General features: G+C 41.5%; 45 protein-coding genes and 1 tRNA gene (2 of these 46 cut by a window edge). 18 read left to right on the forward strand and 28 right to left on the reverse strand.

The window, feature by feature from the left end; all coding sequences use genetic code 11:
- A protein-coding gene (locus OCU48_RS18010; RefSeq protein ID WP_141346350.1) for a tetrathionate reductase subunit A crosses the window boundary here: on the forward strand, nucleotides 1-805 show its 3' portion. 2,291 nt of this gene lie to the left of the window's left edge; the window shows 805 of its 3,096 coding nt (coding positions 2,292-3,096); the start codon falls outside the window, past its left edge; the stop codon is at nucleotides 803-805.
- 110 nt (nucleotides 806-915) lie between these two features.
- Here the strand turns inward: OCU48_RS18010 and OCU48_RS18015 are convergent, their stop codons facing one another.
- Both OCU48_RS18015 and OCU48_RS18020 read right to left on the reverse strand, forming a co-directional pair.
- The gene (locus OCU48_RS18015) at nucleotides 916-1,575 is read right to left on the reverse strand and encodes a GntR family transcriptional regulator (RefSeq protein ID WP_141346349.1); all 660 of its coding nucleotides are present in this window, start codon (nucleotides 1,573-1,575) and stop codon (nucleotides 916-918) included.
- A gap of 187 nt (nucleotides 1,576-1,762) precedes the next feature.
- A complete protein-coding gene (locus tag OCU48_RS18020; RefSeq protein WP_167496207.1) occupies nucleotides 1,763-2,338 on the reverse strand; it encodes a HupE/UreJ family protein in 576 nt (191 codons plus the stop codon).
- 258 nt (nucleotides 2,339-2,596) lie between these two features.
- On the opposite strand from OCU48_RS18020, the gene larC reads away from it, so the two are divergent.
- Genes larC through larB form a run of 3 tightly spaced genes read left to right on the forward strand, consistent with a single transcriptional unit; the run spans nucleotide 2,597 to nucleotide 5,269 of the window.
- Complete coding sequence (gene larC / locus OCU48_RS18025; RefSeq protein WP_141346347.1) at nucleotides 2,597-3,820, forward strand: nickel pincer cofactor biosynthesis protein LarC; 1,224 nt, start codon at nucleotides 2,597-2,599, stop codon at nucleotides 3,818-3,820.
- The gene (larE, locus tag OCU48_RS18030; RefSeq protein ID WP_141346346.1) at nucleotides 3,801-4,628 is read left to right on the forward strand and encodes an ATP-dependent sacrificial sulfur transferase LarE; all 828 of its coding nucleotides are present in this window, start codon (nucleotides 3,801-3,803) and stop codon (nucleotides 4,626-4,628) included. The genes larC and larE overlap by 20 nt, the downstream gene beginning before the upstream one ends.
- A complete protein-coding gene (larB, locus tag OCU48_RS18035) occupies nucleotides 4,610-5,269 on the forward strand; it encodes a nickel pincer cofactor biosynthesis protein LarB (RefSeq protein WP_208727179.1) in 660 nt (219 codons plus the stop codon). Before larE ends, larB begins: the two co-directional genes overlap by 19 nt.
- Before the next feature lie 84 nt (nucleotides 5,270-5,353).
- On the opposite strand, the gene OCU48_RS18040 is transcribed toward larB, so the two are convergent.
- The 5 genes from OCU48_RS18040 to OCU48_RS18060 all read right to left on the reverse strand — a co-directional run bounded on the left by OCU48_RS18040 (nucleotide 5,354) and on the right by OCU48_RS18060 (nucleotide 9,982).
- Complete coding sequence (locus tag OCU48_RS18040) at nucleotides 5,354-5,506, reverse strand: beta-propeller fold lactonase family protein (protein ID WP_141346345.1); 153 nt, start codon at nucleotides 5,504-5,506, stop codon at nucleotides 5,354-5,356.
- A gap of 82 nt (nucleotides 5,507-5,588) precedes the next feature.
- A complete protein-coding gene (locus OCU48_RS18045; protein ID WP_141346344.1) occupies nucleotides 5,589-6,884 on the reverse strand; it encodes a nickel pincer cofactor-dependent isomerase, group 22 in 1,296 nt (431 codons plus the stop codon).
- 81 nt (nucleotides 6,885-6,965) lie between these two features.
- Nucleotides 6,966-7,958, reverse strand: coding sequence for a TRAP transporter substrate-binding protein (locus OCU48_RS18050; protein WP_141346343.1), 993 nt, complete (start codon nucleotides 7,956-7,958; stop codon nucleotides 6,966-6,968).
- A gap of 254 nt (nucleotides 7,959-8,212) precedes the next feature.
- Nucleotides 8,213-9,499, reverse strand: a complete 1,287-nt coding sequence (locus tag OCU48_RS18055; protein WP_141346342.1) for a TRAP transporter large permease — start codon at nucleotides 9,497-9,499, stop codon at nucleotides 8,213-8,215.
- Entirely contained in the window at nucleotides 9,500-9,982 is a 483-nt protein-coding gene (locus OCU48_RS18060) for a TRAP transporter small permease (protein WP_244312342.1), read from the reverse strand. It lies immediately after the preceding gene.
- 212 nt (nucleotides 9,983-10,194) lie between these two features.
- On the opposite strand from OCU48_RS18060, the gene OCU48_RS18065 reads away from it, so the two are divergent.
- The 7 genes from OCU48_RS18065 to OCU48_RS18095 all read left to right on the forward strand — a co-directional run bounded on the left by OCU48_RS18065 (nucleotide 10,195) and on the right by OCU48_RS18095 (nucleotide 16,478).
- Nucleotides 10,195-11,208 carry a C-terminal binding protein gene (locus tag OCU48_RS18065; RefSeq protein WP_141346341.1) on the forward strand — a complete coding sequence of 338 codons (1,014 nt, stop codon included), beginning with the start codon at nucleotides 10,195-10,197 and terminating at the stop codon, nucleotides 11,206-11,208.
- Between the two features lie 2 nt (nucleotides 11,209-11,210).
- Nucleotides 11,211-11,864, forward strand: coding sequence for a bifunctional 4-hydroxy-2-oxoglutarate aldolase/2-dehydro-3-deoxy-phosphogluconate aldolase (locus OCU48_RS18070; RefSeq protein ID WP_141346340.1), 654 nt, complete (start codon nucleotides 11,211-11,213; stop codon nucleotides 11,862-11,864).
- 2 nt (nucleotides 11,865-11,866) lie between these two features.
- Nucleotides 11,867-12,553: an RraA family protein gene (locus OCU48_RS18075; RefSeq protein WP_141346339.1), complete on the forward strand. Its 687-nt coding sequence runs from the start codon at nucleotides 11,867-11,869 to the stop codon at nucleotides 12,551-12,553.
- Nucleotides 12,554-12,603: 50 nt separating this feature from the next.
- On the forward strand, nucleotides 12,604-13,584 hold the full coding sequence (locus OCU48_RS18080) for a 2-dehydro-3-deoxygalactonokinase (RefSeq protein WP_167496206.1): 981 nt from the start codon (nucleotides 12,604-12,606) through the stop codon (nucleotides 13,582-13,584).
- Between the two features lie 73 nt (nucleotides 13,585-13,657).
- Complete coding sequence (locus OCU48_RS18085) at nucleotides 13,658-14,647, forward strand: zinc-binding dehydrogenase (protein WP_141346337.1); 990 nt, start codon at nucleotides 13,658-13,660, stop codon at nucleotides 14,645-14,647.
- A 132-nt stretch (nucleotides 14,648-14,779) separates the two neighbouring features.
- Complete coding sequence (locus OCU48_RS18090) at nucleotides 14,780-15,244, forward strand: MFS transporter (RefSeq protein WP_244312341.1); 465 nt, start codon at nucleotides 14,780-14,782, stop codon at nucleotides 15,242-15,244.
- A 61-nt stretch (nucleotides 15,245-15,305) separates the two neighbouring features.
- Nucleotides 15,306-16,478, forward strand: a complete 1,173-nt coding sequence (locus tag OCU48_RS18095; RefSeq protein ID WP_167496205.1) for a lactonase family protein — start codon at nucleotides 15,306-15,308, stop codon at nucleotides 16,476-16,478.
- 139 nt (nucleotides 16,479-16,617) lie between these two features.
- Here OCU48_RS18095 and OCU48_RS18100 read toward each other — a convergent pair whose 3' ends face one another.
- Both OCU48_RS18100 and OCU48_RS18105 read right to left on the reverse strand, forming a co-directional pair.
- On the reverse strand, nucleotides 16,618-17,109 hold the full coding sequence (locus OCU48_RS18100; protein ID WP_141346334.1) for a hypothetical protein: 492 nt from the start codon (nucleotides 17,107-17,109) through the stop codon (nucleotides 16,618-16,620).
- Nucleotides 17,110-17,180: 71 nt separating this feature from the next.
- Nucleotides 17,181-19,151, reverse strand: a complete 1,971-nt coding sequence (locus tag OCU48_RS18105) for an alkyl sulfatase dimerization domain-containing protein (protein ID WP_141346333.1) — start codon at nucleotides 19,149-19,151, stop codon at nucleotides 17,181-17,183.
- 164 nt (nucleotides 19,152-19,315) lie between these two features.
- On the opposite strand from OCU48_RS18105, the gene OCU48_RS18110 reads away from it, so the two are divergent.
- Nucleotides 19,316-20,254, forward strand: a complete 939-nt coding sequence (locus OCU48_RS18110) for a LysR family transcriptional regulator (protein ID WP_141346332.1) — start codon at nucleotides 19,316-19,318, stop codon at nucleotides 20,252-20,254.
- A gap of 177 nt (nucleotides 20,255-20,431) precedes the next feature.
- Here OCU48_RS18110 and OCU48_RS18115 read toward each other — a convergent pair whose 3' ends face one another.
- The 4 genes from OCU48_RS18115 to OCU48_RS18130 form a co-directional block, all read right to left on the reverse strand.
- Nucleotides 20,432-20,953, reverse strand: a complete 522-nt coding sequence (locus OCU48_RS18115) for a type II secretion system protein (protein ID WP_141346331.1) — start codon at nucleotides 20,951-20,953, stop codon at nucleotides 20,432-20,434.
- A gap of 426 nt (nucleotides 20,954-21,379) precedes the next feature.
- A complete protein-coding gene (locus tag OCU48_RS18120) occupies nucleotides 21,380-21,955 on the reverse strand; it encodes a sugar O-acetyltransferase (protein ID WP_141346330.1) in 576 nt (191 codons plus the stop codon).
- 298 nt (nucleotides 21,956-22,253) lie between these two features.
- On the reverse strand, nucleotides 22,254-24,638 hold the full coding sequence (gene bglX, locus OCU48_RS18125; RefSeq protein WP_141346329.1) for a beta-glucosidase BglX: 2,385 nt from the start codon (nucleotides 24,636-24,638) through the stop codon (nucleotides 22,254-22,256).
- An 841-nt stretch (nucleotides 24,639-25,479) separates the two neighbouring features.
- Nucleotides 25,480-26,493 (reverse strand): hypothetical protein, encoded by a 1,014-nt coding sequence (locus OCU48_RS18130; RefSeq protein WP_141346328.1) that lies wholly within the window; start codon nucleotides 26,491-26,493, stop codon nucleotides 25,480-25,482.
- Between the two features lie 656 nt (nucleotides 26,494-27,149).
- Between OCU48_RS18130 and OCU48_RS18135 the strand changes: the two genes are divergently transcribed.
- Entirely contained in the window at nucleotides 27,150-29,894 is a 2,745-nt protein-coding gene (locus tag OCU48_RS18135; protein WP_141346327.1) for a putative glycoside hydrolase, read from the forward strand.
- A gap of 89 nt (nucleotides 29,895-29,983) precedes the next feature.
- Nucleotides 29,984-31,426 carry a sulfatase-like hydrolase/transferase gene (locus tag OCU48_RS18140; RefSeq protein ID WP_141346326.1) on the forward strand — a complete coding sequence of 481 codons (1,443 nt, stop codon included), beginning with the start codon at nucleotides 29,984-29,986 and terminating at the stop codon, nucleotides 31,424-31,426.
- Between the two features lie 90 nt (nucleotides 31,427-31,516).
- Here OCU48_RS18140 and OCU48_RS18145 read toward each other — a convergent pair whose 3' ends face one another.
- From OCU48_RS18145 to OCU48_RS18205, 13 genes are all read right to left on the reverse strand, one after another.
- Complete coding sequence (locus tag OCU48_RS18145; RefSeq protein WP_141346325.1) at nucleotides 31,517-33,121, reverse strand: sulfatase family protein; 1,605 nt, start codon at nucleotides 33,119-33,121, stop codon at nucleotides 31,517-31,519.
- Nucleotides 33,122-33,193: 72 nt separating this feature from the next.
- Nucleotides 33,194-35,389, reverse strand: coding sequence for a glycoside hydrolase family 3 N-terminal domain-containing protein (locus OCU48_RS18150; RefSeq protein ID WP_141346324.1), 2,196 nt, complete (start codon nucleotides 35,387-35,389; stop codon nucleotides 33,194-33,196).
- A gap of 69 nt (nucleotides 35,390-35,458) precedes the next feature.
- Nucleotides 35,459-35,938, reverse strand: coding sequence for a hypothetical protein (locus OCU48_RS18155; RefSeq protein WP_141346323.1), 480 nt, complete (start codon nucleotides 35,936-35,938; stop codon nucleotides 35,459-35,461).
- Entirely contained in the window at nucleotides 35,938-36,759 is an 822-nt protein-coding gene (locus OCU48_RS18160) for a carbohydrate ABC transporter permease (protein WP_141346322.1), read from the reverse strand. The genes OCU48_RS18155 and OCU48_RS18160 overlap by 1 nt, the downstream gene beginning before the upstream one ends.
- A complete protein-coding gene (locus tag OCU48_RS18165) occupies nucleotides 36,756-37,637 on the reverse strand; it encodes a carbohydrate ABC transporter permease (protein WP_141346321.1) in 882 nt (293 codons plus the stop codon). The genes OCU48_RS18160 and OCU48_RS18165 overlap by 4 nt, the downstream gene beginning before the upstream one ends.
- Before the next feature lie 42 nt (nucleotides 37,638-37,679).
- Nucleotides 37,680-38,924 (reverse strand): extracellular solute-binding protein, encoded by a 1,245-nt coding sequence (locus OCU48_RS18170; protein WP_141346320.1) that lies wholly within the window; start codon nucleotides 38,922-38,924, stop codon nucleotides 37,680-37,682.
- A gap of 109 nt (nucleotides 38,925-39,033) precedes the next feature.
- A complete protein-coding gene (locus OCU48_RS18175; RefSeq protein WP_141346319.1) occupies nucleotides 39,034-40,020 on the reverse strand; it encodes a LacI family DNA-binding transcriptional regulator in 987 nt (328 codons plus the stop codon).
- Nucleotides 40,021-40,208: 188 nt separating this feature from the next.
- Nucleotides 40,209-43,592: a GH36-type glycosyl hydrolase domain-containing protein gene (locus OCU48_RS18180; RefSeq protein WP_141346318.1), complete on the reverse strand. Its 3,384-nt coding sequence runs from the start codon at nucleotides 43,590-43,592 to the stop codon at nucleotides 40,209-40,211.
- 42 nt (nucleotides 43,593-43,634) lie between these two features.
- Entirely contained in the window at nucleotides 43,635-44,744 is a 1,110-nt protein-coding gene (locus OCU48_RS18185; RefSeq protein ID WP_141346317.1) for an ABC transporter ATP-binding protein, read from the reverse strand.
- A gap of 551 nt (nucleotides 44,745-45,295) precedes the next feature.
- Nucleotides 45,296-48,001 carry a hypothetical protein gene (locus OCU48_RS18190; protein WP_141346316.1) on the reverse strand — a complete coding sequence of 902 codons (2,706 nt, stop codon included), beginning with the start codon at nucleotides 47,999-48,001 and terminating at the stop codon, nucleotides 45,296-45,298.
- A gap of 457 nt (nucleotides 48,002-48,458) precedes the next feature.
- Nucleotides 48,459-48,869 carry a DUF2799 domain-containing protein gene (locus OCU48_RS18195; protein ID WP_141346315.1) on the reverse strand — a complete coding sequence of 137 codons (411 nt, stop codon included), beginning with the start codon at nucleotides 48,867-48,869 and terminating at the stop codon, nucleotides 48,459-48,461.
- Between the two features lie 458 nt (nucleotides 48,870-49,327).
- Nucleotides 49,328-51,043, reverse strand: a complete 1,716-nt coding sequence (locus OCU48_RS18200; RefSeq protein ID WP_141346314.1) for a sulfatase family protein — start codon at nucleotides 51,041-51,043, stop codon at nucleotides 49,328-49,330.
- Nucleotides 51,044-51,153: 110 nt separating this feature from the next.
- Nucleotides 51,154-52,485, reverse strand: coding sequence for a hypothetical protein (locus OCU48_RS18205; protein ID WP_141346313.1), 1,332 nt, complete (start codon nucleotides 52,483-52,485; stop codon nucleotides 51,154-51,156).
- A gap of 556 nt (nucleotides 52,486-53,041) precedes the next feature.
- Between OCU48_RS18205 and OCU48_RS18210 the strand changes: the two genes are divergently transcribed.
- From OCU48_RS18210 to OCU48_RS18225, 4 genes are all read left to right on the forward strand, one after another.
- The gene (locus OCU48_RS18210) at nucleotides 53,042-53,377 is read left to right on the forward strand and encodes a hypothetical protein (protein ID WP_141346312.1); all 336 of its coding nucleotides are present in this window, start codon (nucleotides 53,042-53,044) and stop codon (nucleotides 53,375-53,377) included.
- 101 nt (nucleotides 53,378-53,478) lie between these two features.
- A complete protein-coding gene (locus OCU48_RS18215) occupies nucleotides 53,479-54,903 on the forward strand; it encodes a sulfatase-like hydrolase/transferase (RefSeq protein ID WP_141346311.1) in 1,425 nt (474 codons plus the stop codon).
- A gap of 530 nt (nucleotides 54,904-55,433) precedes the next feature.
- Entirely contained in the window at nucleotides 55,434-56,735 is a 1,302-nt protein-coding gene (locus OCU48_RS18220; RefSeq protein WP_141346310.1) for an anaerobic sulfatase maturase, read from the forward strand.
- A 361-nt stretch (nucleotides 56,736-57,096) separates the two neighbouring features.
- Nucleotides 57,097-57,216 carry a helix-turn-helix domain-containing protein gene (locus tag OCU48_RS18225; protein WP_141346309.1) on the forward strand — a complete coding sequence of 40 codons (120 nt, stop codon included), beginning with the start codon at nucleotides 57,097-57,099 and terminating at the stop codon, nucleotides 57,214-57,216.
- A gap of 190 nt (nucleotides 57,217-57,406) precedes the next feature.
- Here the strand turns inward: OCU48_RS18225 and OCU48_RS18230 are convergent.
- Both OCU48_RS18230 and OCU48_RS18235 read right to left on the reverse strand, forming a co-directional pair.
- A tRNA-Gly gene (locus OCU48_RS18230) sits at nucleotides 57,407-57,481 on the reverse strand.
- Between the two features lie 144 nt (nucleotides 57,482-57,625).
- Nucleotides 57,626-57,671, reverse strand: partial view of an HAD family hydrolase gene (locus OCU48_RS18235; protein ID WP_141346308.1) — the final stretch only. It continues 602 nt past the right edge of the window; 46 of the gene's 648 nt are visible here — the last part of the coding sequence; its start codon lies off the right edge, out of view; the stop codon is at nucleotides 57,626-57,628.

Consider the following 57,671-nt stretch of genomic DNA (forward strand, 5'->3'; position numbering starts at 1 on the left):
CTATTACCTTCGAGCTGCGGCCAACTTAGCTTATGTCAAAGGCGGTGTTCCTGAGGTAACAGCAGAAGATATCGCATGGTCTGGGCTTGAACGCCTATTGCCAAGCATGAACAAAGCGCTATCAAACGAAGAAATGAAGCGAGTGGCTTATATTTTTGCGCGAGGTGGCCGCTTTGAAAATGCGACTGAGGCTTATAAAGGCAATCAGATGAAGTATAAATGGACGCAACCGATCGCTATCTGGAATGAGAAAGTAGGCAGCTCTCGTAACACCATGACGGGAGAGTTATACAGTGGTTGCCCGACTTGGTATCCACAAAAACTATCTGATGGGACGCCACTTGAAGAGCAATACCCTAGCAATAAGTGGCCATTTAGTTTGACTAACTTTAAGTCTAACATTCATAGTGCGGTCTCTAACCTATCGCCTAGATTACATTCCGTTAAAGGCGTCAATCCGGTGTATATCCATCCAGAGGATGCGACAAGTGCAGGCATTGAAACCGGTGATGAATTTATCATTGAAACCCCAAGCTCTAGCACTAAAGCCTTGGCTATGGTCGTTTCTGGAATTCGTCGAGGAACCCTTGGTTTTGAACATGGCTTTGGTCATACCGAACTTGGCGAGCGTGCTCACTGGATTGGTGACAAGCAGCAGCCTATCAGAACACGTACTCACGATGGGGTGAACATCAATGATATTGGCTTAATCGACCCAACTCGGGAAGGTAAAGGTGTCATGCTTGACTGGGTAGTGGGCTCTGCTGCACGTCAATCACTTCCAGCTAAGATTCGTAAAGCATAGATATTAAAAAGCCCTTAACCAGTTGGTTAAGGGCTTTTTAAAGGTGGAATTATTCGCTCAACCAGAAAAATAGCAAAACAAATCCAAAAGTATCTTTTAGCTACCGACTTCTATGCTTCTACTGCTAAACAAGCATCAATAACGGCCTTAATGTCCAAGACATGCTTACGCAACATAGCTTGAGCCTCTGCGATCTCTCCTGAACTTAGCATCTGATAGATTCGGCGGTGATCTTCTAGAATCTCACCATATGCGTCCTCTGTACTAGTGAGATGACTGCGAATGGCACCGATGTGGAATTGCACTAGCTCATAGCTTTTCTGTAGTAACGAGTTACCACAATACTTGAAGAAAGATTCATGGAATTCCCCATCAAGTAGCAAAAACGCTTTAAAGTCTTTGTTCTTAAACTTATGTTCCATCTTCACAATGCTAATTTCTAAGCACTCCAAAAATGCTTCCGAGTTGTTTTTCATCGACTCTTCAATTGCAATCGGTTCCATGAAGCTACGGAAGTTACAAAGTTCAATCAGCGACCTCTCATCTGGTCGAAATACAAAACTTCCCTTCTGAGGAATAATATCGATCAATCCTTCTTGCTTAAGGATGAACAAAGCCTCTCTAACTGGTGTTTTACTAACACCAAAGGTCTCGGAAAGAGATGCCTCTGACAGTGGCTGGCCTAACTTAAGCTCACCACTAACGATGGAGTGGCGCAAGTTCTCAGCCACATTTTCTGTCAAACTTTTAGGGCGAGTAATAGCTTTCAATCTCGTTACCTCTTTTCTTAAATTTAGCTCACGTCAGTCTACCCTAATATCATGCGATTCACAGCAACAAATAGAGGATGTCCAGACCTAAAAATAGGCTAAAATCTGCAATTCGTGATAGCGTACAATCTGATACATCACGAATTAAATCAATAAATTAGTAAACACATTGACCAGACAAATCAGATCACAGCCCTAATGCCAACATTATATAAACACTTCCAGACAACACACATAACTGCTGTTTCCCAAATACCGATGACAGTTTGTTGCCTAAACTCAGTCCGGTGCAATACAAAGCAAGACTAGACATGATAAAGCCAAGAGTGTACTGGCCAAAGTCCATCGCACCTGAACCTTCGATAATATGAACGTATCCATGGAAGGCAGAGAGCACAGCTAAGCTACAAACAGCCCACTGGTTGATCGAACGTCCTAACCCTCCAAACAGTAAGAACATGCCAACGCATACGATAGATAAGGTAATCATAGCTTCAAAGAACTGAAGTTTTAAACCGACAACAGCCAACAACGCACCAGCAACTAAGCTCAATGCTAACACCAGCAACACTGCCAACTTGATGTTTCTTTGCTTATTAAAAAAGAAGCTACAAATAAGACCAACACCAAGCATAGCGGCAAGATGGTCCATTCCAGTCAATGGATGAACAAAACCAGAAGCAAACCCTACATCAGAATGACTAGGATGAGCCAATGCCAACCCAGGACACATCAGAAGTGCAAAAATCCCTATCTTTTTCATAAAACTAACCTTGTTACCAATATCATCACTTGAAGAGAAGCTCTTCATTTCAATCATACGACTAACATATCAGATCTCAAGAATTAATTATTAGACTAATTACTCTTTTAAGGAAGCGGATCACACAAACGTTAATCGCTATACCAATAAGCATTTAAACAAGTAGAACAAAACATAAAATAAACATAAAGTATCTAACATATCAGAATTCAAACTTTACTTAAGCGTAAAACTAATAACCCGAAGGTGGAGTAATATATGCACATTCATCTAGATCTCATTGGTGGTATTGCTGGGGATATGTTCACCGCCGCAATACTGGATGCAACCCCCGAACTAAAAAAGCCACTGTTTGATGCTTTAGAGGTGGTTCGAGCGCAAACCCAAGTCAAGTATTGGACTGAAGATGCAATGGACAAAGGCCTTAGCGGTCAACGATTCTATGTTGAAGAAGATCCGCATGCAGAGTCGGACCACCATCACCATCACCATCACCATCATGGTGAGCATAGAAGCTGGAAATCCATTAAAAAGCTATTGTTAGAACTGCCTATTGAAGAGCAGGTAAGACGAAATGCCATCGGCATTTTTGAGCTCCTAGCCCAAGCGGAAGCGGGAATTCATGGTAAGAGTGTTGATGACGTCCACTTTCATGAAGTCGGTGCCTGGGACTGTATTATCGATATATTGTCCGCAAGCTGGCTTATTGAACATACAAAAGCAAGCTCTTGGTCATGTTCCAAAATACCTTGGGGTGGCGGTACGGTTCGCTGTGCTCATGGGGAAATACCAGTGCCAGCGCCAGCAACCCTGACTCTTTTAAAGGGATTTACCGTCTTCGATGATGGCATAAAAGGGGAAAGAGTAACGCCTACTGGTGCGGCTATTTTGGCTTGGTTACGCCCTTCAAGTACAGTTGCTCAGGGCAGTATCTCCAGCGTTGGCTATGGATTCGGGAAACGTAAACTTTCTGATAGAGCAAATCTTCTTCGTGCATCCTTTCTCTCTACCGAGAGCACTACAAGCATAGAATCCCAAGAGATTTGTGTCGTTCAGTTCGATATCGATGATATGACGGGCGAAATGTTGGCGATTGCCAGAGAAAAAATACGTGAGCAACACGGTGTGCACGAAATTACTGAGGCTATTTCTCATGGTAAGAAAAACCGCCATATTAGTACTTTTACCGTTTTGTCCTCTCCATCGCATCAAGATTCTATTGTCGAATTTATCTTTAATAACACCTCTACCATAGGGGCTCGCTATTGGAACTGTATGCGAAAAGTACTTCCCCGCTTGCACCATAGTATTTCTGCGGACGATCAGAACTTTGATGTCAAAACTGTCAGCAGACCCGATGGTTCGATAACAAGCAAGCTTGAATCTGATCATTTAGATAACTCAAACATGAATTACCAATCCCAAACCAAGATTAAATCTGATATAGAGGCGGCTGCGGTCCATGAACACACTCAATCATAAACTCACTAGTTTGGAGCAAACACTTAACGCTTTAGGTAAGATCACGGTGGCTGTTAGCGGCGGCGTAGACAGTATGACTCTGGCATTCGTTGCTCACAGAGTATTGGGCGACAATGCAAAAATGGTGCATTCCATTTCACCGGCAGTTCCCCCTAAAGATACCCAGCGCATACGCGATTTTGCAGCTAAATATCAATGGAATATAACGTTTGTCTCTAGTGGCGAAATCGATACACCGAGCTATCAAAATAACCCCGTTAATCGCTGTTATTACTGTAAAACCTGCTTATACAGCACACTTAAAGCCCTCTCTTTTGGGCAAGTCGTATCTGGTACAAATTTAGACGACCTAGATGACTACCGTCCAGGGCTTATCGCGGCAAAAGAACACCGTATCGTGCACCCATTTGTGGAAGCCAATATAGATAAACAAGAAATTCGTCAGCTGGCTTTACAGCTAGGACTACCAACACTATCAAGCTTGCCCGCGTCTCCCTGTTTGGCAAGTCGAATCGAAACGGGCATCCACATTGATAGCAATAATCTAGGGTTAGTCGACGCGGTAGAGCAGCATCTGCGCTCACGGATAGACAGTACAACCTTGAGATGTCGAGTCAAAAAACAACAGATAGGTATTGAGGTAGATAGTCAAACTTTTGAGAACTTAACTCAGCAAGATATCGACGATTTAAAAAGTGACATTGCACAGATTACCAACAACTTCCGCTCCGACGTTCCCATTCAGTTCATGCCTTATCAAAGAGGTAGTGCTTTTGTAGGAGACAAACAGTGTCAGGCATCATTATAGATTTCGAACGCAAACAGCGTTGCGGTATCGAAGAAGCGATTTTGTGTGAACGCAAAAGTGTCACGCAGATTGAAGAGATCATTGAGCTGGGTCTGGAAAGGCAAGCCCGACTGTTGTTCACTCGATTTAACAAAGAGAAATGGTCTCAACTAGATCCGGTATACCATCAACAACTGGCTTATTGTCCCCTATCAAGTACCGCAATACTTGGGGAACTTGATAAACTGGAAGACCAACAACCACACATCGCGATTGTATCGGGAGGGTCTTCTGATACTGGTGTGTGCCATGAAATACTAACTACGCTCAACTACCATGGGTATGCCGCTCGCCTATTTGAGGATGTGGGCGTGTCAGCGCTTTGGCGTCTGCACGATGCACTTGATGAGATCAACAAAGCGAAAGTCATCATCGCAGTTGCGGGGATGGAAGCGGCCTTGCCAACGGTTTTATCCGGCATGACCAATAGACCTATTATTGCCGTGCCTACCTCGGTGGGCTATGGGGTTTCAGAAGGTGGTCAGCTAGCATTAAATGCATGTTTAGGGAGCTGTGCCGCTGGCTTAATGACCGTCAACATTGATAATGGCTTCGGCGCCGCTTGTGGCGCAATTAAAATGATCAATAGTTTTTCTATGTAAACCGTCCTTTCTCTACGCTAGTACCCTTAAGTGACAACGAGTGAAGCCGTTAAATAACAACAGTTTCACTCATCGTTTTACAGGTTACAGAAACGCAAAGTCTACTGGTACTGGGATCGACTCTTCATTCAAAGGTTGACCCAACTTTCCTGTCGATGGTTCAATCTTGAACGATAAAGTATTGTCCGAGTTCTGATTGCCAACCAGAAGAATATTCCCTGTTGCATCAATATTCATGCCTCTAGGAACGAAAAAAGCAACCCTCTTGCAAAGGTTGCTATTCAAGTTACAAGCGATGTTTTTTATAACCTTCTCTAACTTAGCTTTGCCAAGCTAGCAGTTGTCCTGTCTCATTGAAACGAAACGCTTCTTCCGACTGAATACACTCCGCTTTCTCAAGCATCTCCACTATCGGTTTCAAAGCCTCAGAGACATATATGTTATCCAGATCCAAGGTGTTCTTTATCCAAACAATCTTGGCGTTTTTAATATCGTGGATTGGCGCAGTCTTCAATGCAAATACTATAGCTTCTCTATCATTGCCCATCACCATAGGTATCTTGGCCGTTGCCAAGGTCCCTGCGGTTGCGGCATTGGTGTACATCGCACTAAAGTCGAGCTTCTGCACCAGCTGTCTGGTGGTGATATCCGCCATGCCAATACCCACACCATTGCCGTGGGTGGCTTCTGTTAAAGAAAGTACCACAGTGCTGGAGATATTAGGTCCTTTGAAGCCCGCTACCCCCGAACCAGGCCTGCCTGTCACATTAGGGTCCATACCTTCACCGCTAATGTTCTTGCCAATCTCTTGGATGATTAACACATCAATGTCGGGGATCTGAATGGTGGCAATATTGCGCTTCGCTTTTTCTAGATACTTAGGTTCCAAGGAAAGGATGTCATGCTGCTCAACCACTTCAATATCCATCAGTTCATCGTAAGCATCCTCAACCAAACCAATTGCAAAAGGTACGTTGATTTGTTCCAGCAAGCGTTCGCCCGCTTCTGGTATCACACGATGAAAATTATGGAAGCCATATCGATGCAATGACGATGCCCCGGCATGATTACCCAGCCCAATACACAGCATTTTCAGCAAACCACTCTCGACCTGCCCTTTAAAGTCAGCGTGAGGTTTGATTTTGTTGCACAAGATAATGCCATCCGCCTCCATCGCAATTCTATCCAAATAGAGAGGGACACCATCGGACATGCTAGCAACTTGAACCACTTCCATGGAGGAAACGATGGGCACTCCCATAGACTGCTCAGTGACACCGTAGGTTTCAAGAATCTTAACCTGACCTTCAGCATTGGCTGAGCCATGACTGCCCATAGAAGGTACAACAAAAGGCAGCGCACCATTGGCTTTTAAAAAAGCAATGGTTTGTTGCAACACAGGAATAAGGCCTGAGATTCCACGACTACCAACGGTAATCGCTAGTGACATCCCCTTCAAGCGTTGCGGATTTGGCAGTTTTAACAACTCCTGACTGATCTGTTGTGGAATGTCGTTGAGTCTCTTTCGCTCAAAATGTTGCTTTACCTTCACCATTTTTGGTAATTCACATTCAAAGCCACCATCCAATGTGAATTTGATTTCTTTATCAAACATGTACTATTAACCCTAGCAAAACTAAAACAACAAGAGAGGGCATAGCCCTCCCTAGATAAACATCGACATCTTTAATGATGACTAGTTAGCAGCAACTTTCTTGATGGTGCTCATCCACTCATCGTAAACTTCTGCACCCAGCTTCTCTTTGTACTCTGCACGCACAGGCTCAGTAGCATCGATGAACAGTTGTAACTGCTCAGGGCTCAACGCATTCACTTTAGTGCCAATCTTCTTAAACTCTTCAATTTGCTGACCTTCTTCCGCTGCAACAATCTCTTGTTGGTAGATTTCAGCATCATGCATTGCTTGCTTAATTAGCACTTGGTCTTCAGGAGACAGGCCATGCCAAAACTCTAGATTCATCACCGGGATGTAGAACGTAATAACATGACCCGTCAGGCTTACGTAGTCCTGTACTTCATAAAAGCGTTGTGCGTAGATATGAGCAATTGGGTTCTCTTGACCATCGATAACACCCTGCTGTAAACCAGAGTACACTTCACCAAAGTTCATGGGTGTTGCTGAAGCATTTAGAGAATTAAACGTCTTAACGTGCGCTGGAACCTTCATGGTTCGGATCTTCAGACCTTTCAGATCTTCCGGTGATTCAATAGCACGAGAGCTGTTTGTTACGTGACGAACACCGTTTTCCATCCAACCGATACCTTGCAGGTTCATCGCATTCAGCTTGCTCAGCATCTTGTCACCAGCAGGGCTATGTACCGTATCTAGTGCTGCTTGTTTGCTTGGGTAGATAAATGGTAGCTCGACTACATCAAAAGATGGATCCCAAGAAGAATAAAAAGAAGAAGGAGATACCGCCATTTGTAGCATTCCAGATTGCACGCCCTCAATCATTTCGCGGTCTGGGCCCATTTGTGAATTAGCAAAGATCTGAACTTCAAATTTACCTTCTGACTTTTGCTCAATATCAGTTTTAAACTTCTCTAGGGCACGGTGAAGGTGATAGTTTTCATTAGCTCCATGCCCAATTCTAATTGTGGTCGCTGCCATTACCGAAGTTGATAGTGCCAGCATAGAGACTGCAGTAGCCATAAGTATTTTTTTCATAGTGCTCTCTTAAGAATGTGTAGGGTGATTCATCGTTAGTATCAGTTGTTGGCACAACTGTTATTATGTTTATTTCGCCTGGTGACATGTAACATCTGATATATCACACTCCAGAACTTAATTATTCAATATCCTCCGCTCTCTTGCTGTGAGTGTGGTCACGAAATTCATCAATCAAATGAATCATTATTATTCTAATGAATAAACCACACTAATAGTGTGGTTTATTGAGTGAATGACGTTGTAATTAATTATTATCCGATTAATTCTGTTAAGAATAATGACAAACTAGGAATAAATGTTACCGCTAATAATAGAACCAACATAGAGCATAGGAACGGTATTAATGCCCTTGATATTTTCTCAATACTGACATTAGAAACTTGGCTGGCCACAAATATATTTACACCCAACGGCGGCGTACAGAACCCTATAGCCAGGTTAACCGTAAGGATGACACCAAATACAATCGGGTCAACACCAAGCTGTTTAACAACCGGAAGAAGAATCGGTGTTAATATAATGATTGCCGATATTGTTTCCATAAACATACCGATAATCAACAACATACCGTTGATTAGTAAAAGTAACACAATAGGGTTATCAGACAATCCAACAAGAGTGCTTGCCACTACTGAAGGAATCTGTTCAAAGGTCACCAAGCGTCCAAATGCTGCCGCAAAGACAACCAGAACAAGTATCGTTGCTGAGGTCAGCGTTGAGCGTGCAAATATTTCAGGCAGATCAGAGAACGAAATCTCTTTATAAATGAATAAGCCACAGATAATCGCATATACCACAGCTACTGCACCTGCTTCGGTTGGTGTAAACACACCACCGTAAATACCGCCTAAGATGATGCCAGGAACAATCAAAGCCCAAATGGATTCTTTAAACTGCGCAGCAACACCCGCCCAAGAAAAAGGTGTTGGCTCCACGTCCATAATAGGCAGTTTTCTGACCACGATACGGCTCATTGCCATAAAGGTAAGACCAAACAAAATTCCTGGAACGATACCCGCGAGAAACAGTTTACCGATTGAAACCTCTGCCGATACACCGTAAATGATAAACGGAATACTCGGTGGAATCATTACGCCAATCATACCGGCAGACGCCGTTAGCGCCGAAGAAAAGTCCTTCTTATACCCTTGTTGCGTCATTGATGGAATGATGTTCGAACCAATCGCGGCTACGGTTGCCGGAGCAGAACCTGAAATGGCGGCAAAGAACATAGAAGCAATCACGTTTACATAACAAAGAGATGCACGAATATGCCCAACTAAAGAGTATGCAAAACCAATAATTCTTTTTGATAAACCACCTTTTTGCATCAAGTCACCGGCTAAGATGAAAAGCGGTACAGCAATCAATGGAAAAGAATCCGCACCCGTTACAATCGAACGAGCCATTAAACTTAACGGTGGTGTTCCATCTACAAAACTCATCACAAACAGGGAGCTGATACCCAAGCTCATCGCAATTGGCACACCTAAGATCAGTAAAGCTCCCAGTGCGCAAAATAATATTATTCCAGACATTTAAACCTCTACCGGTGAAGATACTTTTGTTCTATTTACTACATAGAACTGAACAATTCGAAATACAGACAATAATGAACCAACAGGTGCAGATGCATACATAACTGCAATTGGAAGGTTAAGAACTACCGATTTTTGAGATAACACATAAGGTAATGTTATTAACTTATATGACTGATAAGTCATCGTTAATAAGAAGACAACAACCGCAATATCAATAACAATCTCAATAACTTTCTTAATTTTACTCGGTAATAAATCTTGAAAAAAAGTCACCTTCACGTGTTTTCTTTCTTTAAATGCATAAGCAATACCTATCCAAATAAACCAAATGAACGTCCATAACGTTAATTCTTCAGACCAAGATAATGCATTTTGAAATACATACCTCATTATTACCTGCATTGTTATTAATATTACTATTGTTGCTAGAAGTACTGCCCCAATGGCTCCCTCTAAGTTTTCATTTAACCACTTCATCATATTGTACCCGTCAATTAACCCAGCAGAACTGATATATCAGATAACATACACCTCAAAGATGAGTAAAAATACTGAATAACTTATGTATTACGCCAAAATTTTGGGTTTTTAGGGATTGATCACAATTTGAAAGCAAAGGAATATCACTTCAAAAAAACCGCTGATATGTTAGATCTCAGATATCAAGAATTACAACTAGAAGGTAACGAGAAATGACAGCTGAGACCAAATTCAAAGTCTACGTATCAGACTATGACTACCCAGACTTGGATATTGAACGTAGTGTATTGGAGCCAATTGGCGCAGAAGTTATTGGCTTAAAATGCAAAACAGGTATTGGCCTGGGAGAGTTAGCTAAAGATGCAGACGCTATCCTGCAGCAGTACGCAAAAATCCCTAGAACCACTATCGAGCAACTCGATCACTGTAAGATCATTTGTCGTTACGGTATTGGTGTAGACATTCTTGATGTAGAAGCCTGTTACGACCATGACATCAAAGTGTCCAACGTACCTGATTACTGCATCGATGAAGTAGCAGACCACTCTATCTCTCTAGGTTTAACCCTATTTAGACGCATTCCTGCATACAACAAGTTCACACACGAAGGCAATTGGCACTGGGATATCGATGGATTAGTACCTAAGCGTTTCCGCTCTTCTACTTGGGGTCTGATTGGTTTTGGCCGAATTGCACAAAACATCGCTAAGAAAATGACGGCGCTTGGTTTCAAAGTCGTCGCTTATGACCCATATGTTTCAAGCTCTTACATGAATACCTTTAATGTAGAGAAAGTGGATCTAGACACTCTTATCAGCACCTCAGATGTAGTTAACGTGATGTGTCCACATACACCAGAAACGGACCGACTCATTAATGAAGATCGTTTCCGCCAGATGAAATCAAACGCAGTACTCGTTAATGGTGCTCGCGGTAAGGTGGTTGACAACAACGCGCTCTATAAAGCTCTGGTAGAAGGTTGGATTGCATCAGCAGGTCTGGATGATCCAGAAGAAGAGCCTGCGAAGTTAGATAACTGGAACCCTAACGACAACCCAATTTTTGGCTTGGACAACTGTATTGTCACGCCACACGTTGCTTATGTATCGCAAGAAGCATTTCAAGAATGCCGTCGCATTGCAGCTGAAAACGCAAAAGCAGTGCTACTGGGTGGCGAACCTCTTGACCCTGTTGCTCGTATCAAAACCCCTATTTCGGAACAGTAATCATGAGAAATGAAACCATCGCAGCGATCGAAGAGCACAAAGTGTTTGCCATTGTTCGCGGTCTATCTCCGGACAATGTTCGACCAACGATGAAAGTGCTGGTTGAAGGTGGAATCAAACTGGTTGAAGTCACCTTTGATCGTAAGAACGGCGATTCAAATACCTTAGCTGCACTTGATATTTTAGCCACAGATTTTTCTGAGCAGTTGATATTTGGTGCAGGCACAGTCACTACGGTTGAACAAGTTCAGGCGGTAAAAAATCTAGGTGGTCAATTCATCGTATCACCCGACTTCAACCCTGAAGTGATCAAAAAAACAAGAGAACTGGAGATGGTGTCGCTACCTGGCGTGATGACACCGACCGAAGCCGTTCAAGCCGATATCGCAGGAGCTGACTTCATTAAGTTGTTCCCTGGTGGTCTGCTTGGTCCGAGTTATCTAGGCGCACTAAGTGCACCGCTTTCAGATCTCAAATTCATTGCAGTTGGTGGAGTCAACGCAGACAACATCGCAGACTTCGCCAAAGCTGGGGCTATTGGATTCGGCATTGGATCCAACTTAGTCAACAACACCATGGTCGAAAATAAAGAGTTCGACAAAATTTACCAAAACGCTTGTCTGTACAAGCAAGCTATCGAATCAATTAGGAAATAAAAATGGAATACGCAAAGAAAATCATCAACCCTCGTCCAAACATTAACGAAGAACTGATCGCTAAGTGCGCTGAAATGACGGATGTACTGAGTGTGAGTGCGGTATACAGTGATGCGTTCAAACGCGACGGCGTGATGGACCATGAAATCAAGTTCCGTTCAGTGAACAAGCCATTTATCGGTACAGCCCTTACAGTAAAACTTAAGCCAGGCGATATCGTTGACTGCCTACCTATCTTTGACATTGCAAAACCAGGTGATGTTGTCGTTATTGATGCAAACGGTACACCAAACACTTCTATCTGGGGTGGATTGATGTCAGGTCTTGCACGTGCTGCTGGCGTAGCAGGCGCTGTTGTTGACGGTTCTGTTCGTGACACCGATGAGTCAAAGGTTCTAGATTTCCCTGTGGCTTCTCGTTCAGTTTCTCCACGTGCTGCACACTCAGCTGAAACAGGTCGTACTGAGCCAATCGAAATCAACGTTCCTGTTGTTTGTGGTGGCCAAATCGTTAAACCTGGTGATCTAGTTGTAGCAGATGAGCTAGGTGTTACGGTTGTTCCTTACGAGTTCGTTGAGGAAGTTTACCCTGCAGCGAAGCAACTTGCTGAGAACGAGAAGAAAGTTCGTGAAGAGATCCTAAACGGTGCAACAGTAGAGCAACTTCTTTCTAAGTTTGGTCGCATCTAATTCAGCTTTAAGGCTCATCTTCGGGTGGGCCTTTTTTGAGGACTATTCCATTGATCATTACAATAGACACAGGCACTACGAATACTCGCGTGGCGCTTTTCAAAGGTAAGCAACGCGTTGATCAGGTAAAAGCGAATGTCGGTGTTCGTAATACCAGTATCGATGGCAATAATCAGCTATTGATCACCACCATTGCAGAGGCGGTTGTTGAGCTTAAGAGTAAGCACTCATTGCAAGACTCTAACATTCAAGCAATTCTGGCTGCGGGTATGATCACGTCCAACCTTGGACTGCATGAGGTGCCTCACCTAGTTGCCCCCGTTTCTCTTGAAGATTTTGCAACGAACATAAAATCCGTTGTCATTCCTTCAATATCAACGCTCCCTATTCACTTTGTACCTGGTGTAAAAAATCTCGATACCAACAATTTAGAATCAGTGGTAGGTTTGGATATTATGCGCGGTGAAGAAGCGGAAGCACTGGCTATCGCGGATCTATTTGATATCAAACAAGACGCCATCATAGCCTTGCCTGGTTCCCACTCTAAATTTGTGTCCATTGATTCTAAACAAGCCATTCAAGGTTGCTGTACCACCCTTGCTGGTGAACTCAATGCCATCATCACCAGCAATACCATACTCACAAGCTCTTTGGAGAACCGCTTCTCTGATTCAATTTGTGAGACGGCTTTGCTTGAAGGTTATCAAGCAGCCGAACGTTTTGGGATTGGGCATGCACTGTTCCAGATTCGACTTCAAGAGCAATTTGAAGGCAAATCACATGAACAACTGGCCAGTTTCTTAATCGGTGTCATCCTGCATTCTGATATTAAAGCCTTAAGTTCTGCTCCACAGCTCGGCTTTACTTCAGGAATCCCCGTTTACATCGGTGGCACCGGTTTACTTTGCGAAGCAACCGCGCTACTTGTAAAGCATCTATATCCTGAAAACCCCGTTTATCAGTGCAATGACACTCAAGACCTGTCCGCTATCGGTTCAATGTATATTGCTAAGCAAGCAAACATTATTTAATCAGTCAGAATTGTCGCTTGGAGCTTTCCTTAACCTGTTATAGGAAAGTTCCTTTTTTATTGAGAGTCGTAAAATGAAAGCTGTTACTTATTGCCAAGCGTCTGATCGCTTCACACTTCGTGATGTACCGACACCAAAATTGTCCACCGATAACGTATTGATAAAGGTTATCGCCTGTGGGTTGAACCCAGTCGATACCAAGATCCCCTTTTGGCATCATCTCGTTAATGATCTGGACAATGATTTTGTCGTTGGGCTCGATGTGGTCGGAGAGATCATTGAAGTCCCCGCCAAAGAGAGGTCATGGAATGTTGGAGATCAGGTTCTATTTCACGGCAATATGTTCAGCAAATACGGCGGACTAGCTGAATACTGTCTTCAAGACCCTCAAACGCTTACTTTATTGCCCAATGTTGCCATCGACTTTGCAGCCTCGACGCCATGTGCCGGCTGGACAGCCTGGCGAGCTCTGATTGATAAGCTACGTATTCAGGACAAACACTCCATATTAATTACTGGAGGTTCAGGGGGAGTCGGCAGTTTTGCTATTCAACTGGCCAAACACTTTGGGGTTAAAATCATCATAGTGACCTGCTCTCAAGGCAACAGCAACTATGTTAAGCAGCTTGGTGCCACACATGTGATTGATTATCACACGCAAGATGTGGTCAAAGAAGTAATGGCAATCACTTATAATAAAGGTGTCAATGTCGCACTAGATTGTGTTGGTGGTGAGTCAGAACTTTTGTGTGCCAACTCACTTCAATTTGATGGAGAAATGGTGGAGTTAGTCGAGACCGCCGACCTGACTCGCTACCAACAAGCCAAAGCAAGAGGAGTGAGTGTACATCAACTGAGTTTGGGCGCCGGATATAACCACGGCAAATCAGGTCTCAAATCCATACTCAACGCTGGCGAATCCTTCAGCAAACTACTCAATCAGGGTCATATTCAAGCGCCTAAAATTACGACTATTCCCCTAAGTCAGGCTGGAGATAGGTTAGTTGAAATGAGGAACCAACGAACCGTTGGCAAGGTTGTAGTTGAGTTCACAAACAAGTAGTCATTATCCCCCTAGCAAAGGCCTATAAGAAAGCAATGCCTCTTATTTGGGTGACATTGTGGCTAGTCAGGGTTAGATAATATCGAAATCGGTATTGTTAATGTAATTTTCACCGTTATCGCTCTATGGCTGATGGACATCGCTGGGCGCAAAAAATTACTTCTTGTTGGCACTCTAGGTGTGATCGCAGCTCACACTATGATTGGCTTGTTGTTCTTAAATGGTCAAGATTCAGGTATGTTGCTGGTTTTCCTAATGTGTGCATTTGTTGCCTTCTTCGCATTCTCTATGGGACCAATCAAATTTGTTGTGATGAACGAAATCTTCCCGACGAAAGTACGCGGACGTGCCGTAGCAGTGGCAACGATCATGGTTTGGGTATGCCAAGCGTTCTTGAACCAGTTCTTCCCTATGCTTCGTGAAATAATCCCTGTCGGTGCGATCTTCTTGTTCTTTGCCGCGATTCTAATCCCTCAAATTTTGTTCACTTTGAAAGCGATGCCAGAAACTAAAGGTATGTCGCTGGAAGAAATTGAACAGCAGTGGAAAACGCAAGATGAAGAGCCTGAAGGTGAGCTTCAATCCGCTAACTCATAATTAAAACTATAAAGACATCCAAGCAAAGACTTGGATGTCACCTTTCTCGGAAGATATAACGATGAAACAACAAGCCCCTAGACTCAGTTCACGCTTCATGTATACCGCAAGTTATACGTACCCTCATTTCGCACCCGGTTCGACAGAACAAAGCACAGCAAAAGGCATCTCAGTCTATTCTGTTGCACCTAATGGTTCACTTGAGCTCGTGCAAGTTATTGAAACACCTAATCCATCATTCATCACAATTAGCCAAGACCAGACGATGCTCTATTGCGTCAATGAGTTGGGTATTGATGACCGTAAACTAGATGGTATGGTCAGTGCATTTCGTATCGATTCTAAGACAGGCGAACTTACGTTTGTGAACTCTCAACTGACTCATGGCAACTGGCCATGCCATTGCGAAATCGATAGTAGCGGCCGCTATCTAATGAGTAGCAACTACGGCAGCGCCAATTTTGTCACCCATCCAATCAATAGTGATGGAAGTTTAGGTGAACTCAGTTATCAACACATCAACCAAGCCAATGGCAGTGGTGCTGAAGCGAACCGTCAATCGGCTTCTCATCCTCACATGATAACCAACAGCCCATCGGGTAAGTTTGTACTGGGTGTCGATTTAGGTATCGATCAACTCTTGTGCTGGACAATGAGCGAGAATGGCGAACTGAACTCAGCGCCAGTTCCAGTGGCTAACATTGCATCAGGCAATGGTCCAAGACACATGGTTTTCCATCCATCCGAGCAATCGGTGTATGTATTGAGCGAGCTTTCGTCGTCAATCGATGTGTTTCGCTTTGATAAAGAAAGAGGCAGTATGATTTGGCTACAATCCATTTCAACGCTACCAACAGACAACGATTATGTCCGTCCAGAATTTGATCCAACTAACCCAGGCAAAGTTGCGACTGGTGGAAATACCGGTGGTGAGATCTGTATCGATTCAAAAGGAGGATATGTTTATGCCAGCAACAGAGGCATGAACTCAGTGGCGCAATTCCAAGTCTGCCCTGAAACCTTCAAACTTAACGCACTAAACTGGACTCCTACCCAAGGCGACTGCCCTCGTGGCATGGCAGTAGAACCCGATGACCAACACCTATGCGTTGGTAATCAAAACTCAAACAACATTGTAAGATTTGCGATAGACACTACTACAGGATTACTAAGACCCAACCCAACGGTTATTGATGCACCTGTGCCTGTTGATTTTGCTTACGCTGGTTACTAGCTGAATACTTTTATAAATCCCCCCAAGCGAAACCGTGGCCTGTTAATGTGCCCCGCATCAACAGGTCTCACTATCGATTCGAAAAATTACCATGAAGCGCGGTTATTTACGCTCATGTACAAGTGTATGAATAGTACTTCTAACCCTGAAATATCTGCGAGAACCACAAGTCTATAGCTCGTTTTCTCTTTTCTGGACCATTGATTCGCACGAGACCTGCTAGTTTTGCCTGCTCCCAAGAAAGAGTGCCTGTCGCAAGAGCATCTAACACATCCAACTCTGTAATCAGCAATACCTCCTCATCGGTAGGTAAGTTATCCATTCCTGTTATCTGAACATTCGATCCTATAGCAACGTCACTATAATGCCCTTTGATGGCTTCAAATATAGAAAAATCAGCTTTGTTAGGATGCGCTTTCTCAAGTGATGACTTAAAGCTGAATAATCGGAAATGATCGGGCTTATTGATGTTATTCAACTCTCCTGATTGACGTACCTCAATCACACTAGCAAATACATCAAGAGAACCCTCTTCTATTGCCATATTGAAGCCTGTACTTTGATGAAGCCCACACGCTAATGCGGTGGCAGAATATAGACAAAAAGTGGCCACAACAGCGAGTTTTAGCATTTTTCTTTCCTCAAACAAAAGGGACCCTAAGGTCCCTTTTACGTTGACATATGTTGTCTTCAAATCAGGGATTAGCGAACAATCAACATAATGTCTTGCGGCGCCAGTGGCTTATCAAAGTAGCTCATGAACTGACCAAAGCCTTGAATATCACCATTTGCAAAAGCAAACTCACCGCTTTGCAGTTTTTGTCCCATCACCTGCTGGGCATTTGGACCTGCCATTAGGATGTCATTCAAAGTTGCACGAGTCGTATTGATCTCCACATCTGCATTTACGAGAGCCTGCTCATGCAGCTGAGCAATACCATTGCGAATCTCAATAGCGAACGATTCATTGGTATCAGAGAAGTGATACACCAGAGTCATATTTACATCGAGTGTATTCTCAGCAATCAGGGTGGACGTCATCATGTCAAAGATCTGCTTGCTAGGGAGAGCCGTTAATACATCAACAGATGCAAAGCTGATCATATTAGAGAAGTCACGAGTTCCTTCTAGTTCTGCTGCTGCATTAAGCGCCCAGTTACGCCAGTTAATGTTCACTTGATCCGAAGCCCACGCTTTATACGCTGTCGCTTTTAGCTTACGTGCTTCCATATCATCTTTATTTACTGTGATTGGGTAAGACAGTATCTCAGCGGCAAAGGTGTAGTTTTCGGCTTCAATCGCAGCATTAGCTGTCTTCATAATGTTGTCACGACCGCCCATGATCTCAATGAATGCCTTAGCGCGTTGCTCATAAGCCATGGGTTCTAACTGCCACGGGTCGCCTTCAAAGAAGCCGTTGTAGCCTACATAAATCTGGCGCACTGCATGGGCAACCGTACCGTAGTGTTCACCTAACCAAGGATGCTCTGCAAGATGCTTAGGCAGTTTTACTACTTCAACCAATTCATCCGGTGTCATGCCTTTGTTCATGTAGCGAATCGTTTGGTCGTGCGTGTATTGAATTGCATCACGATACGCAGTTAGTACATTGTCGACCGCTTCTTTACCTTCAACAGGGCGACCATGAGAGTTAATCATCACCTCTGTATCAAACTGACGCATAATGTCTATGCCCTTGAACCACATCGATGGATCACGAAACTTCGTACCACGAATGGTGTGAAGATTCGGGAAGTTTTCACCCTGGAGTACTTCCGCCGCGTGCAGGATTTTTTGCTCTGGCAGGTACACCACGATTTCATCTTTGGTTTCAGAAGGTACGTTGACGATTTCTAGCTTAACGCCAGCGATAGTGGTCTCAATTTTGTCTTTGAATACAACATTCGGCTCGATGAACGAGATATCACCCTGCATAAAACGAGGACCAAGGCCGTCGTTTACCGTGCCGTGCTCGCCTTCTTTAACATGCTTAGCACCCGTATATGAAGTACGGTGCCCAAATAGAGTACCTAGGTTAGACGACCAGTTTGCAACCGCTGCTGTTAGGCCTTCTTGAGCAATGATTTGCACTTGTCCCGATGCCACTTCCTCATCATTAGTCCATGCGCGGACTCCTGAGATATGGTCGATGTGGTTATGAGAATAAACGATTGCTTTAACTGGCTTATCGGTGATCTTACGGAACTGTTCTTTGGCCGCTTGCGCCATTTGAACTGACTCACCTGGATCGACAATGATAATACCGTCATCGCCCTCAATCATCACAGGTGTATCAAGACCAAATCCGTATGCGAGATACACATTGTGATCCACTTGAATGACCGCTTGGTCCATTTTACGACCATGCTTGGTCAGCGTTGGGTGTACGTATTCTGACTCTTCTGTGTACGCTAATGTATCACCTGTTTTAGATAATACTTTGATGCGCTCACCCTTACCCCAGAACAGGTTTGATTCATGCTCAAATAACACACCGTCGTTGTAACGTGCATCCATATCAATATTCTGATATTGAGCAGCGTTGCTAGTTTGAAGCTCATGCCCTGTTTTTGATGTCGCCTCTACAGTTGCAGTACTTGCTATAGCATTAGATGCAAAAAGCACAGTCGCTATCGTTGTGGGTAGAACCATTTTTCGAAATGTATTTGTCATAAGGAAGGATACCTAACTCTATTTTTATAATTGAATTCGCGAGGAAATGTTCAAGAACTCATTAAAAATGATCATAGAGCTTAAATACCACTGAATAAACGATGTGTTTTGATATCAAAATATCGTAAATACGATATTATAAGTCGTTAATAATGAGGCTTTCTATGCAAAACGATATCCCTAACTTCAATCTATTAGCTGTATTTGCCGCTGTTATAGAGCAAGGAAGCTTAAGTAAAGCTGCAGAGCAGTTAAATACCAACCAATCGACGGTTAGTACCGCAATGGCCCGACTATCAAAGCAATTGGGACAAGAATTGTATTTACGTAAAGGTAGGGGCATTGAGCCCACCAGCTATGCCAAAAACCTTTATCGGCAAGTACAAGATCCGATCAATCAGCTCAATCAAGTATTCCAATCTTTAGGATCATTTGATCCCGCAACCGCTAAGCGTCAATTTGTCATTACCGCCCCTGAGCATCTGCAATGGGTTCTGATGGATCAATTTGCCAAAACCACGCCAGAAAACATCACTTTAGAGGTGTTTGATCAGCCTTCTGATGAAAGCAAAATGTACGATGATTTGATGAGTCAAAAGGTTGATCTTTTGATTGATATCTTACCATCAAAGCAAGCTAGCATTCGAAGTACCAAACTATTGGGAAATAGCTTTGTGGTGGTTTGTAGCCAAGATCACCCTCGAATACAAGGGAAGCTAACAGCAGAACTTTTTATGCAAGAAAAGCACGCCCTACTGGAACGCAAAAGAAACAGCCTTTATAGCCTAACCCACTACACTAGCATTGACTTATCCAAACGAAATGTGGCCTATCATGGACGTACTCTGTTCAGCAACTTGATGCTCTGCAGCCAAACCGATTGCCTGAGTGTTGTACCCTTGTCTCTCGCACTGCAATTTAAAGACAGATTACAATTACAGGTGTTCACACCGCCGTTTGAGCATACAACTATGAGTACCTATCTGATCTGGCCAAAGAGGCTCGACAATGACCCTGCACATGCATGGCTTAGAGACACTATTTTTACGATTTCGAAGAAAATTCAGGTGTATTTGGACAAATATAAGCTTGAGCATGAATAAATGACAGATACACAAAACCACGCAATAAAGCGTTAATTTTCAAAGCATTGGGATTGGTAAAACAAGAAAAGATATTGGAGCGTGCAGCGGGAATCGAACCCCCATCATCTTATTTTTGTGTGTCGGTGATAAAACGGAAACAAAAAAATGGAAATAGTTGCCGCTGAATTTATTTCACTAACAGGCATCTGTTCGTATAGTAACGTTAGGGGCGTACACTTGAGTATTCGTGTACTGAACATGGCAGTTTACACCTTGCTCATCAGGCAGGCCTGAATACTGATCACTAGTGTATATTCTTATGTGCCCAGGCTTTCCAGCGAGCCATCCACCAGGCTCAAGAATTAAAGCTTCATCCAGATCTACAAATGACTTCACCGATGCTTCATCAACCGCCATGTGACCATTAACAATATAAGCATTTTCAAACCCTTCTCCCAGCCATGAGGCACTGACGAAAGGTTCATTTTCCTTCCCAGCAATTAAAGCTTCAGAATAGACGAGATGGTTTGCATCACCGATTGCAGCTTTTATACCTTGTAGATCAGCAATCGTTGCATCTTTTTGAAGATTAAGATATTTAGGCATGGCGACAACCGCGAGTATTCCCAGTATCACAATGACAACAACGAGTTCTATGAGTGTAAAACCGTGAGTATTATTTCTCGGATAGGTCTGTCTGTTTTCATTAATGGCCATAATCACCTCAAGCTATAAGTACGATTATCAGATCCATTGACATCAAGACGCATTTTAAAATCAACTAACAATAGTGGCTAATGATGAGTAGCAATAACAGGTATGCGCTATGTCAATACCACTCATTAGGAGCGAGTTTTAATCTGTCGTAAGTTTTCTTCTAAAAATATTTCAATTTGACCAAATCTAAGCTGAATAGGTTCTACGTCACAACTCAACAAGCGCCAAACCCGTACTTACTGTGGTGCAGTGGCCAAATGATACTTGGGTGTAGCTGTGTGTTCACTTCGTCGCAACACACAATGGAGCATAAATGAGCCAGCACAGATCTCGCTTGCTCGAAGATGGATAACTTCGAGTTGCGCGTTTTGTAATTTAGTAAAGTATGAATTAACTAAGGTATGGCAGGTAGCTCATTATGACATACTACTTAGTCTCACTATTTCGTTCTGTAATGTCTCTTATTTTAACCGCTGGCACGCCTACACATACTGAGTTATCAGGTAGATCTTTCACCACGACACTCCCTGCTCCAACAACGACATTGTTACCAATCGAGACTCCCGGGCATACCGTGACATTAGCACCTAGCCATACGTCCTTACCTATGGTAACTGGCTTTGCAAATTCGGCCCCGTAGGCACGTTCAACAGGATCCAATGGATGTCCCGGCGATGCAATCACAACGTTTGGTGCCAGTAGGCAATTATCGCCAATGGTGACTGGTGCGCAATCCAAAATTACACATCCATGGTTGGCATAAAAATTGTTTCCCAATCGAATGTTGTAGCCGTAATCACAATAAAAAGGCGGCTCCACCCATGCCTCCGTTTTATAGCCAATAATATTGGACATCAGGGCTTGATGAGTAGCACGATCAGTTGGGCATGTTTGGGATATCTTAAAGCACAACGCCTTCGCTCTGTTGCGATCCGCAACCAACTCAGGATCAGATTGGATATAATCCAACCCTGCAATCATTTTTTGTTTCTCGGTTAGCACGAGATCTCCTTGAGGTATACATGCGAAAGAAAGGCATAACTTTTTAAGGATAAAACTATTGGTCAAATAGCAAAGCTTAAATTGGAGGGCAATACCCTCCCTAGCTCACAGTGGGACAACCATGTTTTTTGACTAGATGTTCCAGATACTAAAATTCGTTTGATTTTCTGTCTGCTTCATAATTTACCGTTAGGTTTAATAAAAAGCTCGCCATGCTCTATCTTATACCGATTTTCCCATTGTCTATTTGTTCAAAATGAGCCTGCTAGGTCAGGCTCATTTATTCATAAGCCTTGGGTTAATGAGTAATAGAAAAACTGGCTTGTTGAACCTTATCTGAAGCCGTTCCTACGAAGACATCGAACATGCCTGATTCGTAGCCCCAACTCATATCTGCACGATAAAATGCGAGATCATCTGTTGAGAGAATGAATGAAATAGTTTTACTTTCACCGGCTTCGAAATGAACTTTTTGAAAGCCTTTTAGTTCTTTTACTGGGCGAGTAATCGAACCCACAAGCTGTCTGGTATAAAGTTGGATAACCTCTTCACCAGCAAAATCTCCAGAGTTAGTCACCTTGACGCTCACTACTAAGTCTTTCTCTGAACTCAAAAAATCTGAACTCAGCTTCATATCTGTATAGTCAAACTGACCATAAGTTAGACCGTGCCCAAAAGCGTATAACGGGGTATTTAGTGAGTCGTCATAACGCGATTTATAATGTTCATGTCGTTGGTTAGGGTTATCCGCTTTATAAGGGCGTCCCGTATTCTTCTCATTATAGTAAATCGGTACTTGACCCACCGAGCGAGGGAATGTCATAGGGAGTTTACCAGACGGTGAATAGTCACCCGACAACACATCAGCAATGGCATGTCCACCAGCGGTTCCCGGATACCAAGCGTGCAAAATAGAATCGACGTTTTCATCTGCCCAACGTAAATCATTTGGTCGACCACTCATCACAACAAGCACCATTGGTTTGCCGAGTTTTTTCAGCGCCTTCATTACCTCTTGTTGATTACCGGGTAACTTGAGCTCGACTCGGCTTGCCGCTTCACCTGACATGCGCTGATCTTCACCCATAACCATGACTATTACGTCAGATTTTTTAGCTGCAGTAATAGCCGCATCAAGATCTGATTGTAGTTGGGGGGCAGCTTTATGGATCCGTGGCACCGTTAATCCCTCTAAAGTATCAAGCTCATCTTGAGTCGATAAGTACTCGTTGCTTGCCCCTTTCGCATAATGAATTTTAATATCGTCGCCATAACGGCTTTTTAAACCATCAAGCACTGAAACTGGGTCACTCTTACGATCTCCAGCAGCTGCCCAATTACCAATCATGTCGGCTCTACTGTCTGCAAGGGGACCTATCAAAGCGATCGAATCAATCTTCTTCATATTGAGTGGTAAAATATCATTATCATTCTTCAATAAAACAAACGACTTTCTAGCTACATCTCTTGCAGCTTCGAGGTTTTCAATACTAAGAATTTCTCGAGCGGCTCTTTCTTTGTCGTTATAACGATATGGATCTTCAAACAATCCTAAACGCCATTTCATTTCAAGTATTGAACGTACCGACTTATCAATCGCTTGCTCTGACACTTTATCTTCCGCGACTAACGACTCTAGATGCTCAATATAAAGCTGCCCAACCATATCCATGTCCGCGCCTGCATTAAATGCAATCTCCGCAGCATGTTTTTCGTCACGAGCATAACCATGAGGCACCAATTCGTTGATGGCAGTATAGTCCGTCACAACAAATCCTTTGAAACCCCACTGGTCGCGAAGCACTTCAGTCAGCAATCGGTGACTGCCAGAAGCAGGTACACCGTTGAGGTCATTAAACGCCGTCATGAACGTACCAACACCCGCATCCACCATAGCTTTAAATGGAGGCATCTGTGTTGTCCAAAGCTCATGTTCTGAGACATCAGTAGTATGGTAGTCACGTCCAGCTTGAGATAATCCATAACCCACAAAGTGCTTTGCCGTTGCCATTACAGTGTCTTCGGCGCTCAAATCCTCACCTTGAAACCCTTGAACACGAGCAACTGCCATGGCGGTCGATAAAAATACGTCTTCTCCTGATGCTTCCGACACTCGCCCCCACCGAGGATCTCTAACCAGATCAGCCATCGGAGCAAACGTCCACATAATGCCATCAGCAGCTGCTTCTTTTGCGGCAAAGCGCGCACTGGCTTTTACCGCATCTAAATCCCATGTGGCGGCTTCGCCAATCGACTGTGGAAAAATCGTTTTGTGGCCATGAATAATGTCGTGCCCGACAATTAGTGGAATACCCATACGCGTTTCTTCTACCGCAATATTTTGTAGATGCCGCCCAAACTCTGCACCGTATGCATTGAAGATTGCACCAACTTGTCCATCTCGGATCTGCTGTTCATAAGACTCATTGATAAATGGACCAGTGGTATTACGAAAACCACTTTGTAAATCAAGCTGACCAATTTTTTCTTTTAGCGTCATTTTCTGAATAAGCTCCTCAACAAACTTATTCATATCCGCTGAATCCTTTTGCCAATGAACGTTAGATGCTGAGCTTTGAGGCTCTACTCGAATAACGTCTTTAAACATTGTTGTACCCGCCATAGCATAACCTTCTAATGATAAACTGAGCGTCAAAACTGTCGCCTTAAATGCTGTTCTCATAATTGTTCCAATCAAACTGATTCAACTAAACATGCTTACAAATCGGGATAAACTGTAATATAGCTGTCGAGCACCTCTGCAAATTGACCTTTCACAGAAAACACATCAACGACAGCAAATCACCGCTCCTGACTCAAGTATTGATAGCACTTTAAACCAACTCGAAACGTTTCGCTAACTAGCAAATAAAACAATGCGATATCACGCATTTTTAATGGCATTTAGACGCAATAAAATGGGATTAAGCTCAATAATAGACGATAGAAACGTTACATTAATCAGCTGTTATTTCAAACGGATTGATTGCGTTCTTCAGTCAATGAAGTTAATGGATCACAAAGTAACTTTACAGGTATGAGCCGAGCAAGTTTCAGTTAATAACGTCGCTTATATTTAGGCTAGGACTAGGTACAAATATCTAGCTAATCTTTGATTTCAGAGCCGTTCGATTGTAGTAATAGTAAAATGTGACCCGATTAAGGCTGACAAAAAACACCCATAATCGCCTTGATCAAACAAACTTTTAAAAGCGTCTAATTCGACAGAAGACAATACACATGAAAAGAGGGGTTGCTGACTCTTAAGCCATTCAAGAAAAGGAAATCCCGTACTCAAATCGCTAAGAATTTAAAGTGAACCCTACAAGTGTAAATAAGTAGGTACGTCTATTTTAGATAGGCTATTGAAGTCGAGTACATCGGGGGTTGGAACATAAACTCGTAGTAATTTTCTTTAAATTTTAGCGAAATAGGTGATCGCTATCTAGACAAGTTAAACGATAAACGCCCACTTCGTTTAAAAATGGGCGTTCATATAATGACATGTAGTTATATTCATCCGACTAGAAAGATATGTTGAGACCCACTCTTCCTTTTAAACCTTCACTATCACCCCAACCTAAATCAGTATGCCTCGTCGCTTGTCTATAGCCAATGTTAGCAATTAACCGTAAATGTCGGTTCAGCTGCATATTGTTATTTATATTTATTTCAGTCGTATCAGAACCCCCCCAATTTAAACCGCTTTCAGCACGTCCCCAACGTAAATTGACTTCAGTGGTAATGTTATTGAAGTGTTTAAGGCGCACAAATGGTTTGATGTTATAGTTTCTGCTTCGAGTATAAATATCGGGTACATTGTCTGCATTATCTAAAGTGCTACCACCATTAATATTCAATCCCCAGTTAAATGACGTTGATTGGCGATAGGTATAATTAACTTCGGCATTGATACGTTGAAAATCTCTATCTTCTTTGATTGTAGGCTTCCAACCATTTTCATCTCGCGCATAACGCTTTCTGTTTAAGTCTTTGTATTCGAGTGTAGAAAAAAAGATGTGTTTACGAAGAGCATACTGCATACCAGGCTTAATTTGCCATTCAGTATTTTCAATACCACTACTACCAGTGCGGCGATAGTATGAAGGCTCGATAAAATAACTAAAATTTGGATTAACCCATTTTGAATAGCGTGGAGCGATTCGGTAGTTAATACTCACACCATCATCTTGATCTAACCCTTTTGTCTCTGCATGCTGTTCGCTCAAAATATAACGTAGCCGCCAATTTTCGGAAATACGAGTTCCACCATCGGCGATAACGAAAACTAAATTACTTCCTTTCCCGTTATACTCGTATACGCTTTCACCATACTCTACACCCGTAAAAAAGCTTGTTCTCATCGGTCCACGAGCTTTACTCACTTTAGGTTGTTCTGGCGGTGCAATCATTGTGTCCTCATCACCGTCCATAACTAACACATCACTAGGGATATCCGCCAAATCCGATAGATCTGCTAAAACTGTTCCAGAGACTAGCAAGGCACTTAACACCACCACACTATACTTTTTGACCATCTATTAACCCTTCACATTATTTTACTTATTTCACAACATAATCAGCCATGCACGCTATCTCGCATTTATGGATTCTTTGTCATAGTGTTCTTTTAATAACGCAAAGATAAACGTTTCGATTGAAGTGTCAATATGCAGACAATAACGCCAATTACACGTAAGTAACTGAATAAAAAGAAATAAATATAACTACTGTGAAATAACCCTAAATAAAAAATCATAGTAATGTGAGCAAACTCTCGTGATATTCGTAAAAAAAGGGCAATACGCCCCTGTTGTTTAGGTAACCATGATAATTTCGCGTATTAATTGGTAGCTACATAGCATTGAAAAAACGAATTGTAACATGATTTTACCGTTATATTTATCGTACCTCTCGTTACACTTACACTCTCTAAATCACATTAAACGACAACAACTCACCGTAAAGCCACCACAGGTCACATTTTATTATTTTTACTCTTGAAAACGAATAATAAAATATATCTAATCAGAAAAAATGAATGAAACGTTTCTATTGATAATAAATGAGTGTGGATTTGTAGTGTAATTTCACCTATTTATAGCGATTTAAGCAGGCATGATTTTGACGAAATATAACTAATACAGCTGCTGTTTAAAGTGTTCTAGGTCAATTAAGAATTAAGGATAAAAAAATGATACAAAAAAAAACCAGTTTGACCCTATTAATCGGGTCAACCCTTATTCTCAGCGGGTGTTTAGACGATAAGTATGACTATGGTGACACTGGCGGGGCAGGTGGTGGTGGTGGTGGTGGCGATACTGGTTTGGCAACCGATTTTGGCCTTAACTTGTATCGCGTCGATGCTGCGGATAACGAAACAAGCTGGCGTCAACCGTTTACGATGACGATGAAAGATTCAACTAGCGACGAAGTTACTGTCGATACAGGTCCTAATGAGAACGGTAACATTACTATTGATAACGTAGACTTTCATGATTTTACTACCATGAACGTTGCCGTAGAAGCTGATGTGATGAGTAACGCAACTGCAAGTATTTCTTTTTCTGCTAATAAGCCGGTGAATACGGTACGCACATATCATGGTTGGGCTAACGGTGATTCAGATCACATAAATTGGAACAAAGGCTCTTTATCTTTTGAAATTCAACCTGAAGCAAGTGTTGATGCCGACGAAGATACATTAACCAGAGCGACTGTCACTCTACGCGATCAGGCTGGTAATAGCCGTTCGGTTGACGTGACTAGTGCCGTTATTGCGACTACAGGAGCACAAGCACTACAAGAAATTAAATTGCCGCTGAGTTGTTTCTTTGATAGTACCGATGTTGATCCTAAAACACTTCAAACTGCAATTGAGTTTGAAACCGAAGGCCCAGTTCGATACAGCTTGGCTAATGTTCGCTGGATGGCTAACTCTATGCCAGATAATTGGGGAGCAATCGAGGTTCAACCTTGTTCAAACTCAGCTCAAATTGAAAGTGACGACATCACTATTCTACGTCATGCGACTAAGATAGATGGTGAAACTGTGATAAATGGTTGGGCCCCGAACGTATCAGCCGTTAATGGCAATGTAGCCCATGCCCAACCTGCAGGTTCACAAGATGACTGGCCCTTGTTCGTAGGTATTAATCATAATAATGAAGGCCATAATCCTGACAACAAAAGCTACTTCATTCATAACGTTTTACTTGATGATAATGAGAAAGTTGATCTGTCTCAATACATGGAGACTGGCGCAGTAGAGTTCTTCCTAGCGTTAAATGCCAATAGTATAGAACCGAGTCATGAAAGCTGGGAAATTGCGTTTAAACTTGATGGAATAATTCCGGAAGGTAGCACTGGAGGAATTTCATCCTTGCCCGTTGGCATCGACATGTCAAATATTTCTCCAGGCGCAATGGTTTACCGAGTTAGCATCCCTATGAAGGACTTGTTCAGCGTAACTTACAATGCAGGACAAGATAATGAGTACACAAAGGTATTGCTGAACGCGTTACAAAATGTCAAAAATTTCGTTAGTTTTGCTCAATCCAAAGAAGACGATGGTCACCATTTTGCCGGTCTTGTGTATTCAATTGCTGAAGTAAAAATCAACAAATTCGGTGAACAAGAAAAGATATTCGAAGAACATTATTTCGGGGATGCACCTGCAGACAACGAGTTGTCTGAAAATGTCTATCTTTACAAGGCCGATAAGCCAAGCGATGTGAAAAAAAGTCCATTCGAGATTCAAATCGAAGATAACAATGGTAACACCGCAGAAATAAATGCAGATGGTCTGGTTGAGCTTGACAATATCTCGATTGAAACTCAAGACCTAGCAGGGTTTGCGCCATTAACGGTAACTGTAACTGGTGAAGAGTCGGCAACACTTCGCTTCACCTCTGAAAAAAGCTGGAACCTTGATGCAACTTACAATACTACTCAAGCGGAAAACGGTGTAATAAGCTTTAGCATTAAGCCACTAGTCGAACAAGGTACTCACGAAGCAATGTTGTTATCGATGAGTAATGCTATTGATAACTATATTACCCCTGTTGATATCAGCAGCGCGGTTGCGGCTTCAAGAGGCTCTAATGAATCACAACAGATCATTGTGCCGATGCACTGTTTCGTAGACCAAGGTCTTGACATTAACAGCGTTAATACAGCCCTATCGTTAGATATCACCGGACAAAGTTCGTTTGAGATAAGCGATGTCGAACTTTATGCAAATGGATTACCCGATAATTGGGCCGTAAGAAACATTCAATCTTGTGACAATCTTTCGTCTCAAACGCAAACCGATGAGATTAACGACGTACGTCGAGTAATGAAGGAGTCGAGCGGTAATGTTAAATATGGTTGGGCACCTGAGCATGGAGTAACCAATCAAGCAGAAACAAACTGGGGCCAACCCGCAGGTTGGGCAGCCGACCACAATCCAATTTTTGCTGGCATAACACATAAAAACAATAGTGGTACTTCTTACTTCACCCACCCTGTTGATATTGATAACTACGACACCGTTGACTTAGCCCAATATATAGAAAATGGAGCGCTAGAATTCTACATGAATTCGTCTGGTACAAGGCCTAATCATGATTGGGTGATGCGTTTTAAATTTGACAGTACAACACCGCAAGGAAGTACAGGCGCTCTTCCAACAAATGTTATTGATCTTAACATGCAGGATTTAGTCCAAGGAGATGCCGTGTATAAAGTAAGCATTCCCCTGAAGAAATTATTTGTAAATGATGATGGCGTTGTTTTATTAAACTCGGTTCAGAATGTAAATAAGGTAACTACATTCGCGATGTCTCCATCAGAGCAAGATAACTTTATTGGCTATGTATTCAGAATGGCAGGCGTCGTCATCAACAAAAATAGTAGTAATGTTGATACTACCATTGACTTAGTTCATCAGCCTTAGCATGCCTAATAATTGCCCTCTATAACCGTACTAACGACCACCTCATCTCGGTGGTCGTATATTCCCTTTACACTGGAAGTTATACCACAATGAAAAAACAGTTGATTAAGCAATGCCTTGCTCTTGCCATCACTTCTACCTTCACTAGCACTGCTTTCGCGCAAAGCGAGGTTGCAAGTCATCATAATGAACCTCGCCAACCTAATGTTTTACTTATTTTCGTTGACGATATCGGTTATGCCGACATGGGATTCCAAAATATCCGTCAGGATGTAGTGACACCCAACATGGATAAGCTTGCCTCTGAAGGTGCGATCCTTTCAGCAGGCTACGTGACAGGCGCTGTGTGTGGTCCATCTCGAGCAGGCCTAGTGACGGGACGCTACCAACAACGCTATGGTTATGTTGATAATATCGGTCCTTACATCCTTGAACCTGGTATTGAGCAAGGTCTCGACTTATCTGCACAAACTTTTGGCGATTTCTTTCAACAAGCTGGCTATACAACGGGCTTTATCGGTAAATCTCATGATGGTGAAGATAAAAAATTCTGGCCGCAAAATCGTGGCTTCGACTACTTCTTTGGTTTTAATAACGGTGCAGCCGACTATTTCGTGACTGGTCGTAACATGCAAAATGCCAAGAAAAATGCGTACTCATCTATCTATAGAAACGATGACCTGATTGCCAATTTTGATGGCTATCTAACGGATGTATTTGCTGATGAAGCGGTGAATTTCATCGATCGACATAAAGATGAGCCTTTCTTTTTATATGTACCATTCAATGCGTCACATGGTCCAATGCAAGCCAAACAGCAAGATCTTGAAAAGTTTGCCTTCATAGAAGATGAAACGCGTCGTAAATTTGTCGCTATGACCTACAACATGGATGTCAACATTGGGAAGATGCTCGACAAACTTGAACAGCATGAACTAATGGAAGACACAATGGTGATCTTTATGTCTGACAATGGAGGTGATCCAAAAGACAATGGTTCTTTCAATACTCCGCTCCGCGGTACTAAGCGAGACCTATGGGATGGTGGAATACGAGTTCCATTTAGCATCACATGGAAAGGTAAAATACCAGCCAATCAAGTGATTGATGAGCCTACTATTGCTCTAGATATCACACCGACTATGCTTGCTGCTGCCAATATTACTTTATCTGAAAAAGACCAGGCTCAGCTTGAGGGCATTAACTTGTTGCCACGTCTAACAGGCACTCAAGAGAAACTTGAAGAGCGATATCTATATTGGCTAACACCAATGCAAGCGGCGGTTCGTGATGATGATTGGAAACTGCTCATTCCTAATATACACGACACTAGGAACCACATGGAGCTCTATAAAATCAGTGAGGATGTGAGCGAATCTATCGATCTCTCAGCACAATTTCCGGAGCAAGTGAAACGCCTCAAAGCTGCATTGGATAATTGGAATGCCGACAACCTGCCCTCTCAATGGGGTTGGCACAAAGAAACGTATAAATTTGACAATAACTGGCGTGGTATTAATCACGATAAATAACAAGCCAAGATAAATAGAAATAGAAATAGAAATATAAATAAGGCACTCATCAGAGTGCCTTATTTATGAGAGCAACCTAAACACTGATTGTTATTGTTGAGTAACTTGATAACTATTCGGATAAAGATCCTTCAGCGTCGGTGCTGACACACACTCTAAAGGCGAGTCATTCCACTCCAATCTTGGTGGGACATCGTATTGGTGTTCGAGTTTTACAATATCTTGCTTAAGCTTATGGATGATCGACAAATACTTTGGGTCATTAATCGCGTTGTTCATCTCAGTAGGATCGCGATCAAGATCATAAAACTCCCATTCATCTATCTGATAATAAAAATGCATTAGCTTGTAGCGATGATCTCGAATGCCATAGTGTCGTGTTACGTCATGCATGGCGGGATACTCATAAAAATGGTAGTACAGTGATGTACGCCATCCGCCCTCTTCCTCTGAAATATGCCCACCATTGAGTAATGGCACCAGAGACTGCCCCTGAATATCGCTCGTTACCGCTATTCCCGCATACTCCAAAAAAGTTGGGGCATAATCGATATTTTGCACCAATTCATTCACTATAGTATTCGGCGCTATTTTATCTGGATATTGTATTAGCAGTGGTGCACGAAAGGACTCTTCATACATAAAGCGCTTATCGAACCAGCCGTGTTCGCCCATGTAAAAACCTTGGTCAGAGGTATAAATCACAATGGTATTATCAACAATGTTATGTCGCTCTAAATAATCGAGTACCTCCCCTACTGACTCATCGACGGATATGATAGTTGCGAGATAGTCTTGGACATAACGCTGGTATTTCCAGATGGCAATATCTTCATCGCTCATATCGGCTTCGTTGTTGTTAAACCAGTCATTGCGATCTTGATATGCAAGATCCCATTGCTCTCTTTGTTCTGGCGTTAATCGTTCAAGCAAAAATGGCCAGATATCTTCTCTCCACTGTGTTTCCCCTACCGCTTTAGTCATCTTAAGATCATGCCCTTCTTGGGCATCACGGTAGATGTTCATTGTTTGCATTGCGGCTGCGGCTCGTCCTTGGTAGGTGTCAAAGTAATTATCAGGTACAGGAAATAGGGTATTTTCAAACGCTCTAGTATGCTGGGGAGCTGGCATCCAGTTTCGATGTGGTGCTTTATGGTGAATTAGCAAAGCAAAGGGCTGCTCGCTGTTTTTTTGCTTAGCTATCCAATTTAGCGACTTTTCCGTGATCAGCTCCGTTGTATAACCGTGCTCACGTTTTACGCCCTGTTTGGTTATAAAGTCAGGGTTATAGTACTCACCCTGATCGTTTAAAAGCTCCCAATGATCAAAATCTAACCCGTCTGGAGTCAGGTTGATATGCCACTTGCCGATACATGCGGTACTATAGCCATGTTCCTTCAATAATCGTGGCCAAGTAGGTTGGTGCCCATCAAATAACTGACCGTTGTGGTTAAAACCATTTTTGTGACCAAACTTTCCCGTCAACATTGCCGCGCGAGAAGGACCGCACAATGAGTTAGTCACAAAAGATTTATCGAAACGTGCACCGTTACGAGCAATACGGTCGATATTAGGCGTCGGGGCTAGATGAGCAATATCACTCTGGTAAGCACTAACAGCCCTTACAGCATGATCATCTGACATAATGTAGATAATGTTTGGTTGTTTTGGGCTTGGTCGAGTTTGATTTTCCATAGATTAACCTCAAAAAAAACCTGCTCGTTGCAAGCAACAGCAGGTTCAAATTCATATAAAATCACGAATTATTTAACTTTTAGGGGGTTGCAGTAAGAATGAAGCCTCTAAAGACGCATTGCTGTCCGGCCCAACATAAAGATCTATACGAGATTCGGTTACTTCAAAGCGCTGTGTTTCCCCGTAATATTCAAGTGACTGATATGGGATCGCTAAGCACACCGTTTTGGTTTCACCAGGACGTAAGTCCACACGTGAAAACGCCTTCAATTCCTTTTCCGGTCGAGTAGTAGTAGCGTTGATCTGCCGCGTATAACACTGCACAACTTCTGTCGCCACATGGTCTCCAATATTTCGCACCTTGATGTGAACCTTTAACGTATCACCCAAAGACAATTCACTATGACTGAGTTCTAAATTACCATACTCAAATTCACCGTAAGTCAATCCATAACCAAACGGGTATAACGGCGTATGTTTTTGGTTTTTGTACGGTTGATATTCTTGGAAATCACGCATTTTACCGAGAGGTTTACGAGCGTAGTAAATCGGAATTTGCCCCGTGGAGCGTGGCACTGACATGGGTAAACGTCCACTAGGAGAAACCGCACCAAACAATATACGTGCCACAGCATGTCCTGTTTCTGTCCCGCTCTGCCAAGCGAACATCAGTGCGTCAGCATACTGCTCAGTCGCCATAGACGGCACAGGGCGTCCCGTACATTGCACTACTACAAGCGGGGTATCTGTTTCACCTATGGCTTGGATAAGCTGTTCTTGACCAGCGGGTAATGTTAAGTCAGCAATATTTCTCGCCTCACCCGTTCGGCGATGACTTTCTCCCGTGCATAAAATCGTCACATCTGCTCGATGGGCACATTCTACCATTTCATCTGTGAAAGCAGCCTCTTCGGTGCAGATTTCAATATTGAGGTTCTGCTGTTCGACGTAGTGTTTAAGCCCTTCATAGATGCTTGTCACATCGTCAGAACGACCATCTAAACACCACGAGCCTAAATGTTGCCGTTTGGTATGAGCGTGAGGGCCAATAACGGCTATCGTGATTCTGTTTTCCTGCTTAGAAGCATTGTTCAATGGTAATATTCCATTGTTTCTTAGCAGTACCATACTTTGCTCTGCCAGTTGTTGTGCTTTTAAAACATGCTCAGGATGGCGTAACACTGACTTGTGACGCTCCTCATCTACATAAGGTTTTTCAAAAAGACCCGCTCTAAATTTGACACTCAGAACTCGACGAGCCGCCTCGTCGATTTTTGCAAGATCCACCTGACCTGATGAGACAAGTTCAGGTAAATGATCTTGATACGCTTCATTGGTCATTGCCATATCAACACCAGCTTCAAGCGCTTTCTTGGCTGCGTTTGTCGCACTTTTGGCAACACCAAAGTACTCTAAATCCGAAATGGATCCCCAATCGCTTACAACTAAACCGCCGAAACCTTGTTGCTGTTTCAACCAGTCTTCAATCAATGGTTTGCTGCCCGAAACCGGGGTGCCACCCAAATCGTTAAATCCGGACATAACCGTCACCACACCCGCTTCTACTGCAGCTTTAAAGGGGGGTAAGTAAACATTGTGTAGAGAGTTATCCGAGATTTCTGTCGTGTCATAATCCCGCCCGCCTTCTGATGCACCATATCCGACAAAGTGCTTTGCACAAGCAACTAAAGAGTCCTCATGTGAAATATCATCACCTTGAAACCCCTTGACTACAGCTTTTGCCATTGCACTGGTTAAAAACGGATCTTCGCCTGCACTTTCAATCACGCGACCCCAACGAGGGTCTCGTACAATGTCCAACATTGGCGCGAACGTCCAATGAATACCGAGCGATGACGCTTCCTTTGCGATACCGCGATAGGCGCTTTCAATCATGTCAGGATTAAACGAAGACGCTTGCGCCAATGGAATAGGAAGTACGGTTTGCTGCCCATAAATCACATCTCTGGCAATAATGAGCGGAATACCCAATCGGCTCTGCTCAACGGCGACTCGCTGAAATTCATTGAGTTGTTTTGGATCAATGCTTTCTCCAGGGGCATTTCCAGCCCATGCAGTATCCGCAAGAATTCTGGATCCCCAACAACCTCGCCTAACACCATCTAAATACGATTCACGATTGGCTTCGTATTCCAACATAGGGCTCTGACAAAGTTGACCAATTTTTTCTTCTATCGTCATTCGAGCTAATAAATCTTCTACTCTTTGTTCAATAGATAAAGCAGTGTCTTGATACGGGTGTACCATATGTACTCCAAAAGATATTTCTGACTGGCAATATTTAGGCACAACCATGAATATGGCTATGCCTATTGTTTAGTCTTGAAAGTAGAGATAATCGGGGAAAGCTTGAATTAAAAATTCTCTCATTTCAGATGCTAACAATTCGTCATTTGAATCCGTGGCACGTTTCAGGAGTAATTCAGCTACCTCCGGAACATATTTGCTATCAAGCTGGACGTACAAGTCAACAAATTGATAAAGCTCTTCATCTGATAATTTTAGAATTAATCTTTCAGGTGCCTTTAGTGCTTCATCATAAAAAGAAGGTGTGATACCAAATGTAACATTATCCCATGCTTCTATAACCTGCTGATAACCACCTAAATAAACCTCATCGATTCTAACTTCTAATTTATTTGTACCTTTCAAAGCCACAACATAATTACCAGATTGCTCTTGCTGTTGAGCAAACTCGAAGTAGCTTTTAGATAAAAAATAAACTTTACCCCATGCAAAAAAGTAAGCAATCAGAATAAAAGAAACAAACAGACCTATGCGCTTTAACTTCATCATTATTTCACCCCTACGCCAGTAAACGCCTTGATAAAGTTTTTCTGCATAAAGAAGAATACAAAAACAACAGGGACAGCAATCATCGTGGTCATCGCCCAAACCTGCTCAAGGTTACCCGCTGGTATGTCTTGTTGGAACTTAAAGAGCGCCATCTGCAAGGTGAGCATTGAATCATCTCGAATATAGAGTAACGGACCCATAAAGTCGTTCCATGCTCCCATGAACGTCAGGATACCAACCGTCGCCATTGCTGGACGCATCATAGGTAACACGACTTTAAAGAAAATACGAAACTCACTCGCACCATCGATTCGCGCCGCTTCTAAATAAGCTTCGTCAACTTGGGTCATGAATTGATACAATAGAAAGATATTATATGCACTGATTGCTCCGGGAATAATAAGCACTCGATACGTATTAATCCAATTCCATTCATACATCATCATATAGACTGGTATCGTAAATAAAATCGCAGGTACCATCATAGAAGATAGAATTAACCTCAACCATACTTGTCGCCCTGGCATATTAGTTTTCGCGATGGCGAACGCCACCATTGCCGATAATAAACAGTTTAATACAGTAACAGAAACGGAAACGAATATTGTATTAAAAAAGATACGTCCAAGATTCACACTATTAAAAATTTCAATATAGCCATTTAAAGACCATGTGGTCGGCAGTGAGTTCGGAGAATGCATAATTTCCGAACCCGGCTTAAACGAGTTAATAATCATAAAGAAAAATGGATAGAGTACGACAATACTAGCAATCGTGAGTGATACATATATCATCACTTTGCCTTTATTCAGTTCTTTCATTCTTTATTACTCCCGTTTGTGATTTTTAACTGAATCATCGTCAATATGAAAATTACGATTGCAAGCAATAATCCAACTGTCGATGCTTCGCCCATTTTCATTTGTTCAAAACCAATTTGGTACAAGTGAAGTACAGGTGTTAAAGCCGAATTATGAGGACCACCTTGCAGATCAAAGTTCATAAATACTTCGGTAAACATCTGTAAACCATTGATAACATTGATCGTAAGAACAAAGATAATCTGTGGTTTAATTAGCGGCAGAATAATCTTAGTAATCTTTCTAGACCATGTTGCGCCGTCAATATCAGCAGCCTCCAACAACGACTTGTTAATACTTGCGATACCACCGAGGAATATGATCATTTGTACACCAAACCACTTCCACGCACTAAACACTGCGATGACTGGCATGGGCAGCCATTTTTCAAACTTCCAGAACACTGGAGAGTCAAGCATTTGAATTTCTAGCATCGTGGATTGAATAGGGCCATTTGGTCCTGCCATAAAGTCAAAAATCAACATGGCAACGGTGACCGAAGTGACTACTGGTATAAACAGTACCGTTCGGAACAACCCAGATAACACGGTCACTTCGTTTAACATCAACGCAGCACCAAGTGCTATCACGAAGCTTAGTGAAATAAATATTGCCTGATTAAAGAAGACATTAAATATCGACTTCCAAAATTTGTAATCTGAGATGGCATTTACCCAGTTACCAATACCAACAAATTCAGTATTTTCAGGATTTAGTATATTAATATCCAAGAAACTATTTTCTAACGATAGAAAAAATGGATATAACATAAAAACAAGAAAGTATGCGACCCAAGGCGACATAAATAGGTAAGACACCCAATAACGTTTAATATTCATAACTATTCCAATATAATAATTGTCAGAGATGTGTTTCACACACTATCTTTTTAATATTGTTTTTACGTCTTCAGCTGCTGCTTTTACGGCCGCTTCAGGTGTCATTTTATCCATAACTACAGACTGGGAATAATATTTAAGTACAATACTAGACACTTCTGATACAGCTGCCGAAGACTCGTTCATCACAACATTATTAAGTTGGTCAACAAACGGCTTTATATCATCTTGTTGAAAGTAAGCATGCGACTGTAAAGAGCCTAACGTTGGAAGGTTCTGCAATTCCATGTTTGCTTTTAGATGATTATCTTCTTCCATCAGTAATTCAATAAGTTGCCAGCTACGTTGTTCAATTAAACGCGTATTCTTAAATACCATTAATGCACGACCATCTAAATTGGAGTAATGCACACCGTCTTCGGACAATGTTGGGATAGGCGCAATACCAACGTCTTTGCCTATTTCCATTGGATAACCTGCGGCATCTTGTAAGTTGGCTTTCCATGCAATGCCATATTGTGGCCACATGCCAATGGTTCTCGAGAAAAAGTTCTGTTCCATCGTCAATGGGGAAAACTGTTGAACCTTTTTCATTGTCTCTAAAAACTGAACCATCGACGCTTCATCTTTATCAAATACTGGATGAGTTCCATATTTATTTAATAGCTGATACTGGCCATCATTAAAATTGTAATAAAGTGGAGACAACATATTCCAGTACCAACCACCCCACGACAAAGCGTCATTCCACAACGCGGCACCATGAACATTAGCGCCATTATCTCTTGGTGGAAGATTACTAATCTTTTCAGCTGCAGATAAAAAGGCATCCCAGGTTTTTGGTGGTGTCTCTGGGTCTAAACCTGCTTCCCTGAATAGATCTTTATTATAAATCATCATCTGAGTCGTAGCATGCCATGGAATATAATAATTCCGGTTGAAATGCTCTGTCATGAATTGAGGTTCAATTCGATCTTTTAATTCTTCAAAACCATCAAATTCATTTAAATACATTAAACGTCCAAGTTTCGCATACCTTGGTACCATATATCCAAAAATACCTGCATAAACATTAGGATAATCACCTGCTGCCATACGTGTTTCTAAATTGGAATCATTGGTCAAAACCAATGTAATATCAGGATAGCGACGTTCATATTCAGGTTTAATTACCTCATTTACAAACGTCATCTGCTCTCCAGACGAAACCATAAATTCAATTCGTTCTTTTGCTACTACTGAAGAAGTGAAAGCGAGCAGCATTATCGTAAGCCAACGGTTTTTCATGTGTTTATCCTCGTAAGGCTATGTAAATCACATCTGAACAATTGCGACATAGCATTGCTATGATTTCTCATAGCAATGACAAAGAACTAAAACGTGTTTTGTTTGAATATTAAATAGAGTCTCTAGCAATATATTTAGTGGGCAATATTGTTACAGGTTCAATATATTCTTCACTATTCATTGCATTAAAAAGAACTTCTACGGATTTAACGCCCATATCAAACTTATCATGAGTAACCGTACTTAACGCAGGTAAACACCTTTCAGATTCTCGAATGTCATCAAAGCCAACAAGCTTCAATTGCTCAGGAATTTTGATCTGTTTTTCATTAGCGGCTTTAATTATTCCGAGGGCCATCTCATCATTACCAGCAAAGATTGAACGAGGTTTCGATTTCTTAGAAAAAAGCTCAAGCGATTTTTCATAAGCATCTTTTTCGGTAAAATCAGAACGAATAATAAGCTCATTATTGAACTTAAGATTGTAAAAACCCAAGGCTGCTATATAGCCATCTAATCGTTTTTGGTTGTCATACGAATCAGTCGGACCGCTCATATAATAAACTTCATCACTTCCACTATCGATTAACTGTTTAGTTGCACTGAATGCCCCACCGAAGTTATCAATCAATATATTATAAATATTAGGAGCGGTTATTTCTCTATCGAGTACAACAATGGGAAGATTGTTTTCCGCGACAGATTTCAAGAATTCATCATCAAATGCATTACTTAATATAATAGCACCATCAATCATCTGATCTTTCAAGTAGCGGTGAGCGGTTGACTCTGCTCCACCAAAAAGACTACAGGCAATTAAGTCATGCCCCATTTCATGCACTTTCTGCTCAATACCCTGAATAAGTTCACTATAAATTGGTCCAAACCAAGAGTTAAAGAACACTCCGATCGCGCCAACATTTTTCTGTCTTAGACGTTTTGCATTGCTGTTTGCCGAGTAATTGAGCCTCTTTGCTACTTCTAGAACGTGTTTCCGTGTTTTTTCACTGATACGGTCACTGTTGTTCATCGCATATGAGACTGTCGAAATTGACACGTTCGCTTCTCTGGCAACATCTTTGATTGTATGTCTCATTTCAGTATTGACCCTTCACTTTAATAGTATCCTTATCTATTTGAATCACTTGCATTTTCTAACTATTTTATAGAAGTATACTGCATTAGATTAATCGTTTCTACTGATCAGTATTAGGCTAAATTCTGGTGAGTAACATTCAAATTCAGGTATATATTTCCCTCACACGAGGTGAGGGGAATATGACCTTACAGCCAAACTGTCAGCTGATTATCACTATTCTGAAGCGTATTGTTTAAAATAGCTTTATCAACAACAGCCCCTCCAGTTCGGTATGGGTTTTCAGTCAAGGACACCGTGATAGTTTGACCATTTAACTCAATTCGTTTCGGAGTAAATTCACCCGATTCCGGTATAATATTCAACTTGCAAGGCTTACCGTAAAGCGTGAAATCTAAACTTACTTTACCCATTGATTTCGCGATAATCGGGTCTAGAACAAGACAATCGTTTTCATAACGAACACCAAGAACGTTGCTGATCACTTGGTTAATGTAAATACCAGGACCACTAGAGTAAATTCTCCATCCACCTTTAACTGCGACATCACCCGATTTTAATTTATCAAAATCACGATAGGCTTCGTAGCGATCGTTGAATTTGCCATCTGAACTTGAAAAGTACGCATTAGATTGACGAATTTCAGCATTAGGCACAGCCTGCTGAATGCCTATAGGAATAATTTTGTACAAGTTTTCTAGTACTTTATCCGCTTTACCCATCTTACAAAGTGCTTCAATAAAACGAATATGAGCATGACAGTATTGCAGACCTACTTCACGGCCAAGGTTTGCAGCTAATTCAGCACGTTTAAAATAGCTCTGTTTACCACCATTATATTCGGCCATTTTTTCCATCAAGCGCACCCCATCAGGATGAACTAAGTTCTCTTCGATAATCTTCATATGACTTTCGGCCATCTCTTTACAGAATGTCTCAGAGATAATAGAACGCGATGCTGGAAGTAAGCGGTACTTGATACCTGTTTTTTCATCTGAAGGGTGTAGAAGATATTCAACTTTATTCACATCTTTGTTTGGTAAATGAATAAAGCCTGCAATTACACCATCTTTAACAAGAAGCTTGTTGTAGTCAGCTTCCATATTAGTTGCGAGTTCACTGATTAAATTAACAAAGTCGCCATATTGTTTATGCGAACTCAATGCTTTTTTCAGTGTCTTTAACGACTGAAGTGTCAAAGGAATTGTCCAACCACTGACCATATTCTCACGCAATGATTGATTCGCTGGTTGCAACGTGTCATCCCAATCACCATCACCATAACAAGACAGGTGAGTCCCAGGTACTAGGTTGTCAAAGATATGCTTAATTTGGCGCTCTACATGGGCAAAGATTGTGTATTTTTCGTTAGTGAATGCGAATCCATTCTCAATGCTTGTGTAAGGTACTTCGCGATTGAGAACATCGATATCACCTGTCGTCGTGATGTAATCGGCAATTGCTTTTAACGGCCAAACCACGATATCGCCATGACAATCTTCTTGTTGAATTTTTGAATATTTATCAAACATAAACCATTGTGGCCAGGTGCCAGTTTCAATGTGTTGATGGCTGTAAATAGTATCAAGTAAATCAATCACGCGATCGTAACGCTGCATAGACATAAACAACTCAAATGGACCTTGGGATACGTCGCGCGTTCCCCAAGCAGCACCAGAATATTGTTCCAATCCATGTGGAGTCGCATAGTGAACCAATGCGTTGTGGGTAAACCACTGCATAGTATCATTCAATTTTTGTGCGTTGTAAGCGTCATTTTCAAACTCAACATGGAACTGATTTAACAAACCACTTTGAGCCTCTTGATAAGCCTTAACTTCAGTATCAAAATCTAATGTTGTTGTATCTAAACCTGTTTGACCATCCAATGTTCCAGAGATAGTTAGGGTCGCTTTATCTGTTACAGAACCTGTAAGTAAAAGATAACGAGTCGACTCTTTACAAACAATCGTAGAAGAGTCAGTGACAAAATCACTTGCAGCAATCACGTATGACATTTCTGGATAGGTAGAACCAACCAGTTCATTGTTACCATCAACGCGGAACGTATTTCCTTCACATGTCACGGTTACATCGTTTTCGTTTTCGTTATTACCCATTAATAACTGGTTGGTAATCACAACATCTAATGCACCTGACAAGCCTTGCGTTTCAATATCAAGTTGAACGGCAGTTTGATTTTGTGAGCTAAAACTAGTCACAATAATGTAGCCGCCTTGGTACTTATAGATCCAGCGGGAAAAGTTAAGACCGGTTTCGTATGCAGATGGCATTGTCAAAACACAGTACTTTTCACCCTCTTTCACCCAAATTCTTTGACCACTAAACTTAAACATATTCAGTGAAGTACGTTCAACACCCAGCAATTTATTGAATGATGTATTGCCTAGAACAATATGCGAGTTGAATACACCATACATACAATGAGTCGAACTCATCACAGCATTTTCAAAATTCTGATTGTTGCCCGTTGACACCATATGGCCGGTTGAACGCTCAAGAAGTCGCTCTTTACCTGCTAGTGTGACATAACGACTTTCGCCTTTCTTGTCACCATAGAAAAACGATAATAGTTGGCCATTATTCTCTTCTGAAAAGCGTGTCTCTTTCGAGAAAAACGTTTCGACTTCAGCTAAAGAAAAATCTTCACCAACAACGCTATTGGATGTGTCTAAATAGAAATTAATCAATGACTGTTCTGATACGTAACTTTCATTGGGTTGAACGTATTCTTCACGAAGACAGTTAAGCGATTTAGCTTTGCTTACATTAGAAAGTGGAAGATCCATACCGAAATCTATATAGAAAACTGACTCTTTAACTTCTGATGCCAACAAACAAATTTTTTCAGTCTGTAAGGCAATATAGCCCATTTCGAACTGAAGTTTATAATTCTCTAGTTGTTGTTGGTACAACGCTTCTGGCTGCGCTTCAAAACGGTAGCTTTTGCCAAAAAACTGATAACCATCCGTCGAATATCCTACAATTTTGTCGGTCAAAGAACCGATTTGAGTGCATGGATTACCCGTACTTTGAGGGAGGTTTTGACGTGAACAAACGACATAGCCTTCATTTTCTGTTTCAAATACTTGATGATCAAGATATTGACTTACATAGCACTCATTACTTTTTACCGCGCCTTCGTCAGCCAATGCTAAATCTTGACCAAAAACAAGATCATACGCTATGTCGGATGCAGAGACGTTCTTAACCTTAGTTGTGAAATACAATTTTTCAGAAACTGGTGAGAAAGAAATGGTGACAGAGGCACAAAAAGAATCTGTTTTGGTTTCCCAAACAACTAATCCATCGTCATTTCGATAAGTACGCATCTCTTTGTTGAAATGCATCAATGGAGTAAATTCAATGGTACCTTCATGGTGAGTACGAAGGTAAATATTGCCTAAAGCACTTTCAAACTCGCTCGGGCTATATAGGTTAAGCATAACCGTACCATGCTTGATGGTATGCAATACGTTGTGCTCTGAGAAATCTAACGTCAGGTGCCCGTTATTGATTGAGTGAAATGAATCAGAAATTGCATGAATCATGTAAAATTACCTACTTGCTAAAATTAAAAATGGGTCTTCGGTTTAGAGAAAAATGTTTTTTTCTGTGACTTTGTCAAACACATGAACTTTATTCATATTCAGTGACACATTGTGTACACTTTGCTTGCATAACAACAGTTCAGGATCAGTTTCCTTACAAATTAGCTGCTCACTATTGAAATTAAGATAAAGGAAAGATTCAGAGCCCATTTCTTCAACTTCCGTAATGTAAGCGTCAAAACTGTTATCTCCTGCTCGCATGGAGAGTTGCTCAGGACGAATCCCCAGATACACCTCTTTACCGACATATTCTCTAAGGCGACTTTGTTTATCTTCAGGGAACGTAAATAAATTTCCGTTTACCTTCGCAACTACACTATTATCAGACCCTTCGATTAACTCACCAGACAGCATGTTCATCGTTGGTGAACCTATAAACTCAGCAACAAACTTGTTGGCAGGTTTATGGTACAAATTCATTGGCGAATCGACTTGCATGATTGCACCTCGATTGAGTACACAGATTCGGTCTCCCATGGTCAATGCTTCGACCTGATCATGAGTCACATAAATCATGGTGGCCGGTTTGCCCGACTTTTTAAGGTCTTCATGCAAGCGGGAAATTCTCATTCGCATAGATACACGTAGTTTTGCATCTAAATTTGATAACGGCTCATCGAAAAGAAAGACTTCTGGTTTTCGCACCATTGCTCTACCTAATGCTACGCGTTGGCACTGGCCACCCGACATTTGACCAGGTTTGCGGTCAAGAAGCTCGGTTATTTCTAGTATGTCAGCTGCTTCATTCACACGTTTCGATATTTCAGCTTTGGCTTTTTTACGAGTTTCCAAGCCAAACGCTAGATTCTCACGTACAGTCATATGTGGATACAGTGCGTAGTTTTGAAACACCATGGCAATACCACGATCTTTTGGCTGTACGTCATTACACAACTTGTCGCCAATGACGAGATCGCCGCTCGAAATACTTTCCAACCCAGCAATCATTCTTAACGTGGTCGATTTAGCGCATCCAGACGGGCCAACTAAAACCATAAACTCTCCATCTTCGATATCGAGAGTGAAGTCATGAACAGCGTGAAAACCACCTTTATAAATCTTATTGATATTTTTGAGTTTAACCTGAGCCATAAGCGTACTCTTCCGGATAATGTTTATAGAAACGTTTCAGCAAATACTATGATTCTAGCTATGCCATGTCAAAAAAAGGTGCGAAATGATGAACTTACATCACACTTTTTTTTCGACGTTTCGTTCAATTCTGCTCTTATCAAACGAGTCATTTAGGATGCATTTCGTAAGGGGAAAATATTAATCAAAATGGAGGGGAAGTCGGTTAATTTTAACGAGAATAAAATTAACTAAAAATTCAATACTCGACCTCTTTGAGTATTGAATTTTTTGTCTTCATTGTTTCGTCATTAAGAAATGTACTATCTGTTAATAAAATTAAACCTCAGTCTGATTTCCAAGGCTAGGTACCGATACCCTAAACCGGTACCTAACGACAACTAAAAGACAATATACAGCGTCCTTTTATAGGCTGATTCTTACACAACCTAGCAGGACTTAAATACGAGTGGCGCTCTGAAAATGTGTCATTCACGAGAGTCTACACTGCTTCGTTGTGGTAGTGCCAACAAGGATCACTTTGTTAGATGCTAACCAGATAGCAAGTGAAGTTACTGCATCTCCTTGTTCAACCTAATATGACTTACAATCGCCTTCTCACTTCGGTTCGATACGCCTTCTTTCTTGTTAAGGCGAAACACCATTCGAAATATGTCTTCATCGGCATCTACTCGACGTCCTGAATAGAAAATCTCACGTTGATTAACATCATACCGGACGACATCTCCTCCTTCCTTACGTCGATAGGTTGGGTCAGTACTTTTTAAAATTTCCACATAAACCCAAAGCTGGGAAACTTCGAAATCTTTCGAGTCGAGATACGCAGAGACAATATATCGAGTGCCAATAGGATCAAACGGATCCAGCGAGTGATCGCGATACACCTTTGTAACGTCATTTAATGGTGCATTTGAGGGCATTATTAGCTGCAGATTGTCCCCATCAATAGCAGAAAAGGCCGCGATGCCATTTTGAATTGTCCAACCTGTATCCCATCCTTCTAGCTTCTTTTCAAACTTTTCAGCCACAAATTCAGAATCGTGAGAAGTCGTCGGCGTGATAAAATCTTTAGCGGTGGAGTCTCTGGCAACAAGACGATCAATAATTCCTATATTGCCCTCGCTGTCTTCCATCTGCTCAATAAGACCATACATTCCAAACACCATATCAGGTATTGCCAACCGCCTTACAACCCAATCAGGATTTTCATTTGAGTAGCGGGTAAGCAATTCGGCACCGATGCTACCGTCAGGTGCGAGCACTCCTTCTTGACCTTTCATTTTCTGTCTAGCACCATCGCGGTATGCAAAATAAGCACCAACAATAGGGGCTGTATTTCCATACATACCAAAACCAAGCACACCTGGAAAATGAACAATAGTATCAGGATGATTGTTGATATTATCAGCACTGTAGCCTTCCGTTTTGGTCGCGCCCGCGGAGAAGACTGTTAAATAGTCAGGGTTATTATCATCTGTCCAGGCAGCGAAATGAGCATAAAAGTGTTTGAAATTCTCCTTCCACCCCTCGCTGTCTCGACGATCCTTAAACAGAATGTGTGCATATTGCTCAACAAAAGATGGGATATTCCATTTAATGACGGGTTCATGACTAAGATACTGAGTTAAATAGTCGTGGTTTTCTCTATCTTTCCACCAATCCTGATAAGAGTAATAAGCCATAGGGTCTTGTGCACTGGCAAGCTCTGACAGAAGATAAGATTCTTGATATGGCGTGATAGTTTCCAATTTTGATGCAGGTGCTGGTCCAAAGTTATAGGCTTGCTGTACTACTTGACCATAACCACGTAGATAATCTGCATAATTCTTCTGGCTGCCAATGATCTTGTTAGCAGCTAATTGAATTGTAGGGTTATCAACGTAATGTTCACGAGCATGAATAGCGGCTTGAACCACTTTACTCGTTGTATAAATTGATGCGAATTTGTCACCACCATGAGCAGTCCCCTCCCCTGTTTCCGTTTCATAATTAGCGTAAAAAAAGCCATCATCCGTTATTTCGGGAATAACACCATCAGGATGTAAACCTGCATGCCGAACTAAGATTTTTTCCACGTCATCTTCAGCTGATTCGTTAAACATTAACTCATGAGTCATCAACATTAGGATAACCCAGCCTGCTGAACCACTGTTTGCTACTGAATAACGATTAACTCCAATGGCAGATTCTTCACCATTGACCCAACCTTGACGCTTACCATCCGGCCAAAGAACTGTTTTAGCAAACACAACATACTGTTGATACTCATCACGCAACCAATCCTGATAACTAAAGCGCAGATCTGTGCTATCTCGGATCACTTGAGCGTCTTCAGCCGCGATAAGGGCTCGACCATCGGCGGTAGTGGCTATATCGCTAGCCAAGTAATACTGGCTATACAACGTCGGACTAACCGAACGTCCTTGACGCAATGTAGAGGTATTAACAAACAGAAGATTACTGTAATCCCCCTGCTCACTGGCTAGATAAAGTCCCCCTTGCAGTTCACTACCAAAGGTTCGACCGAAACTGATAGATTTTAAATCTTCAATATACGCTATTGGCGTTAAGACATTTCCGGGGAGTTTTAGGCGATAGAGCGTATTTGATGAAGCTACGTAAGCCACTTGATCTGCACTGTCGACAGTCATACTAACAAAGGTCAGTTCATCTTCTTCAGTAGATACAGACAAAGTCGATAACAAAATACCCCTTTTATCATTACGCTCAGCTCGATAGCGAAGCAATTGTCCTGCATTTGTTGCTGACCAAAGCTCTCCTTTATGATGCAGTAAGGCAAGGTTGCCATCTGCACCTCCTATTGCCCTATTCTCAACAAAGAGAGATAACGAGTGATTTCCCGTATTGAAACGCAAAATAGCACCATAATTATCGCCGCTGATACCAATAAACAATAATCGGCCTGATGCGGAAAAAGCCAAACTTACAGGCCCATACTGAGAACCAAATAAACTAGTGCCCGTAGGCAAAACAGCCAATAATTCAGCCTCATTAATGAGGGCAACCTGCTTCTGGTTTATGTCCAAAATTTCGATCATATTCGAACTACGATCGGCGACAGCGTATAGCCCTGCATAACGAGCCGCGGCAACGAGGTCAGGTTTACCGCCAGAGTATTCCCAACTTTCAATGAGTACATTATCTTCAATAATAGGAATATCAGGCGTTGGTTGTTGAGGGGAAGAGTCGCCACCACATCCTGCTAGGATCAATAGCAGAAAAAAAAACTTTTTCATTATATTAACGTCACCTTACTTTAGTTTTATTTTGTTAAAATTTTAAGCTCCTCCTACAATTAGTAAGCATCATTAACTAAATTACGGGACGAAACGAAGTTTACTGACAATTTCAACTTATAATTAATAACAACTTCAAGAATGAGCCTCTCGCTCTAAGAAAAACATTAGCGACACTAAACCTCATAGATAAAATAATCACTTCGTCAAACTGCCAAACCACAAACCTATTAATCAAACGCTTTACGAGCGTAAAATTATAACAGTGAACTGATTTGCAAAATAAAATGCGTTGATAGGTTTTAAATAAAACGCATGGATAAGAACATGAGAAATAACTTTCAATAACAATATTATCAGGTAAAAATAAGCACTTGATCGTAATAATAAGAATAACGTGGATTGTGTTAAGAAAAACAATCCATCCGTTATTCTATTAATTTAGAATAATCAATATCTACTCATATATTATTGAATACTCATAATCTTCAGCTATTCCAAACTCTTCAATTTGTTGACGATTACTACCCCAATCCATATGCTGCATTTCAGTTATACCCATCGCATATTGTGGTGTAAATAGCGGGTTTACATCGTCGCAAGTATCTTCATAGTCCACACCATTCCAAGCCACGTCTACACCGTTCTGCGAACAAAACGTTGCAAGCCCATACGAGTATCCCTTACGAAAGAGTTCTAGCTTATCTTTCGGCACCATTTCATTAATTACTAACGCTTTACCTTGTAGTGCTAAATCGTAACCGCGCTGCTCCCAATCATTAGAAGCAACACTGCTACTACTTGTTGAACTACATCCAGCAAGTCCAATAATGCCAATTAGAATAACAAGACTATCCTTAAGTTTCATATGCTCTCCTGATAATGTTGATTCGCTGCATTTAGAGAACTATTGCGAACTAAACCTAAGTCGATACCAACTATGCTTAGCCGCTCTAGAACAATGAGTACAACGCCTTAAGTGGTGACTAACAAGTCACATCAACTAGTGCACTATCACTATAGCAACAAAAATGCGGCTATAAATCGGAGTAATAACTAACTTTTCTTAAACCCATAATACTTGGGATTTTATCAAAACGTTTAATCCCAATACATTCAATAACTTTAAAAGAATATTCTTAAAATAGTAATTAGCAAATTTATGTTTCCTTGCGCAAATTTAATTAGTTCATGGAAACGTTAAAATAGAGTAAGTTCAAAATCGAACTTTAGAAAGCTTAATTACCTCCATTCTACCGCACCAGCATAAAGTGTGATCATTGTAAATTTTACGACACAACACAGCTTTAACTCTAAATTAGCCGATCATAGACCTAATTCCTCACGCTCTCTTTTCATCATGAAAGGATATGGTGCTTTGAAATAGTCAGCAGGGACTTCATATATCACTCTCGCATTGTCGAGCTCATTCATCATTTTATCTTGTACTTCCTTATAATCTGGGTCCCCATAAACGTTGTTAACTTCTTTAGGGTCCATCTTTAAGTCGTACAACTCAAAAATGCCTTTACCTTGCTCTTGAGAGTAGAAATCAATCAACTTGTAACGCTCACTTCTTACACCATCATGGCGTGGCACGTTATGTGCGCCTTCCATGTAGTAGTGGTAGTAAACTACTGGGCGTTCTTCATGCCATTGTGCGTCAGACGTTTCGCCCATCAATACTTTAAGGAACGATTTTCCTTGCATCTCTTCAGGCGCTTTTATGCCTACAGCATCTAAAAAGGTCGGCCCAAAGTCCATATTTTGGATCATCGCTTGTGGACGTTGCTCTGCAGGAATTTTTGCTGGCCAACGAATCATGAATGGCATTTTAAAACCTTCTTCATACATGTAGCGTTTTTCTGCCCAACCATGCTCTCCTATGAAGAAGCTTTGGTCCGAGCTATAAACGACGATAGTATTTTCAGCAAGCCCCGATTCATCAAGGTAGTCAAGAATACGACCTACATTCTCATCAATCGTCATAACTGTCGCCATGTAGTCACGCATGAAGCGTTGGTACATGTACTCCGTTCGAGCTACTTTTAGATCTCGTGGTACATCACCCCAGCGGCGTGCATACATAGGGTCTTTCATTTTTTCCCAGTAATCGACATTGACGTCATCGTAAGCATCATGAAATGCAGCCAACTGCTCTTCATTAAGACGATTGATAAATTGGTCAAAGTGCCATTTTTCATCATTTGTCATGCTCTTAATCCACTCTTTACGAATACGAGCTTTTTCTGGAGTGCTTGAAGCCGGCGGGAATGCATTAATGCCAACAGGTGTCATACCGTAAAGCTGCATCCAAGCATTGTTTGCATGATCGCCTCGTGTAGCATAATCATCAAATAACGTATCAGGTGTCGGGAAGTTATGGTTAATAAAGGTCTTCATATGACGTGCAGGCGGTCGCCTCGGTGTATGGGGCGCTTTATATTGTACCTTCAACAAAAATGGCTTATCTACATCTCTGCTCTCTTCAAGCCAATCTAACGACATATCCGTGATTAAATCCGTCGAGTACCCTTCAATAATCTCAGTATCACCTTTTTGATCAATAAATTCAGGATTGTAATATGTACCCTGCCCACCCGAACCATTTAATACTAGAGAATAGCCAAACTCGTTAATCGGCGTCGGGTGCATGTGCCACTTGCCAATTAAGGCAGTGTCATAGCCACTCTGTTCCATAATTTTAGGGAAAATCACTTGATTAGGATTCCAACGAGATGAGTTATCAATAACGCCATTTTTGTGAGAATGCTTACCCGTCATCACCGATGCACGACTTGGCTGGCAAATGGAATTAGTCACAAAGGCTCGTTCGAAAATCGCACCTTCATCAGCAATTCTGTCAATATTCGGCGTATGGCCCAATGTCGGGTTATAAGAACTGATCGCCTGATTCGCGTGATCATCAGAAAAAATAAATAATATGTTCGGTCTTGCGTCTTCTGCAGCAAAACTTGCCATTGCATTTGATATTAATAATATTCCTATCCCTTTAGAGAGAATAGATCGATTAATATTCATATTTTTCAGCCTATTAAAGATGAGCATAAGTGGGGTGCGTACGAATACACCCCGCTCTGTTATGTTATGTTATTATTTGCTTTATTTGATGTTACTGTTTATTTTGAATTTCACTTTTGGTATTGATTGTTTTCGTTAAAAAATTCAATACCAAGGTGCTCGGGCATTGCAGCCAGCCCAAATAGGAACGTAGAAAAGTCTACCCCTTCAATCCATTCCGCTTTCCATTCTGGTTGGTCATGGCTATAACGCCAAAGAATCTCATAGCCACCTTCTAATTCGAACTTAGCATTAATAGAGTCGTCTCTATATGTCGCGATAAGATCAGACTTTGCTCGTTCATTAAAAGGAAGATAGCCCGCTAAGATATGTGGTGATACCACTAGATTGTCATTGAATTGACGGTCACCTTCAAAGTGGAAGCGATCAACACAATAGCCGTTAGGACATGCACCCGCACCACTTCCCCACTCATATTCCTTAATATTGACGCCTTCAATCTCTACATCTTGCCAAAAAGCGTAATCGGTTTTAGTTGAGCTTATCAATGCCTCTGTAAATTGAGGGTTATTTGAGAAGTCATTTATCAAATAGTTATTAAATAGGAAGTTAAACTGCGACGTGAACCATGTTTCTCCCTCTGAAAGGACCGGAATATTATTGTATTTGGCAACAGGTAGATACTTTGTGGAAGAATACCAAATGTCCCAAAATTTACGTGCGTTCCCAGCGTTTTGGGTCTCTAAGGATGTATCCTTAGCTTGCTGATTTGCAACGGAAGCTACAAGCATGTATTCGTTAAATGCTTTTGTTTTCCACTTTTTAAATGTGCCATCTGTATGCTGAGCTAAATAAATTCTACCTGTTTTTACATCAGCAATATAAGGTGTTAAGTCGGTATTTCGATATAGAAAATCAGCTAATCGTGAAATTTCTTTATTCTCACTAAAGTAGTTTTTAGCAAATTGGGCGCCAAGGATCATAATAGCGCTGTCTACCGGACTCCAATCATCACCTGAAGCTTCACCTGTTTGGGTGTTATAAAAGTGAATAAAGGTATTGGTCGCATTTTGTGGGACAGTGATTGAAGGATCTTCCCCTGCTAGCATACGGAGGGTTTGTAGCGCAAACAGTTCTGCATCAGGTTCCCAACCATTTGCGTGACCGATAGTTAAAGCAATCAAACCCATCCCAGAGTTTGCGATCGAACCTAGATGATCACGATGCCCATTGAGGTGCAATTTATCTTCGTACGAACCGTTATCATTCCTAAGTTGTTGCCAATACGCATATCCACCACGGTATAGGCTTTCAATAATTTCAATATCGGTTTTTTGGTCTGCATTGGACATAGACTGTTGCTTAACATTGTTTGACGCTTGTGCTGAGATGCTAATCGACAGCATCCCCCCAACAACTAAAGCCGCTAACTTCTTTTTCATTTTAGTGATTCCAACTTTAAATAATTTGCATGCCGACACAATATAGACTTGAGGGCGAAGCTTTAAAATTCAGTATAAACGTTTCTATAGGCCTTACAATATGAAATCTAATAGAGTGTGCGCTGAATCACGAGCTACTAAATTGCTAACAATTAGACACAAATTATGTTCTGTATATACCAACCACATACGTTACCAATAACGCACCAGCCTTAATTTCAATATCTATATTACTTTACACCTTGAGGGTATCCAACTTAGTCTATTTGACCTTACAGAGACCGAAAACAAAGGGGAGTTAAGTGTTTTTTATCCAATATTTTTTCAACATAATACTAGAGGAATCGTTACATCCCATACTAATTCAAAGTCACAGTTGTTAAACATTATTGATGAAAAAATAAAGGCTAGATTGTTACGTATTTCTGGTACTAAATAATATGATAGAGGTTGATCAAAATCACACTCATCGACTAGTAGACTTGCATCGACTAAATGAAAAAATATAGAGTAGCAACATAAACGCGAAACGTTTAACTCAAATAAGGTCTTACCCATGAAAAAAATTATTATTACAGCAACTGCTATCACTTCACTTTTTTTGTCAACGAGTGTCTTTGCAAATAACGAACTATCAGAAAATGCGATTAAACACTTCACTAAAGAAACAGAGGCGATGACGGCATTTCTTGACCTTTCACAAAGTCAATCAGACGCGATCCTTGTTGCAAAAATAGATCTTGAAGTCGCAAACCTTAAATTAATAGAGCTATATGGTAGAGGGTCAGATAGACACCTACAGGCACGTAAACCACATTGGCAGGCATATCAAAAAGCCATGACGGCTGTAGTAAGCAAAGAAGACCAAAAACGCTACCAACAATCTAAGTAACCTTTCAACTTCAATTATTTTCAAGCTCGTTATTTTTCTCCTCTAACGGGCTTGTTTACCACATTAGTCGTACTAGAACGCATTTAAAGGACATCGCAATAATGAAACCTACGTTTATAAAGAAAGGTATCGGGTTTGCTATCGCTTCGGTTATCGCTGGAGGCAGTTACGCTGAAACTACTGAAAGCCCAGTTTCCAAAAATCAACAACCGAATGTTGTGCTGATATTCGTTGATGATATCGGATACGCCGATATGGGTTTTCAAAATTTAAGGGATGATATTGTCACTCCGAATATGGATAAAGTGGCAAAAGACGGTGTTGTCTTTTCCGCGGGTTATGTAACAGGCTCCGTATGTGGTCCTTCTCGGGCGGGACTGGTGACTGGGCGATATCAACAGCGATTTGGGTATCACGACAACATTGGCCCGCGCGTTAGAGATAAAAATGTCGAACAAGGTCTTGATTTGTCGGTTAAAACTTTTGGTAACTATTTCCAAGATGCAGGTTATACCACTGGCTACATCGGTAAGTCTCACGACGGCGATGACAAAAAATTCTGGCCTCATAACCGAGGTTTCGATGAGTTTTATGGTTTTAATAACGGTGCTGCAGACTATTTCATAAGTGGTCGAAACGTTGAAAATTCAGAAGAAAGTGCCCATTCATCTATTCATAGGAACGACGAAGTAATAGAAAATTTCGATGGTTACTTAACTGACATATTTGGTGATGAATCGGTTGATTTTATTGATAGACATAAAGATAGTCCATTTTTCCTTTACGTGCCTTTCAACGCCTCACATGGTCCAATGCAGGCGAAACACTCTGATTTGCAAAAGTTTGCTCACATCTCTGACCCCTTGCGCAGGAAATCAGTCGCAATGACCTACAATATGGATGTAAATGTAGGTAAAATTGTCAATAAGCTAGAGCAACATGAGTTGATGGAAAATACAATGATCATCTTCATGTCAGACAATGGTGGCAAGCCAGACAATAACGGTTCAATTAATTCACCACTACGATCAACAAAAGGAACTACATGGGAAGGGGGTATCCGCGTTCCATTTGCGATTTCTTACCGTGGCCATGTCCCAGCGAATCAAGTGATAGATGATCCTGTAGTATCGTTAGATATATTGCCAACAACGCTTGCTATCGCAGGCATTGAAGAAAAAGAAGAGTGGGAGTTAGAAGGTGTAAACCTGATGCCTCGTATGACCGGAAAGGTTGATAAGCTTGAGTCTCGCTATCTCTATTGGTTAACGGCAGCGCGCAGCGCGATCAGAGATGAAAATTGGAAACTGGTTGTACCTAACATTCATGTGCAAAACCCTCGATATGAACTGTATAAAATCAGTGAAGACATCAGCGAATCCAATGACCTATCATCTCAATACCCGGAACAGGTTGAACGTTTAAAAACGGAATTTGAACGTTGGAACGAATATAACGAAGATTCACGCTGGGGTTGGAATAAGGATAGATATCCATACACTAACGGTTGGCGTGGTCGCGAATAAGAAAAATAGAATTAGCTAGATACACTAGCCAATCACCACAGCTAAATATGGTGATTGGCTTTTTGCTATCAAACGGTTGTCACTAGCACCAATTCAAAATAAAAATGTCACTTCAAACGTTCAACTTTATTCTCTGAATCGGTATAGAACAAATGACGAACGTTCAGCACTATAACGTAACGGAACCAATCAATACTCAACATCTCAAACTAAGAATTTGAAAAGGGTCCCCATCCCATTTAACGTCAATCACGATGGATTTTTATAGCTCAATTACCGGATGAGTTAAGGTGCAGATCACAGTCACATTATTGAAAAAAAGCCTAAGGCTAACGTCGCTAGTGACCGTACATCGCTTGAATAGACTATCTATATCTTGTATAAATCACATCAATATAAACGTTTATACTAATTTAGACTTTAATAGTGACTATTCCGTAGTTCACTCTCCAGAAAGCCCTATATAACAGTATTTATACAAAGATAAACGTTACAACTCAAATATGCCTTTCAGCTCCCAAGGAGAAGACATGTCTTCCGTCAATCAATGTCACGTAATGGCAAAACCAAGCAGCTCAGTCTGTAATTTAGATTGTACTTATTGCTTTTATCTAGAGAAAGAGAAGCTTTACCCTGAGCGAAAAAGCCAATGGAAAATGTCGGAAAGTACGCTAGAGATGTATGTTAAACAATACATTGACGCCCAAGACGCTGAACATATTGAATTTGCATGGCAGGGAGGCGAACCGACACTGCTTGGCGTCGATTTTTTCCGCAAAGCAGTTGAATTCCAAAACAAATATAAAAAACATCATCGCATCACTAACGCTTTTCAAACAAACGGTTTACTTCTAAATGATGAATGGTGCCAGTTTTTCAAGCAACACAATTTCTTAATCGGAATATCAATCGACGGACCCGCTCATGTCCATGATCATTATCGCCTTTCGCGCTCAGGCAAACCCAGCCACGCGAAAGTCATGAGTGCTATCAATTTAATGAAACAACACAAAGTCGATTTCAACACTCTGACCGTAATCAATAACGAAAACGCGAAGTACCCAGAGGAAGTGTATGATTTCCTCGTGGATATTGGTTCATCTTATTTGCAATTCATCCCTATTGTTGAGCGCGAAGCAAAAACTGAATCAGAGAATGGATTATATCTAATTAGCCCTGAGCACAAACAAGACTCGAATGTCACATCGTGGTCTGTTGCACCTAGAGCTTACGGCGAATTTCTTAATCGTGTTTTTGATCGCTGGGTGAAAAAGGATGTCGGTAAGATATTCGTCAATACTTTCGATTCAACGTTGGCAACGTGGTGTAACGAACCGTCAGGTATCTGCGTTCAATCAGAGACTTGCGGTCACGCTTTCATCTTAGAGGCCAACGGTGATATGTACAATTGTGATCACTTTGTCTATCCAGAACATAAACTTGGCAACGTGCATCAGTACAGCATTAAAGACATGAACCAAACAGAAAAAGCCTATAAATTCGGTCAAGCGAAAAAAGACACGCTCACCAAACAATGTCAGCAATGTGACTATCGTTTTGCATGCCATGGTGGTTGTCCAAAACACCGCTTCGCGCTTTCTCATTCAGGCCAGCCTGGACATAATTACTTTTGTGAAGGCTATAAAACATTCTTTGAACACACAGAAAAAGACATGAAAACGATGCGTGATCTACTCAGTCGCGGTCGACCTGCATCAGACATCATGTATCTCTATCTTCAACAACAACTGACAACCCACCAATTTAGTGGCGGTCGAAATAGTCCTTGTCGGTGTGGTAGTGGTAAAAAAACAAAACGTTGCTGTGGTTAACTCTCTAGTTTGTTCAAATACGGGCTTTGTTACATAGATTTAAGTAACAAAGCTCCGTCTTAGTAAAGTGATAAACCCGACTCAAAACGCCATTAATGGCATTGGTCGCAAAGACATGTTTTTTAGCATACGCCTCTGGCCTCACGGGTCTGGACATTCACAAACCAAGATTTAGATATCCTCTTTAAACCCTTCAATATCGGCATGCGTAATTTGTCCAAATCCAGGGGGCTGAATCACTTCAAAGCACAAACGGGTACAATGAATAGCTGAAAGTGAACAAGACTTCATACCTCTCCTCCTAACGATAAGAACGAAACAAATACACCGCCATCTCTACAAGTCAGATTTGATACATATCATGAGTAGACATGACACAGCGACGCGTGTTGATATCGGCGTGATTGATACTTTATGCAGTTACTTAGAAATTACTATTGGCGAGTTGCTTGAACATCAAACTGACAATTTTGATAACTAAATCTAATATTGAGCTTATGATTTTGAATCTGAGCTCATTTTGCCGTTTAAAGACTAACTCTGGATACGATTGGACACCGACTCGATTTATAGATACAAGATGAAGTGTTATTGGATCGACAAACGTAAAAAACCACGCAATAAAGCGTTAATTTTCAAAGCATTGAGATTGGTAAAACAAGAAAAGAGATTGGAGCGTGCAGCGGGAATCGAACCCGCATCATCAGCTTGGAAGGCTGAGGTAATAGCCATTATACGATGCACGCACATCGTGTAGACGCAGTTAATATGCCATAATGATGAGAAATTAAAAGCCTTAATTTCACTGTTTATGAGCGTTCGCGCGCTTTTTGCCCTAAATGAACAAAAACCATGCGAACACAAAGCGTTATCTTGTATTTTCTCCGGCCCTAACAACTGTTTTCAAGTATATCGAGCACATCATCTAACTGCTTT

This window comes from Vibrio inusitatus, from assembly GCA_024346935.1.
GTDB lineage: Bacteria > Pseudomonadota > Gammaproteobacteria > Enterobacterales > Vibrionaceae > Vibrio > Vibrio inusitatus.

What these genes read in the sequence shown, in the direction of transcription:
- OCU48_RS18020 (WP_167496207.1), bottom strand. Translation starts at nt 2,338, where the DNA reads ATGAAAAAGATAGGGATTTTTGCACTTCTGATGTGTCCTGGGTTGGCA.
- larC (WP_141346347.1), top strand. Translation starts at nt 2,597, where the DNA reads ATGCACATTCATCTAGATCTCATTGGTGGTATTGCTGGGGATATGTTC.
- larE (WP_141346346.1), top strand. Translation starts at nt 3,801, where the DNA reads ATGAACACACTCAATCATAAACTCACTAGTTTGGAGCAAACACTTAAC.
- OCU48_RS18040 (WP_141346345.1), bottom strand. Translation starts at nt 5,506, where the DNA reads ATGAATATTGATGCAACAGGGAATATTCTTCTGGTTGGCAATCAGAAC.
- OCU48_RS18045 (WP_141346344.1), bottom strand. Translation starts at nt 6,884, where the DNA reads ATGTTTGATAAAGAAATCAAATTCACATTGGATGGTGGCTTTGAATGT.
- OCU48_RS18050 (WP_141346343.1), bottom strand. Translation starts at nt 7,958, where the DNA reads ATGAAAAAAATACTTATGGCTACTGCAGTCTCTATGCTGGCACTATCA.
- OCU48_RS18055 (WP_141346342.1), bottom strand. Translation starts at nt 9,499, where the DNA reads ATGTCTGGAATAATATTATTTTGCGCACTGGGAGCTTTACTGATCTTA.
- OCU48_RS18060 (WP_244312342.1), bottom strand. Translation starts at nt 9,982, where the DNA reads ATGATGAAGTGGTTAAATGAAAACTTAGAGGGAGCCATTGGGGCAGTA.
- OCU48_RS18065 (WP_141346341.1), top strand. Translation starts at nt 10,195, where the DNA reads ATGACAGCTGAGACCAAATTCAAAGTCTACGTATCAGACTATGACTAC.
- OCU48_RS18070 (WP_141346340.1), top strand. Translation starts at nt 11,211, where the DNA reads ATGAGAAATGAAACCATCGCAGCGATCGAAGAGCACAAAGTGTTTGCC.
- OCU48_RS18075 (WP_141346339.1), top strand. Translation starts at nt 11,867, where the DNA reads ATGGAATACGCAAAGAAAATCATCAACCCTCGTCCAAACATTAACGAA.
- OCU48_RS18085 (WP_141346337.1), top strand. Translation starts at nt 13,658, where the DNA reads ATGAAAGCTGTTACTTATTGCCAAGCGTCTGATCGCTTCACACTTCGT.
- OCU48_RS18090 (WP_244312341.1), top strand. Translation starts at nt 14,780, where the DNA reads ATGGACATCGCTGGGCGCAAAAAATTACTTCTTGTTGGCACTCTAGGT.
- OCU48_RS18095 (WP_167496205.1), top strand. Translation starts at nt 15,306, where the DNA reads ATGAAACAACAAGCCCCTAGACTCAGTTCACGCTTCATGTATACCGCA.
- OCU48_RS18100 (WP_141346334.1), bottom strand. Translation starts at nt 17,109, where the DNA reads ATGCTAAAACTCGCTGTTGTGGCCACTTTTTGTCTATATTCTGCCACC.
- OCU48_RS18105 (WP_141346333.1), bottom strand. Translation starts at nt 19,151, where the DNA reads ATGACAAATACATTTCGAAAAATGGTTCTACCCACAACGATAGCGACT.
- OCU48_RS18110 (WP_141346332.1), top strand. Translation starts at nt 19,316, where the DNA reads ATGCAAAACGATATCCCTAACTTCAATCTATTAGCTGTATTTGCCGCT.
- OCU48_RS18115 (WP_141346331.1), bottom strand. Translation starts at nt 20,953, where the DNA reads ATGGCCATTAATGAAAACAGACAGACCTATCCGAGAAATAATACTCAC.
- bglX (WP_141346329.1), bottom strand. Translation starts at nt 24,638, where the DNA reads ATGAGAACAGCATTTAAGGCGACAGTTTTGACGCTCAGTTTATCATTA.
- OCU48_RS18130 (WP_141346328.1), bottom strand. Translation starts at nt 26,493, where the DNA reads ATGGTCAAAAAGTATAGTGTGGTGGTGTTAAGTGCCTTGCTAGTCTCT.
- OCU48_RS18135 (WP_141346327.1), top strand. Translation starts at nt 27,150, where the DNA reads ATGATACAAAAAAAAACCAGTTTGACCCTATTAATCGGGTCAACCCTT.
- OCU48_RS18140 (WP_141346326.1), top strand. Translation starts at nt 29,984, where the DNA reads ATGAAAAAACAGTTGATTAAGCAATGCCTTGCTCTTGCCATCACTTCT.
- OCU48_RS18145 (WP_141346325.1), bottom strand. Translation starts at nt 33,121, where the DNA reads ATGGAAAATCAAACTCGACCAAGCCCAAAACAACCAAACATTATCTAC.
- OCU48_RS18150 (WP_141346324.1), bottom strand. Translation starts at nt 35,389, where the DNA reads ATGGTACACCCGTATCAAGACACTGCTTTATCTATTGAACAAAGAGTA.
- OCU48_RS18155 (WP_141346323.1), bottom strand. Translation starts at nt 35,938, where the DNA reads ATGATGAAGTTAAAGCGCATAGGTCTGTTTGTTTCTTTTATTCTGATT.
- OCU48_RS18160 (WP_141346322.1), bottom strand. Translation starts at nt 36,759, where the DNA reads ATGAAAGAACTGAATAAAGGCAAAGTGATGATATATGTATCACTCACG.
- OCU48_RS18165 (WP_141346321.1), bottom strand. Translation starts at nt 37,637, where the DNA reads ATGAATATTAAACGTTATTGGGTGTCTTACCTATTTATGTCGCCTTGG.
- OCU48_RS18170 (WP_141346320.1), bottom strand. Translation starts at nt 38,924, where the DNA reads ATGAAAAACCGTTGGCTTACGATAATGCTGCTCGCTTTCACTTCTTCA.
- OCU48_RS18175 (WP_141346319.1), bottom strand. Translation starts at nt 40,020, where the DNA reads ATGAGACATACAATCAAAGATGTTGCCAGAGAAGCGAACGTGTCAATT.
- OCU48_RS18180 (WP_141346318.1), bottom strand. Translation starts at nt 43,592, where the DNA reads ATGATTCATGCAATTTCTGATTCATTTCACTCAATCAATAACGGGCAC.
- OCU48_RS18185 (WP_141346317.1), bottom strand. Translation starts at nt 44,744, where the DNA reads ATGGCTCAGGTTAAACTCAAAAATATCAATAAGATTTATAAAGGTGGT.
- OCU48_RS18190 (WP_141346316.1), bottom strand. Translation starts at nt 48,001, where the DNA reads ATGAAAAAGTTTTTTTTTCTGCTATTGATCCTAGCAGGATGTGGTGGC.
- OCU48_RS18195 (WP_141346315.1), bottom strand. Translation starts at nt 48,869, where the DNA reads ATGAAACTTAAGGATAGTCTTGTTATTCTAATTGGCATTATTGGACTT.
- OCU48_RS18200 (WP_141346314.1), bottom strand. Translation starts at nt 51,043, where the DNA reads ATGAATATTAATCGATCTATTCTCTCTAAAGGGATAGGAATATTATTA.
- OCU48_RS18205 (WP_141346313.1), bottom strand. Translation starts at nt 52,485, where the DNA reads ATGAAAAAGAAGTTAGCGGCTTTAGTTGTTGGGGGGATGCTGTCGATT.
- OCU48_RS18210 (WP_141346312.1), top strand. Translation starts at nt 53,042, where the DNA reads ATGAAAAAAATTATTATTACAGCAACTGCTATCACTTCACTTTTTTTG.
- OCU48_RS18215 (WP_141346311.1), top strand. Translation starts at nt 53,479, where the DNA reads ATGAAACCTACGTTTATAAAGAAAGGTATCGGGTTTGCTATCGCTTCG.
- OCU48_RS18220 (WP_141346310.1), top strand. Translation starts at nt 55,434, where the DNA reads ATGTCTTCCGTCAATCAATGTCACGTAATGGCAAAACCAAGCAGCTCA.
- OCU48_RS18225 (WP_141346309.1), top strand. Translation starts at nt 57,097, where the DNA reads ATGAGTAGACATGACACAGCGACGCGTGTTGATATCGGCGTGATTGAT.